Below are 57,671 nucleotides of genomic sequence, written 5' to 3' on the forward strand. Positions count from 1 at the left end.
TAATTAATGACGATAAAGTAACTGCTGTACTAAAAGGATTAGAAAAACTCGAAAATCAAGAATATTTTTTAAACACTGATTGTGATCTTAGATCAATGTCTAAAAAAGTAAAAACAAACACCACATATCTATCCAAAATTATTAAAACGCATAAGGCAACTAGTTTTAACGATTATATTAATAACTTAAGAATTGAATACGCTTTAAAAAGATTAAAAAACGACAAAAAATTCAGATCCTTTTCTGTTAAATCGATTGCCTTAGAAATTGGTTACAAAACCGATAATTCTTTTACTAAACATTTTAAATCAAAGACAGGATTAAATCCGTCTTACTATATTAAAAAAATAAATAATCAGAATGAAATTTAATTAACTTCATTCCATAATTTTAAAATGAAGCAGACTTATCTTAAAGTCAAAAGAGCGTTTTCAATTAATGTGCAAATCCTACCTTAATTTCTTTAAAATACGGTTAGTCTTTTATGATTTAACAACTAATCAAAGTATATTAATATCGCATTTATCGGAATACATAAGGCGAATATTTATTTTAAAACATTACGATCATGAAAACAAAACAAAAAAACACGATTCATTTAAAAAAGCTTACTATTGCTAAGATTAATCAACACGCAATGATAAAAATAAAAGGTGGAGATTGCGATCCTACAAAACCAGATACCGGAACCCATCATAGTATATGCATATGCGATGATGTTTTTTAAATCATTAAAAAATTAACCCCTTTTAATTCATCTATATTTTACATCCGTATTTTACATAAAATACGGATGTTTTGTTTTTTTGAATATTCATTTAGATCTACCTTGAATAAAGAATCATTGTACTGCGAGTACTTGATTTAAATAAGGGTAAACCGAAAACCTTATAACAGAGTAGGTGAAATACTTTAATAATTTAAATCACAAAATTATGTTATCTAAAATTCTAAAATTAAAAGATGTTGAGCAGTTAGACAAAAAGCAGCAAAAGGGAATTAAGGGAGGTACTATACAATATCCTATTGGATGCCAAACAAGAAGGGATTGTTTTATAGTGACTGGAGAGTTTGATTGGTCTTGCGAAATAGCATATCCATATGCATTGCATAAAATCTGCAAACCTCTATAAGCTTTTATTTCTCATCTATAAACCCTGAATATTCAGGGTTTTTTTATACCTTCTTTTTTTAATTTATATATGAGAAATATCAACACCAAATTGCCAAATATAGGAACCACTATTTTTACTGTTATGAGTAATATGGCAAATGAATACAAAGCAATTAATCTGTCTCAAGGGTTTCCAAATTTTGAAGCAAATAAAAAATTAATAGACTTTGTAAACTCAGCTATGCAAAAAGGATATAATCAATATGCACCTATGCCTGGCTTGGTATCTCTTAGAGAAATCATTGCTGAAAAAACAAATACTTTATATAATAGTAATTATCACCCCGATACTGAAGTAACCGTTACTTCAGGTGCAACCCAAGCGATCTTTACTATTATTTCTGCTTTTATCCGCCAAGGAGATGAAGTTATTATTTTCAAACCTGCTTACGATTCATATGAACCTTCTATAGAACTTTTTGGAGGTAACGTTATTCCTGTGCAATTATCCACTCCTAACTTTACTGTTGATTGGGAAGAAGTAGCTAATAAAATTACTTCTAAAACCAAGATGATGATTATCAACACACCTCATAATCCTACAGGAACAATTTTATCCAAAGAGGATATGCTAAAACTAGAAAATTTATTAAAAGGCACGGATATTATTTTACTTAGTGACGAGGTATATGAACATATAATTTTTGACAGTCAACCGCATCAGAGTGTTGCAAGGTTTCCGGGATTATCCGAAAGAGCATTTATCACTGCTTCTTTTGGAAAAACCTTTCATACTACCGGTTGGAAAATGGGATACTGTATAGCTCCTAAAGAGTTGATGAAAGAATTCAGAAAAGTACATCAATTTAATGTATTCTGTAGTAATCACCCTATGCAATATGCCTTAGCCGAATATTTAAAAACTCCTGAAAATTATATGTCTTTACCCAATTTTTATCAGGAAAAAAGAGATTTATTTTTATCATTAATTAAAGATTCTCGATTTTCATACGTCCCAGCTGCCGGGACTTATTTTCAATTACTAGATTATACCAATATTACGGATGAGGGAGATGTAGCTTTCGCCGAAAGGTTAACAAAAGAACACAAAATTGCTTCTATACCTGTTTCAGTATTTAATCTAAATCAACAAGATGATAAAGTGTTACGATTTTGTTTTGCGAAAACGGATGATACTCTAAAAAGTGCTGCAGAAATATTGTGTAGTATTTAATCTTATCCTAATATTTAAGCTTCAAAAGCTGAATTATAAAGTAACATTTTAATGTAAAGTGTTACTTATATAAAATCTAAAATTATTCTGAGATGCATTTATGCTAATCATTTATTAAAAACAGAGCTTTATGAAAATTAAATTTATCCTTTTTATTACTATTACAATCTTAACTTTTATATCATGTTCGTCAGATGACTCATCACCTGAAAATAGTAATTACGCAATGACGGCTAAAATTAATGGAGAAGATTTCCAAGCCAATAATCCTTTTGGAAACAATGAATCGTCTAGCACAACTATTTTCAATTACTTCCCAAAAGAAGACTTTGTTTTATTAATTGGTAGAGAGGGAGGTGTTATCGGAGGTAAAGAAATTAAAATTTGGTTAAAAAAGAGTGATATTATTGTTGGTTCTTATGAAACAGGTCCTGAAACCTTCGACACCACACCTTCTCACTTTATCGACTTTTTAGACCTTACTAACGAAATAGATGAATCTACGAAAAATGGCACAATTGAGATCACAGAAGTAAATACCTCAACAAACACTGTAACCGGAACTTTTTCATTTACAACAGTGGATGGAACCGCTGACCCTTCATCACCAATTGATTTCAACATAACCGATGGAACATTTAAATACATATATGAGTAAGAATCATTATTAAAAAATTGAAAAAGTAAAAGTCAGTTACTTAGCTGACTTTTACTTAATTTTACAACTAATTCCTTTAGTAATGCTAAAAAAAGAAACTTACTAAAAATCAAACCTCAGCTGTATAATCTCAATTTCTTCTTTTTCTTTCTTTTTTTGATCTTTATTTCCAGTATTCAAATTAGACAAAGAAATTCCTAAAAGACGTACCGAATTTTTCATTTCTGACTGATATAATAGTTCTTTCGATGTCTCTAATAAAATATCCGCGTCATTAACAAAATATGGTAATGTCTTACTCCGTGTCTGTAACGTAAAATCACTATATTTAATCTTTAGAGTAACCGTTCTTCCAGCAACTTCACTCCTTTTTAATCGTTTTTGTAATTCTTCGGCAATATTTTCTAAGCGTTCTAACATATATATCTCAGAGGATATATTCTCATTAAATGTTCTTTCGGCTGCTAATGATTTTCTTTCTCTATTTGGTTTTACTTCACTTAGATGAATTCCTCTAACTATATTATAATAGTGCCCTCCAGATTTACCAAAATGCTCAGTAAGGAACTCTTCAGATTTTGTTTTTAAATCCTTACCTGTATAAATACCCATCTGATACATTTTAGCTTGTGTAACCTTTCCTACTCCATAAAATTTTTTGACATCCAAATCTTCCAAAAAATCTAATACCTCTTCAGGATTTACAGTTTTCTGTCCATTTGGTTTGTTATAGTCACTAGCTACTTTTGCAATAAACTTATTAATAGATATTCCTGCAGATGCCGTTAATCCAACTTCCTCTAAAATGCGATGTCTTATTTCTTGGGCAATCAAAGATGCACTTGGATTCCCTTTTTTGTTTTCGGTAACATCCAAATATGCTTCATCTAAAGAAAGTGGTTCTACTAAATCTGTATAATCAAAAAATATCTTACGGATCTGTTTAGAAATTTCTTGATATCTATCAAACCTAGGTCTAACAAACAATAGATCAGGACATAGTTTTCTGGCCGTAAATCCAGGCATTGCAGAACGCACACCAAACTTTCTTGCCTCATAACTCGCTGCACTTACCACACCTCGTTTTCCACCACCACCAACCGCTAAAGGTTTTCCTTTAAGTTCTGGGTTATCCATTTGCTCAACAGATGCATAAAATGCATCCATATCTACGTGTATAATTTTTCTATCGCTTTTCATTCTTGTCCGTTACAAAAATAATAGTTATAAATCATTTTAAATGAACCACAACATACTGGTTATCAACTCAAATTATGAGATTTAGCGAGTAAATATTTGGCTCTTAAACACTTCTAAAAAATGATATTACTATATTTGTATAGATTTTATGAGATAAAAATAATATCTTGCTTTATTGATCCCAATCAATTTGAACTAAATTATATTTAAAAAAATGAAAAATTACACCCTACTGCTACTCTTTGCATTTATCTGTTGTAAATCAGAAAGCAAATCTCCAAATGACACTACAGTTAATAACAATCTTGTCAATTCTGAAAATGTAAGTGATGTTACTATCACGAACAACTCGAATCCGAGAACTTATTCTATACAAGGAACTGGTTCTTCAAAAAAAGGAGAGAATTCCAAAAAAAATGCAGGTAATTTTAGTCAGAACCTTTCCATTCAATGGATATCAGATACTGCAATACAATATACCCTAACCTTTAATAATGCTACTTGTAATAAAACTATTGGAGGTAGAGCCTCAATCGTAAAAGCGAATAAAGAGCCTTTTGCAATAAGTCATAATGGAAAATCTTTAGAAGTAGATAAATATAAAGACAAAAAAGAAAGCTTTGATATTATTTTACAGATTGATTCTCAAAGTAAGGATAAGGTTGCGGTCAATCTAGTTTTTACGAAAGATGATGGAGATGAAAATTGTACTCCAGAAAGCGCTGTAATGTTAGAGCAGAAATAACATTATTCTTATTTCTATATTCTTTTTAAAAAGTACTATTAATGCGTATTGTTGTATACAAACAATCACGGATATTCATTGTAGGTTAAAGTTACATAATGGTATTGCTCATTATATTTACATAAAATCTATTATAAATGGGCAAAACAGCGATCATACTTGGCGCAACAGGATTAACTGGTAGGATTCTTTTAACATCATTACTTAAAGATAATCGTTATACTAAAATCAAACTGTTTTCAAGAAAAGAAATAGGGATTTTGCATTCTAAAATTGAAGAACATTTGATTAACGTACTGCAACTAAAATCAATCTCCGACAATTTTAAGGCTGATGAAGTGTTTTGTTGTATAGGAACCACAAATTCAAAAACTCCAGACAAAGGTCTTTATCGTTCAATTGATTTCGGAATACCTGTTACGGCAGCACAGCTTTGTGTTCAAAATAAAATTGAGACTTTTATAGTAATTTCTGCATTAGGTGCTGATAGCGATAGTAAGATTTTTTATAACCGCACTAAAGGTGAAATGGAAGAGGCTGTATTAGGATTTGAAATACTAAAAACGCATATTTTACAACCTTCATTAATTAGCGGTAAAAGAAATGAAAAAAGAGCAGGAGAATTTTTTTTTAAACAATTCATGAAGATTCTAAATCCTCTACTCTTAGGACCTTTAAAAAAATACCGTTCTATTCATCCTACAACCATAGCATCGGCAATGATATGGTTAGCAAATAACTTCTCTGAAAAGAAAAGAATAGTTTCTGATGAAATACAAACGATTCACACCAAAAAACATATATAATTAGTTCATATACCGTATACGTATCTTTCTAAGCCCCTATTATTACTGAGTATTTATCTAAGCTTCTAAATTTGTTCAAAAAAGTACAAATAATTAAAAATTGATGAATTATGAAGTTATTCAAAAGCTTAATCTTAACTGCTAGCTGTTTATTTACACTCAGTCTTTTTGCTCAATCTGATATTAAATCTTATAATTTTAAAAAGGGTGAAATTCTAGATATTCTATTATTAACTACTAAACCTGGAACCAAAAAAGACTTCGAGAAATACAAAAAAACTATCTTTCCTGTCGGCATCGAAAAAACCTACAAACCATTACCCGGTTTCGGTATTTCAGAAACAACTCAAGGCAATATACAGCCTTCTAATTTTATATTTGGTAAATGGAAAGATTTAAAAAATCGCGAAGAATTTATAGCTCAAATCGAGGGTATTGTTCCAGATTTTCATGTACAACGAAGAAATATTTGGTCGTTATTTAATTTAACATATTACGAAATGCCTCAAGACATTTCTTTCAAAATAGACAAAAACAAATACAACGTTGCTACATCGTACTGGAAAAAAGAGACTACATCTTTCAAGAAATTCAAGGAATTATGGTTACAAAAATCATCAGCTAATGGTGGTAAAAAAATTATAGAGCTCACAAACGGAAAATCTGTTGTAGGTTATTATCATAATCCGGATCTACTCGTTATTACTCAATGGGAAAGCAAAGCTGCATTTGATTCTTTTTATAAAGAAAATCTTAAAATGAATCATAAAGGTATCTTACACGTAAATCAGTTTGTATTAAACTAGTATATTAAACCCGAAAAAGATCTTGTTTATATGCAGACATTCCTAAATCAACTTGTCTATTTTGGATATTTTCAAAGCTTGTTTTTGCTATTTATTTATATTTTTTCTAGAGACAAAAGAAAAAACATCAATAAATATATTGCATTTCTAGTATTGGTACTTTCCATTGGGCTAACAGGACGCGTTCTGTATATTTCAGGTTTTTTCGGTGATAATTATCGATGGGTTATTTTTTCAGAATTTTCAACTCTATTATTTGGAGCTACTATTTATCTTTTTACACGATCTAGTTTATTAAACCAACCTTTTTCGTATAAAGAATTACTTCATTATTTACCTGCTGTGGCATATAACATTGGTGTTACTATCGCATTTATAATACCATCAGATAAGATATTACAAACTAGAAATACAACCGGAGAGCAATTTAAAATCACTTTAGTCTTTATTGCCATAGGTTTACTATTCAATATTACATATTGGGTTATGAGTCTCAGAATTTTTCTAAAATTTAAAAAAGACATTCAAAATGAGCTAAGTTATCATATCAAATCTCAGTTCTTCTTTAATTTTCTGATTGCGATAGGGATTTGTTTGATTTGTTGGTCCATCATGTTTATTAATTGGCTTCTAGATCTGGATTTATTCAATAGAACAAGTTGGCAAGTTATTTGGATAAGCATTGCGCTAATAATATTATTCATAACTTTTTATGGTATGAAAGAACCTGATTTATTTAAAGTTACTTCACTACTAACTCCTAAAAAATACGCCCAATCTAAACTATCTAATCTAGAATTGGATCATTTAAAATCTCAATTAGAGCATTTAATGATAGAAAGAAAACCTTACTTAAATAGAAAATTACTAAAATCAGAATTGGCTGAAATGCTTGGAGTGAGCAATCCAGAGATAGCTCGTTTATTAAATGAACGTATCGGGATGAATTTTTTCGAATATGTAAACTACTATCGAATCAAAGAATTTATTGCGCTGGCAAAAACTGATCAAGCTAAAAACATGACCTTTTACGGTCTTGCTCAAGAAGCAGGTTTTAATTCTAAAACTACATTTAACAAATCATTTAAAGATTTAATGGGTACCACACCAAAAGAGTACTTCTCAAATCTATAATCTTATTAAAACAACATCATGTTCAAAATATTTTTATTCAGTATAATTACTGTCGCGACTGTGAACGCTCAACTTAAAGTTCCTGCACTAAGTCCATCTTCTAAAACTACACAAACCGTCGGGTTAACAGAAATTGAGATCGAATATTCTCGACCTAGTAAAAGAAATCGAATCATTTTTGGAGAAAATGGTATTATTCCCTTTGGCGAGTTATGGCGTACAGGTGCAAACGCTGCTACTAAAATTTCGTTTAACGATGATATAACAATTTCGGGAACAATACTAAAAAAAGGAACTTATACCATTCTTACTAAACCTGAAAAATCCAATTGGCAAGTGTATTTCTATAGTTATAAATCAGGAAATTGGAATACTTATGTAAATCAAAAACCTATTGCAAGTATTACAACCAAAACCATTGAAAAAAAGGAGATCTCAGAATCATTTTTAATCTATATAGATAGCATAACTCTTGATAGTGCCGAACTAGTTTTTTCTTGGGGTACCATAAAAATAATACTACCACTAAAATTTAACACACACGAAAAAACAATGTCTAATATAGAGAAAACACTTTCTGGTCCATCAAATTTTGATTATTTCCAAGCGGCATTATATTTACACGAGACACAAAGAGATCTAAATACCGCATTAAGCTATATTCAAAAAGTTACTAAAGCAGAAAACCCTTTATTGTTTCAAGTATATCGCGAATCATTAATCTTGGCTGATATGGATAGAAAACTAGAAGCTATCACTGTGGCTAAAAAATCTCTGGAATTATCAAAAAAAGCAGGAAACAAAGATCTGATTAGATTAAATGAAAGAAATATCAAAAAATGGTCTAAGTAAGGATCTTTTTAAAATTTCTAAGTGTAGATTTGAAAATTGCAAAAAATTATTATTTTCAAATCTACTCTTTTAGAGAAGAGTACTATTATATAACATTCATGATTGAAATTGAACGCAAATTCTTACTAAAATCTACTTCTTTTAAAGATATAGCTCAAAAAAAAACCAAAATATCTCAAGGGTATCTAAATTCTAATCCCGAAAGAGCCGTAAGGGTTCGAATCAAGGGAGAAAAAGGTTTTTTAACTATCAAAGGAAAGAGTAATGATTCAGGCACTTCTCGCTTTGAATGGGAAAAGGAAATTGATATTAAAGAAGCGCAAGCGTTATTACAATTATGTGAAAAAGGTGTTATCCAAAAAACCCGTTATGAAGTTACAGTAGGAGATCACACTTATGAAATAGATGAATTTTATGGTGAAAATGAGGGTTTGATTGTAGCAGAAATAGAATTATCTGATGAACATGAAACATTTACAAAACCCGATTGGTTAGGAAAAGAAGTCACCGGAGATTCTAAATTCTATAATTCGCAATTAAGTAGGCATCCATTCAGAAATTGGTAAAAAAAAGATCTTAAACTAACTATTTTTCAATTAACAAATTTGTAACATTTTTAAATGTAATTAAAGGAGAATTATCCCCGTCTAAGGAGGCTTATTAACCATTAATAAAATATTTATGTTACACAAATCTAAGAAGTCCTTTTTAGGGATATTACTCGTATTATGTCTATCTGCTCCGATAGCAGCGCAAACAGAAGTTAGTGGATTCTATCCACAAAAAAATGAGCTCACCATTGCTCCTAGCTATTCCTACAAACAATATGATCGATTCTATCAAGGAAATGAACTTACTGATGGAAATCCAGCAGGATTGGGTGCAATATCTTCATATATTGTGAATTTATATGGAGAATATGGAATCACAAATTGGTTATCTGCTTCTCTTAATTTGCCATATATTTTTATAGAAAGTGAGAATGGAGAACCAGATCCTGTCCAAGGAACTTCTAGTGTTGATGGGATTCAAGATCTAAGTATATTTATAAAAGGAAGAATACTAGAAAAAAATGTGAAATCCTTAGGAAGATTAGGGTTGGGCGCTGCGGTTGGCACTAGTATTCCTGTTGGTAATTACGAAGAAGAAGGTGTTCTTTCTTTAGGAAATAATGCAAATAGTATCCACGCAAATGTTTTAGCCCAACTAACTACAAATATTAATTTTTTCACAGAACTTCAGTATGGATATAGTTTAAAAGATAATAGTGATTTTGACGTACCTAATGCTCAGGTATATGGTATTAAGATTGGATATTTTAACAGCCATTTTTATACACATGTACAATTAGCCGTGCAGGATTCTATGGATGGATTAGATATTGGGACCCCAGAATTTGTCGAAGCTGGTGGACCTAGAGCGCTTCCAGAAACAGAAGTTGATTACACCAATTTAAATCTAAACTTATATATACCTGTATATAAAAATGAAATAGGTGTCTCTACAGCCTATAGTCACAACCTAGATGGTCGTAATTTTAACAGAGAAACTTCTTTTTCTTTTGGTTTAGTATACAAACCATTATAATCAATTATTAATCAAAAACTCAAAGTCTATATCCTAATTCTTGAACTAGGATATAGACTTATTCTTTTATCTCTATTTTCTTTTTTAACTCTTTCCCATTTTCGTCTAACACAGTTATAACATGTTTTCCCGGACTTGGCTGCACAGGCATTTCATGAAACTGCTTAGTAACTCCCACAAAATGATCATCGATATACCAAAACACTCTTGTCTCTGGTTTTGTGTGAGCAATTTTTAAAACTACATCGTTTATTTTACCATCAAACCCTTTAGGTAGATAAACACTACTATTACCTTTAGGAAAAATAAAAGCCATACTTGCCAATAAATCAGTTCTACAATCGGACCTAAAAGGAGGTAAAGATCTATAATCTGCATGTTTATTTTTATAATAATACGCTTGCAAAGGTGGTAACACAAACCAAGGTTGATGTATCATCCGATCTACAGATTCACAGGAAGAATTCACTCTGTATTCTTTTACAGGGTCTAAGTGAACTAATTGATGATATGGACAAGGTTTGGTTTTGGTTCCAGCCAAAGGAATATAGAAATCTTTAACCGGACATTCTTTTGATGCTAAAAAACCGCTTTTAGTACAAACCTTAGTCATGACTAAATCATCATAGGGTATCGGAAACCAATCAGAATTAGGTAATAGATTCACCACATCGAATAACAAAGGTGCTGCCGAGTTTAATCCGGTAAGATCTGGTCTTCCTTCTCCATCTGCATTACCAATCCATACTCCTACTACATAATCTTTGCTTGCTCCTATAGCCCAAGCGTCTCTATTTCCAAAACTAGTTCCTGTTTTCCAAGCAATTTCTCGTGATGAATCATAAAATTCCCAAGCTTCATCTCCTTGAGGACGATTAACTTTTTTCATAGATTCAAAAGTTAACCAGATACTACCTGCTCCTACAACCGGTTTTTGTTTTACTTTTTTACCGAAATCGACTTTTTCATTTGCTATAACAATTGGTTCTGTAAATTCATTGGTGAAATATTCACTAGAAGAGTTTTCATAATGATTAAGCGTCCCAGAGAATCCAGCGTACGTTTTACATAAATCCCAAAGATTACCTTCTGCCCCTCCAACAATTAATGATAGACCATAATGATCTGCACTATACTTAAGGTCTTTGATCTTAAACACACTTAGTTCATCTCGAAAACGCTGTAATCCATATTTTTGTAATAATCGCACCGCAGGTATGTTTAAAGATCTTGCTAAAGCACTACTAGCGGACACTGCTCCACTAAAAGTTTCATCATAATTCATAGGACTATATCCAGCAATTACAGTAGGCACATCAGATACCAGTTGCTCAGGTAACAATTCGCCTTTATCCATCATAGCGGCATATAACAAGGGCTTGAGTGTACTTCCTGTACTCCTTGCAGCTCTAATAACATCTACATCTTTTTGATGAATCTTATCTGTTGGTGAATTACCTACATAACTCATCACTTCTCTAGTTTCAACATCTAGTACCAATACCGCTATATTATGTACTTCATTTTGGCGTAACAATGTATAGTGTTGTCCTACTAATTGATTCACTCTTTGTTGCAAAGATCTATTTATAGTCGTCCGCACTCTTTGCCCTCTATTAGTGTAAGCAACCCGATCTAATAAATGTGGTGTTTCTTGCGGAAGACGATATGGTTTTTGAGGCAAAGATTCGTTTATAGATAACTCATAAGTTAGAGAATCAATAACTTCTTGTTCTAATAAAGTCTTAAGTAACCTATTTCTTTTACGTAATAGTTGTATCTGGTTTTTTCCAGGATAAATTAATGATGGAGCATTAGGTAAAACTGCTAAAGTTGCACTTTCTGACCAAGATAATTGATGAGCAGGTAACCCAAAATATCTCCAAGAAGCCATATCGATCCCTACAACATTACCTCCAAAAGGAGCATTGGAAGCATATAATCTTAAAATCTCCTTTTTAGAAGCTCCAAACTCTAATCTTGTGGCCAAAACTAACTCTATCAATTTCTCGAAATAGGTCCTCTTTTTCCCTTTTCGAGCAAGCCTTATGACCTGTTGAGTAATCGTGCTTCCACCTCTAACTATTTTGCCTGCTTTTATATTTTCACTAACAGCTTCAACCATCGAAACTGGATTAAAACCGAAATGATTATAAAATTGTTGATCTTCAAATGCTAGAATGCAATGTTCAAACTTTTTAGATACGCTATCAGTTTCGGGAAATCTCCATTGTCCATCCTTTGCAATTTTAGCACCTAATAACTCACCTGATCTGGTTTCTAAAACGGTTGCCGTCGGATCATCAAATAATGGTTTTGGTAAGGAAAAATAATACCAAATAAGAAAAACTCCAATAAGAACAAATCTCTTAGGATGCTTCTTCACATAATATCGGAATCGGCTAAACAATTTTCTTACGATTAGTATAAATTAATAACAACGCTGAAATTTATGTAAATGTCTTTAGATATCCGATAAAACTATACTTAAATAAATTACCACAAAGACTTAATCGATAATTACAACAAAAAACGCTTCATAAAAAAAGCGTAAATCTCCCCGTTTAGTCAAGAATTCTTAATCTTTAAAACTCAATTTTCTCTTATATCTTAACAAATAAACCCTATAATTTCATTAAATTATATCACTCTTAAAAACAATTAGCTATGATTACATTCGCTAAATCATTAAAAATATTGGGGCTTAGAATGTAAAAATGAAATTATATAATGCAATCAAATATGTTATTGCATAGAGTATAATCATTTTTAATAAAAGTTGTTTTACGTTGAAAAAAAATCCAGTATATATATTTTTTGTAATTATTTTTTCACTTCCCTCTTTCTCACAAGAAAAGCCTCTATTTGAGAAAATTGACACTTTAGATGTTTTACTGAGAACTTCAGAGAAACTAAGAGTCTCTAATGATATGTATGCATCATTAGAATACGCTTTTAAAGTGGTTAATTATGCTCAGGATTTAGGTCATAACCATTATTTATCACATGGATATTTATTAATGGGAACCGTACAATACGAAATCATCGATTATGAAAATGCTACCAAAAACTTTCTAAAGTCATTAGAATATACAGAAAAAACAAAAAATAAAGTTCTTTTACCATATGTACTTAATAGTTTAGCAAATGTATATTACGATGGTAACAATGACTATGAGAATGCCTTAAAATATTATAAAAGAGCCGTCAAACTAGGAAAAGGAAATCCTCATATCCAACAATACCAGATACCGTTACATAATCTAATATGGACATATATGGATCTAGACAGGTTCGATGAAGCTTCTATGTATTTAAGAGAAGCTGATAGTATTGACAGTACAATTCCAGATAGTGTGCAAACAGATCGAAGTTCGCTTTACCTCTTAAGAGCGAGAAATTATGCTCATAACAACAACATCATAAAAGCAGAGCAAAACTTCGATAAATCCTTCGAATACTTAAGAGATGAAACGTATTGGCCAAAAGGAAAAAGTTATTTCTATAGATATAGATCAGAGATGTACGAAAAGATAGGTGATTATACAAAAGCAATTAATGACCTAAAGTTATTGAATGAAAATGATCAGAAAGTTTTTGAAAATGCAAGATCCAAAACCGATGAGACCACCAAAATGAGGTTTAAAGTAGATCAATACGAACAAGAGCTAGCAATAGCAAAAAGAGAGAAAGACTTATTATTAGATATAGATAAAAATAACAAAAAGATTATTTTTATTTCCACTACAGCACTTTTATTATTAGCGGGCATAGTTTTCTTCTATTACAGAGGATATCGATCAAAGAAAAAAATCTCGGAAATATTAGAATTTAAGAATCTAGAACTATCCGAAGCTAAATCTCAAGCAGAACAATTAAGTAAAATCAAATCTCAATTTATTTCTACTATTAGCCATGAACTGCGAACTCCTCTATATGGAGTGGTAGGTATTTCCTCCATTTTACTTGAAAATGATACTAAATCAGAGAAAGATAAAAAGTTAATTAATTCACTTAAATTCTCAGCTGACTATTTACTTGATTTAGTGAATAAAGTTTTAAAGATTAGTAAAATTGATTCGGAAGAAAAAGAACTTATCAAAACACCAACAGATCTTTTTTCATTGTCTCAGAACATACTACAATCTTTTGAATATCAATCTCATAAAAAAGAAAACACCTTAATTCTAGATTATAATCACAGCATTCCAAAATTACTTTACATAGACGCTTTAAGAATCTCTGAGGTTTTAATCAACCTAATCGGAAATGCAATTAAATTTACCCAGAAAGGAAAGATTTGGCTTAGGATTAAGTTATTGTCAACTACTGATAAAACCGTTACCATCAGATTAGAAGTAGAGGATACTGGGACTGGTATACCCGAAGATCAAAAAGATTATATTTTCGAAGAATTTTCTCAAGTAGGAAGTGTTTATGATAATAAACAAGGAACCGGTTTAGGACTTTCCATTGTTAAAAACCTTGTTCAAGTAATGGGTACTCAAATTCATTTCGAAAGTAAAAAAAACATAGGGTCTCTATTTTATTTTGATTTAGAATTAGACGTTGCCGAAAGCTTAAATGACCTAAACAACGAATCCGAAAATAAGGAAAGTGCAACTAATATTTCTGCAAAGATTCTTGTTGCGGAAGACAATAAAATCAATCAATTAGTAACTAAAAACTTGCTTAAGAATATTGGGTGTAGTTGTATAATGGCGGAAAATGGAATAGAAGCTGTACAAACTCTAAAGAGAGAATCTTTTGATTTAATTTTAATGGATATTAACATGCCCGTTATGGATGGAGTTCAAGCAACATTAGAAATTAGGCAATTTGACACTACTACGCCAATAATTGCATTGACAGCTTCAGAGCTTAGTGAAGTCTCTGACGAGTGTAAAAAGGCAGGAATGAATGATCTTATCAATAAACCATTAAACAAAGAAGACCTAAGAAACTGTATTGCAAAACATCATAAATAAATTTTTGACTGAAATTTCCCCAAAAAATTATATTCTTATAAAATATTAGCGATAACTTTGCAAAAACTCTTTAATTATATTTTTACAGTAAAAAAATTAGGGGTTTGACATAGTTAACTGTTTTATTATAAACCCTTTTATATAAGATAAAAATACCCACACAAATTACTCAATTCAAAAACTCAACTCCCCTTGAAAAAAATCACATTATTGTTTGCAATAATTGCACTCCCCTGCATATTATTTGCACAATCCAGACAAGAATTTAAAAACACTAATGATTTAAACCCTTTAAACAAATTATCTGATAGCTCAGAATTTCAAAAACAACAAGAAATTGAATTCCTACATAGCATTCAATCCGATATTCACGAAGTAGAAGAATATAAACGTCAGCTAAAAGTCAGTCAACGAGAAAAGGATTTATTAGTTAGTATTGATAAAAATAATAAAACGATCATATACATAACCATTGTAGGGCTCGTACTAGTATTTGGTGTGTTGTTCTTTTACTTTAGAGAATATCACGCAAAAAAGAAAACAAGCGATATTCTAAAGCTAAAAAACATAGAACTATCCGAAGCAAAAAACCAAGCAGAAACATTAAGTAAAATAAAATCTCAATTTATTTCTACTATTAGTCACGAATTAAGAACTCCCTTATACGGTGTAGCGGGAATATCTTCTATGTTGTTAGAAAACAAAGAACGACCAGAAAAAGATATTGAATTATTAAATTCTCTGAATTTTTCCGCCGATTACTTACTTAGCTTAGTGAACAAAGTTTTAGATGTTAGCAAAATAGACTCCGAAAAAGTAAACTTAATAAGCTCTAAAGTAAACCTACTTTCTCATGTAAAAAGTATTATTAAAACTTTAGAGTATCAAGCTTCTCAAAAGAACAATAAACTTAAGCTAGAATATGATCAAATTCTTCCGGAAATTATTAATATTGATACGATCAGAATTTCTGAAGTATTAATTAATCTGATTAGTAATGCCATTAAATTTACAGAAAATGGTACCATATGGATTAGAGCAAAGCTTATAGATAAAAAAGCAAATACCGCTACTATACGATTCGAAGTACAGGATACAGGTATAGGAATTCCAGAAGATCAAATTGCATATATTTTTGAAGAATTTACACAACTAGGAAGCGTCTACGACAACAAACAGGGCACTGGACTAGGGTTACATATTGTGAAAAAAATATTAAACCTAATGGATAGTGATATACATTGTCATAGTGCAAAAGATATTGGTTCTAATTTCTTTTTTACCATTAATGTTGACATCCCTGAAGATTCTTTTTTGGAACCAAATAAGGCTGATAATATAGATAACTCAAATTCATTCCCAACAAAAATACTAATTGCAGAAGACAATAAAATCAATCAAATAGTAACTAAAAACCTATTAAAAAATATTCATTGTCAAAGTACAATTGCAGAAAATGGTCAGGAAGCTTTAGAAATATTACAAAAAGAAACATTTGACATTGTACTTATGGATATTAATATGCCAGTATTAGATGGTATGCAAGCAACGCTAAAGATTAGAGAATTTGATACCTCTACTCCCATTATTGCATTAACCGCTTCTGAACTTAGTGAAGTAGAAAAAGAATGTATAAAAGCAGGCATGAATGATCTCGTAAACAAGCCTCTTAATAAAAATGATCTTAAGGATGCTATTTTCCGAAATCTAACAATTAATAGTATTGAAATTAATAATTAATGTATTTAACAAAACTTTCTACCTAGCACTATATCATTTTGCTAAATGCAAAATTTTAAGTTATTTTTAAAATCTATAATTGAAATAGCCATAAAACAACATCTTTGTAAATCGTTATAAATGATGAAATAAGATGATGGATGTAATAATACTATTTATTATAACTTGATTGGCATTCTTTAAAGAAACAATCTTGGCACGCTCTGTTTTAATAGTATTATTTATCTTCTTTTACTCGTCGGATGTCTTTGCTTGTAGTTGCTCATTTGCTTGGAATGATTCATTTAGTAGAACCATAAAAAACTCAGAGTTCGTTGCTTTAGTCAAAATAATTTCCTTTGACAAATACCTTGACGAAGATATCTTAGGTCATAATGGTAAAATGCCATATTCAATGACTGTTGAAATAATAAAAAAATATAAAGGCAACGAAAAACGAAAAAAAATAAAAATATTAGGAGATAATGGTATGTTATGTCGACCATACTTATCATATTTTAAAATTAACAGTTATTATTTAGTTTCGCCCAATGCATTGGATAATTCTGCAAACACTGAATATGACTTTTTCTCTTGTAGAACAGAATATTTAAATGTAGACATGGATTCAAACGTAGCGTTAGGAAACTATTCCCTGATTAGAAATCAAATTAATCTTGATAAGTTTGAAAACAAAGTAAAAAATGGAGATTGGGATATCTTATTACTTAGCTTAATTTTAAGCTCAACAATTCTACTATTACTATTTATGCGAAGAAACATAAAACGAAAGACCAATAGCAGTTCTAACTAGTAACTTCTTTCGAAGCACCTAAGAAATAAGTCAATTAAACAAAAGATGATGAACAAAGTATTCTCAATATTCGCGCCCATTATTTTACTATTAATTTTAAGTTGCAAAGACTCTAAACCTGATAATTTTAATCAAACCACAAAACAAACAGTTGACATAGAACAAGAAAAAAAAGCTATACTAAAAACGCTAAATAATGAAACCAAAGCTGCGTTTAACAGAAATTACGAAGGCTGGAAAAAAACGTGGGTACATGATCCAAAAATAACAAAAACTTATATCAACTTTGCGGACAGTACTTTTTCAGAATCTGTGGGTTGGAATAAAATAAGCTTATATGTAAAAACTTTTATTGAGGAACATCCAGAACCAGAACCTATACCAAAACTATTAAACGACATAGACCTACGTCTTTACGGCAATGGTGCTTGGGTAACTTATGAACTAAAAGACTCTTTACGTGGATTAAAACGTGAAACAAGACTTATGGAAAAGATAAATGGGTCTTGGAAAATTGCTGGCATGCAAACTACTATTTATGGATTCGAAACTGATAAAAACTAGTTAAAACCCTAATGAATACAATTACACTACCAGATGAATTAAACTTAAAATCTTCTGTTTCAATCATAGTATTTGATTATAAAAATAATACCGAAATAGATAAGCAACAAATCCAATTAAACAAAAATACCTTTAGTTTTCTTCAGGAAGGAAGCAAGGAAGTTTTTTTTAATAATTCTTCTTATGCAATTGATAACACTAAGTTTTTATTAATGAAATCAGGACATTGTTTGATGACTGAGAAACTTTCTAATGATTCAAAATTTTATAGAAGTATTCTATTCTTTTTTTCTGAGGAAGATGTAGTAAAATTTATTCGAAAATTTGAACTCCAATCTACAAGTACCAAAAAAATTTACTCGACTTATTCATTTAACTATGATGTTTTCATAAAACGATTTGTAGACAGCCTTTTAGATATTTCTAAACTCTCTAAAGCCATTCAAGCTAAGATGCTGCACACTAAGTTTGAAGAATTAATGTTATATCTAATAGAACAAAAGGGAGTAGATTTTTTGTACTCTTTAATTAATAATAATGATAATCAAACCCAAAAATTCATACAAACTATTGAGAGTAATACATTAAATAAACTAACATTAAAAGAACTTTCTTTCCTGTCAAATATGAGCGTATCTACTTTTAAAAGAGAATTTGAAAAACAATTCCATAGTTCACCCAGCAAATGGTTTTTGGATAAAAGACTCGAACACGCAGCTTTTCTATTAAAAAACAAATCAAAACGACCATCAGATATATTTGAAGAAATCGGATATGAAAATCTTTCAAATTTTATTCAAGCTTTTAGAACAAAATTTGGTGTAACTCCAAAACAATATCAATCAACTTGAGCTTTTACCAATACTTTTTGAACTAAACTCAATACAGAATATCGTGCTCTGCATCATAAATTTGTTCTTGAAATTAAAAAACAAATATTATGAAAACATCGAATTTAATATTAGCAGTTATTATTGCTTTTTCAGGTTCAATTTTTGGTCAAAATACATTTACCTTATCTAGCAAAAATTTGGGCGGTGAAGCCACTATTAATGAAGAATTTAATGGTTTTGGCTGCACTGGAAAAAACCAATCACCACAATTATCTTGGAGAAATGCTCCCGAAGGAACCAAAAGTTTTGCTATAACTATGTATGATCCTGATGCGCCAACAGGTAGTGGATGGTGGCATTGGGTTGTATTTGATATACCCACAAATATTAATGAATTAGTATCTGATGCAGGAAACACTAAATTAAATTTAGCACCTGACGGAATTATTCAAAGTATTACCGATTATGGAACAAATGGATATGGTGGTCCTTGTCCTCCAGAAGGGCACGGTTTACATCAATATATTATTACAGTTTATGCATTAAAAACAGATACTCTTGGATTAAATGAAAATACTAATCCTGCTGTAGTTGGGTATTATTTATGGAATAATACGCTTGCTAAAGCAAGCATCGTGGCATACTATCAAAGAAGCAAGAAATAAAACTATTTATAATTATATATGCAAGCCGTTAGACTTGCATATATAATTATTGTGATGATAAAACATCATCTCTATTCTATCATATTTACTTTATAACTTCAATCCATTTCCCTTTAGTACGTACAAGATAATCATTGTCGTACATTGCCTCACATTGAATTCCTGGTAAGTAATACTTTCCTAAATAAGAAGCATTTAACAATAAAGTTACTGTTTTACTTTCTCTTGGTTTTAAATCAAAATAAAAGTTAACACGATCATCACGAATATCCGTATATGTAACTTTATTACTTCTGAATGAACCAAAATCTGTAAATCGTGTATTCACAACTTCCCAACCCGAAGGAAAAATCTCCGTAAGCGCTATATCTTTCACTTCACTTCCAGAAGTATTAGTTATAGTTACTTCTGCAACAAAATCCGTTCCTTGTGATAATCGAGTAACATCAATAATTTTTCCATCTCGATTCTTATAATCTACGATAGCTTTAAAATTACTTTGTATTACTTTTTCTTGCCCTACTGGTAAAATTCCACTTGTTGCCAACTGTACAAAAATAGTATTGTCTTTATTGTTTTTAAGTAGTAATTTATTATTCTTAATAATAGACAACTCTCCAGATGACTGCAATGTTTTATCTGTATTGGCATTATTAGATTGCCCATTAAGTGTATAATTTACATCGATTCCTTTTCCACCTACATAAGCAGCATATTTAGCCATTGCCATTAAAGCATAAGAAGTAGTTTGGGTACTCATCCATTGCTTAGAAGATAACTCTTTAGCTAATTCTTCTGCTATCTTTTGTGCTTTTATTTTTTCATCCAATAATACTAATGTCTCTAAAGCCATTGCTCTGTTTCGATTAGTAGACCCATATGTATAATAATGATTTTTCCTTGGCTGAAAATCGATATTAGCGCTATTCAATAATTTATCTGCAGCACTCTTCTGACCGATAAGACCATAGGCAGCTGCCAATCTTAATTTTGCATTATTAGACAAATTCGATGTTTCCCTTAATCTATTCATAGAGGATAAATCTGGACTACCAGCTAATGCTAAAGTATACAGTCGATATGCCTGCGCTAAATCACTACCACCACTTCTCCAACGTTTAGCCTGTTGCTGCTGATAATTAATCCAATTACTTTTAAATCCAATAGGCAATACATATCCTTTCTTATTAGCTTCTAATAAGAAATGTCCCGCATATGTTGTTCCCCAATCATTAGAATTACTATATCCAGGCCAATAGGACATCCCTCCATTAGGCTGAATAAAACTTTTTAATCTATAAATAGCAGCTTCCATATGACGCTGTATCTTTTTCTTTTTATCTGAAGGTAATGTAAATACATCATTTAAATATAACTGCGGAAATGCTCCAGAAGTTGTTTGCTCTACACATCCGTGAGGATAACGTATCAAATACTTTAATCTACCTTCAAAATTCATTGGTGGTAAAGAAGATAATTCAATTGTAGTACTATTGCTTCCATCTACTCCAAAAGATGTAAAATCTACTTCTTGTTGACTATTTGGTTCTAAAACTATAGTGGTAATCTCTGTAGTCATAGGGTTAGGATTAATAATATCAATTGGAATACTGTAAGAAGCTTTTTCTCCGTTACCACTTGCTACTACTTCAATATCAGTAATAGATTCGCCATCGATTACTTCTATATCAAAATACACCATCTTTTCATCTGGTTGAGCAAAAGAAATCTGTTTCGTAGGCTCTCCAATTACCGTAAATCCTTTATTAGGTTTTAAAGTTACATTCACATTCTTTACCTTTTTTTCCATCGCAAAAACTGTGACGGGAATGGTAACTTTTTCACCAGGAGTTATTTTTCTAGGAATAGATGTTAGCACCATTAATGGTTTTCTTACTGGTGTTGTTTTCTCTGTACTTCCGTAGGCAGCATTATTAGCATCAGAAGCAACAATCATAGTTCTAACAGAACCTATGTACTTAGGAATTTTAATTTTATGAGACTTTGTTTCTCCATTTTTCAGTTCAAAAGGACCTTTATATACAACCATTGGTTTAAATCGATTCGCCTTTTTAGCCTTTCCTCCTCCTGCTTCTGCATCACCTCCAATGCTAAAAATTTGATTAATACTTCCTCCATATGCTCCAATAACATCATCATACACATCCCAGGTTTTCACACCTAATGCTTCTCTAGCATAAAATGTATTCCAGGGATTTGGTGTTTTATATCTAGTAAGATCCAATAAACCTTCATCTACAATCGCAATAGAATAGGTCATTGCTTTACCATTTGTCTCACTAATTTTAACATCAATAGTTTCTTCTGGGCGCAACACATCAGGCATCTTTACTATTGGTTCAATCCTAGTAGCTGGATTTTCGACAGAAATTGGAATAACTCCATATAGTCGAATTGGTAAATCATTAGCAGTTGCATTATGAGCTTGTAATAATGTTATATGTATATATACATTTGGCGTATATATATCATCAATAGGCAATTCGAATTTAGTTTCTCCTTTTTGCGGCGTAACCCAAAGAGAAGATAGTACTTCGGTACCGTTTTCTACAGTTACTAAAGCTCTTCCTCCTTCGCTAGAAGGAAATGTAACTGTAGCCGTCTCTCCAACATTATATGTGTTTTTATCTGCTGAGAACATAAGCATCGTAGCAGCAGATGGATCATTCTTGTTAGCTCTACCTGCCCAACCAGGCCAATCGATATAAATCGCTTTTCCGGTAGCATGCCCATCATTAGGATCTACTACTCTTACTAAATATCTACCCCATTCTGGATGCTTAATTTCAAAATTAAAATTGGCTTGTCCCTTACTATTCGTAGAAACTTTAGTTTTAAATACTTCATTTTGATACGATCCACGATTGTAGGAAGAAAGATTATCCTCTGAGGTATCCCACCACCATCGCCAGTTCACCTTATAAACATATACTTCTAGGTCTTTTACCGATTTAGGTTTTCCTTCTTTATCAACGGAAACTACCTCAAAATTATGTGTCGTATCTGTTAGCAACATTCCACGTGCTTTATCGCCTTTGGGAACATTCAGTCCTATATACGTATCATATGGTGAAAAATCTTTAGAAATAACATCTGTACTAAAATCACCACCATTTTCGTAGACCTTAGTTATAAATGATGCTCGTAGCATTCCGGCAGCTTTATTTTCTAATTTAGGTTTTATGGAAAAACTGGCTTTACCTTCTCCAGAAATCTTACCATTAAAAACTTCTAACTCTTCACTACTAAATCTTCTTGAAGGATCATCAAAAATATATCCTGGAAATGCTTTAAAACTTGTTCTTTTGGAATTAAAACGAACATTGATATCTGTTTGCAAATTCTTAGCTACTGCACCATGTAACCACAACACTTCTAAATCTCCATTGATACTTTTATTTGCTCCTAATACCTCATCATCAAAACTTGTTTTTATTTTAAGACGATTTGGTTTTATAGTTTCTATTTTTAAAGCTTTAGAAAAACTCGCTCCTCCTACATTTACCTGAGCTTGCCAATTTCCAGTGGGTGCTTCATCAGAAGTTGTTACACTAAACTTATAAAAGTTCCCTACTCCTTCTGTTTTAGTTTCTTGATAAATTACTTTTCCATAAGGATCCTTTAATTTAAATTTTACAGGATGTCCTTTTGGTAATTTATTAGCATTATCATTAAGCATAAAAGAAAGGAATAAGGTATCTCCTGGTCGCCATACACCACGCTCACCATATATATATCCTTTAATACCTTTCTGTAATCGTACTCCAGAAACATCAAACTTACTGACAGATAGTGCATTCCCGTCATTAAGTTTTACATATGTTTGTTGTTTTCCAGATTGAGCAATCGCAAAATACGCTTGTTTGTCTGCATCAAATCCAGACATACCTTGCGCATCTGTAGTAGCAACACCAATCTCTTGTTGTTGATAGTTATAGAAAGTAACTTTGGTATTAGGAACTGGATTTGTAGTAATGATATCATTCACTGTTACCATATACGAATTATTCAATCCCTTTTTTATAACTACTCCTAGATTAGAAGCTAGTACATTAGCAGCTATTTTCTTATTCCTATAAAAAGAATTACTACACGGATTATCTCTTTCACTCCAATCATAATCGTAATAATCCTCATAATAATATTGTGAGCTATCCCAAAAACTAGACTCTTCTTCACTATCATAATTCTCTGATAATTCATTGATTGAAGTATCATCTGCACTTGCACCGTCACATTTATAAAGAGAATACGCTTTTCTATACTTTAACTCAATTCTATAAATTGCTCCAGGATCAGGCGAGATGAGTTCTTTTAGATCTATTGCAAAAGCATTCCATTTACTTAAATTTAAAGATGTATTTTCTTGCAGATTAATTAGTTTTTTAGCGATTGGTCGAGCAACGCTTCTTAAGTTACTTGCTCCATTAAGATCATTATTTTGCAAAAACTGAAGTACATTATTTTCGAACACTTTAACTACTTGTACTTCTACTGCCCGCAAGTTAATTGCCTCAAAATTAAATTTTAGATTCTCTGAAGTTGGTAAAATAACCCCGCTTTGTAATAACCTGACTTCTGGTTTTGGTTGCTGAAACGAAATGTTTTCCGAATAGGTACTTTTAAGTTTATAATTATCTATACTCTTAATACCTTCAAAAATGGTTACCTCTAATGTTCCTTTTAGTTCTTGTTTTGGGTACACTTTTAAATTCTGACCTATAACAGTATACTTTAGCCCTTTTGTTCCTTCAATAGCAACTAAACCATCAAAATTCTGATTTTTTTCCAAAGGATCAGAAAAATTAATCTCTACATATTGTCCTTCAAAATTGGAAACAGATACGCTTATTACAGAAAAATTATTTTTCCCAGGAATGTTCAATGTGTTTTCACCTTCCGTATCGATATCAACTGATTTTCCAGACCATTTTACAGTCACCTCAGAATCATCTTCAAATCTTTGTATACTATCAATTCTAAAACTAAACTGACGACTTTTATCTAATGATTCTCCAAAATTAATTGGAATATTTTTTCCTTTCTGAGTAGCTGTAATTAGTTGTTTTGCCTTTTCAAAACTTAATTGATCACTGGCCGTAATGGTACCATTTACATATTGCCAATCTTTACTATAGGATTGAAGATTTTCTGTTAGCACTGAGAACTGTTGCTTTAATGTTTTAACACTAAAAACAAACTCTTCATCTAAGTCTTCTTTTAGATCCTTAACCAAACTTTCTAAATTCAATGTAAAGGTATACTCCGTATCTTCTTTAAAACCGTCTTCTGGTTTAAAAGCTATAGTTTGATTATTAACAGCAAATACTTTTCCTTTTACTTTCGGCGAAACTGAAAGGATTTTATCAGAAAGTTCTTGATTATCATCCCAACCTTCAACAGGTGTTTGCAACACTACATACACATTATCTAATACCGAAATTACACCAGTAGAAAGGTCTGAAACATAATCTTGATATTTATTTAGTTCTGAAGCATTTGCTTCAGCTAATGATTTAGCATCTTTCTTTTTACAAGAAAATATAATCGTAGCAAGTAAGAAGAAGCATAGAATCCGTGATGATCGCATGTTGAATGATTTTAGTTGACCATATAAATGTAAGACATTTTTACACGTACTGATCCCCTGAAAATGGTGATTTTTTGCATTTTAAGTATAAAAACCCCATTTTCTCTTCAAATATGCTCACATACTTCTGTCTTTATAAAAATCAATTAAAGCAATTCTTGCCTGAAAAAACCTAAACGTTAAGTATACAATATTACCCTTATTATCCTCTAGAGCAATTGATTTATTTAATTCAAAATCATAGGGTTGATCTTTTCCTCCTTCAATAGCAATATTATCCGCATACAATGACAAGTTCTTATCAGACTTTAGTACAGGTTCTATTTTACCAGAAATCCCAGGGATTTGTCCTGATTTATTGATAATAATCGAACCTGAATTATTAGTTTTTTCAATAGTAACTTCTACATCTTCTTTTGGGTTCATACTATTAAAAACCACCGCTGGATATTCTGAATGGGCGATAAGAACTGTATATAATTTTCTTGTTCTAATAACAAAATGAGCTAGACCATTCTCATCTGTAAATCCTTCGAGATATGTCGAATTGTTTGCTACTAAAACTACCTTCGCATGCTTAATCAGTTGCGACTTTTCATCAACTACCTTAATTGTAAAAATAAACGGTTTGGGGCTAATCATGGTAGAGAGTTTCGACCATCGGTTTTTTAAAAAAGTTTGATCCTTTTTTAATTTATTCTCAATTAGAACGGCTAATTCTTCTGGAGTTCTATTTTCCAGATTAATATAACCGATAGTTTTAAGAATTCCAGGGATTTCTGTATTATCAAATCTAGCAGGTAATATATATTCCCTACTCTCCTGAAAAGCTCTTGCTTGCATCGAAACTCTCTCATGATTCGTCCATAATTTTTTATTATAAAAACTGGATACAAAAAGCACTGTATACCTTGCTTTATTCTGATAAATTTCTGACAAATACTCATATAAATTCTTTCCCCACAAATTAGCCTCTTCAAACAAGTCATAAAACACTTTAACTCCTTTTGTTTTTAAGCTATTCGCTACCTTCTCTACATACGCCCTATTCTCTCCTGCAAAAGATAAAGCCACATCATATTCATAACTTCTATTCTTCATCACTGACTATTTTTTTAACCTAAAACTGACTTATACAAAATTACTTTCTTTATTTGGAAATATTCCATTTTTTGTTGGAAATATTCCAACAAAAGTTTTACTTTTAAACCGTAAAAATCAAAGCTTTTGGAACCAAAAAGAATTATAACAGGAAGAGGCGCTCAGGAAAAAATTCATAATCGTTTTTCTGCCAATCATTATGAACTAAGAGATGACTTTCTCAACTATCTGCAAAAAGAAGGTGAACCGATTCAAAATAACAAGACAACATTCATTGAAACTTTTCCTAAGACTATTATCAATAAAGTAAGTAGTCCGGATGTTGGCATGCTATATTCACTCAATCCATATCAGGGTTGTGAACATGGTTGCGTATATTGTTATGCCAGAAACTCACATGAGTATTGGGGATATGGAGCAGGTCTAGATTTTGAAAGTAAAATTTTAGTAAAAAAAAATGCTCCAGAATTATTAGAAAAAAAACTTAAAAGCAAACATTGGAAAGCATATCCTATTGCTCTTTCAGGAAATACTGATTGCTATCAACCAGCAGAAAAAAAACTTAAAATAACAAGACAACTACTTAAGATATTTTTAAAATATAAGCATCCTGTAGGCATTATAACAAAAAACGCTTTAATTTTAAGAGATATAGATATCCTTTCTAAACTAGCAGAAGATAATCTTGTATCGATTTTTCTTTCTATCACTTCCTTAGAAGAATCTACTAGAAAAATACTGGAACCAAGAACAGCAAGTATAAAAAAACGATTAGAAGCTTTAGAGAAATTAAATCAATTGGGTATTCCAACTAATGTTATGATGGCCCCTATTATCCCATCCATAAACAGCCACGAAATTCTGGCTCTTTCTAAAGAAGTATCTAATAGAGGGGCAAAAAGTATTGGTTATACAATTGTCCGTCTAAATGGTTCCATTGGTCAAATTTTTACTAAATGGCTAGAGCATACATTACCTGATAAAAAAGATAAGATATTACACCAAATTATGGAATGTCATGATGGCAACCTTAACGACAGCGAATTTGGTAGAAGAATGAAAGGAAGTGGTAAAATAGCTGATCAGATCCATCAAATGTTTACCATTGCTAGGAAAAAATACTTTACCAAAAAAAACAATATTCTTTTGAATTGTGACTTGCATGATTCTCATAAAGATGGGCAATTAAAGCTATTTTGACACTATTTTGGTTATTTTTGGTCCTTCACCCTAAGCTTATATGAGATTGCATCGTTTATTCATCTTATCTATTCTTTTGTTTTGTAATACTTTAATTTCTCAGGTTGAGAATATTATTGTTACAAAGAATGAAGAAGATATTCGTCTTCAGTTAGAAGCTCTTGATGAAAGTAAAATAGATGAAATCATTTCCTTAAGTAATATTTTATACAAAATAGCCTTTGATAAGGATGATCCAAAAGGAATGATAAACGCTCTGGAACGTTTAAGCATTGCCAATCTTAATTCTGGAAATAATAATTTAGCTATCGAATATCTCGACAATGCTTCTTCTATTGCATTCCAAAATAAAATGTTCGAGGAACAGGTGCAGATAATGAACCTTAAAGGAAATCATTACTTTGATATAGAAGAGTATGATAAATCAAGTTCTACTTATTCAAAAGCATTATCTAAAGCAGAAGAGATTAACAATCCTTCTTTCATGTCTGTAATTAAAACTAACCTTGCATTTATAAAACTAAGAACAGGTGATTATAAGACTGCTCTTAAAGAACTAAAAGATAGCGAAGAAGAACTTTTAATAAACCCATATAAAAGAAGTCAGGAACGAGTTAATATAGGGATCATGTTATTTAATGCTCGAATTTCTGAAGCTTATATAAAATTAAATAAACTAGATTCTGCATTATATGCTAACAATAAAGGATTATCGTATACTGAAAAAGTAAAAGTTGATAATATACATATTGACCTGTTAATGCATCGAGGTATTATCTATAAAAACAAAAAGGATTATACCAATGCGCTTACATTTTTAAACCAGGCAAAAGAGCTGTGCTATAAGGCAAATGATATTATCTTTCTAGGAAAAATTCTCAATTTACTCGCAGAATGTAAACTAGATTTAAAAGAATACAAAGGAAGCATTGAAGTATTACTCGAATCTGAAGAAATTCTTACCAAGAAATATAGTAACTCTGACGAAATAAGCAAATGTTATAAATTACTTGGTCAAGCCTATAAAATGGATGGTGACTTAAAAAAATCTAATTCGTATTATGAAAAACATATTTTAAGTTTAAGTAAACTCAATAATAAGAGATCATTAGCATCTAGAAAGGTTCAAGACATAACCATGAATGATTTTCAAAATGAAATAAACGATCTCGAAAATCAAAAAAAGAAACAAAAAAGCAAACTCACCTATTCTCAGATTGGATTAGTTATTGTAGTTTTTGGACTTATCTTGGTAACATTCTTTTTTCAGAAAACAAAGAGAAAGAACAAAGAAAAGTTTGAAACATTACTCGCTGAAATTGAAAGAAAAGAAAAAGCAAATACTTCGGAAATAACTGTTAATGACCTTGCAATTAACGACCCCATTATCGACACTAAAGATAAAAAATTAGAATCCCGATCCAGTGAATTAGATATAAGTGATGATTTATATGAACAAATACTTATTGGATTAAAAAAAATAGAATCCCAAGAATATTATCTTAAAACAGATTGCAATCTATATAATGTAGCCAAGAAGATCAATACAAATACTTCTTACCTATCTAAAGTAATTAATGCCCACTTTAATAAGAATTTCAACACCTATATCAATGATCTAAGAATAAACTATACAATAGTTCGACTTAAAAACGATTCTAAATTTAGATCATATTCTATTAAATCGATTGCTAAAGATGTTGGATATAAAAGTGCCGATTCTTTTTCTAAGTACTTTAAAATTCACACAGGACTACTCCCATCTTTCTATGTGAAACAATTAAATTCTAAAAATTGACCCATTAACTTTTACAAAAACAATGAACAAATTACCCTAAATTTATAAAAATAGGGCTCTCAGCAATTTTTGAAAATCAAGCTTCTTATTTTTATTTAAATAACTGAATATCAATTGTTTACTATAAAAAACAACACCCGTTTTTCTTTAAATTGGGTTTACTCCTCTTGTTATTACTGTTTTTTTAAAAGTAATTTGTTCAAGCAATCAATTAAAACAGTGGTTGTATCAAAGTCAAATGAAAAAACAATTTGTTCTATTTTCTATTGGAATTTTAGCGGGATTTTTAGTTTATGCCATGTATGTTGGAAATAAGGTAGAAGATAAATCAAACGCTATTCTAAAGGTATTACAATCTCATTGCGACTGTGATCAGGTAAAACAATTTTTATATGTAAAAGGCTTGGCAAGTTCAGAAGGGGGAATTTCTACTGAGACCGCAGAGTATGAATTAAAAAATTGTAAATATTCTGATTTAACCACTGAAGCGAACAGAATCAATAAATTATTAATCAAAAAAGTGGATGGGTATCAAGAAATCGACAGATTTACTTTAGAGTTTGTCAATCGAAATTCATCAAAACTAGTAACAATCAGTAACGGAAACATAAATCACTAATCATGATAGCACTAACAAAACTATTAATCGACTTTATTTTGAACTATTTCCTTTTTATAGTTGAATTTGTAATCAGCATTTTCGCATAATCAAAAAACGAACAATCAAGTTCTATCAAAAAACGAGCATTTGGAATACAAAGAAGGTAGATAAATCATCAATGTCTGCCTTCCCATTCTTTAAAAAATTCTTCTAGAAATGATTCCATAAAGAGATGTCTTTTTTCTGCCATTTCTCTACCAGTTTCCGTATTCATTCTATCTTTAAGCAATAACAATTTCTCGTAGAAATGATTTATAGTTGGAGCAGTAGAACTTTTATATTCTTCTTTGGTCATATTTAAGTTAGGCACTATTTCGGGATCATATAACGTTCTATTCTTAAATCCTCCATAATTAAAACAACGGGCAATTCCAATGGCTCCAATAGCATCTAAGCGATCTGCATCTTGTATAACATTTAATTCTGGGGATGTAAATTTCTGCTTCGTATTGCCTCCCTTAAAGGAGATATTTTCAATAATAAGTACTACGTGATTAACAATATCTTTTTCTAACTGAAGACTTTCTAAAAAATTCCTTGCTATTTTTGGACCAATCGTTTCATCTCCATTATGAAATTTAGAATCTGCGATATCGTGAAGTAATGCTCCCAGAGAAACTATAAAAACATCTACCTTTTCACTTCTAGCGATGGTTTTTGATGTTTTAAAAACCCGTTCGATGTGAAACCAATCATGTCCTCCTTCAGCATCCCTTAGCGTATTCTTTACAAAATCAACAGTTTTATGTATAATCTGCTCTTTAGTCATATACACAGAAATAATTTATTTCACTAAAGCAGGTTGCACCCATTTAAATTCAAAAACTTCTTCTGGAATCACTAATCTCTCACTAATACGTTGCATTCTAGCAGGTAATCTCATTACAAAATCTCGTGCTTTTTCTGCCTCATCAGTAAGATCCACAAGCTTGTCAATTTCCCATTTGTCAATCAAACGTTGCATAATATCGATGTAATCCTGAGAAGTGTATACTCCTATTCGTTGAGCAGCATTAGAAAACTCTTCAAAAGCACTTCCTATAGTATTTCCGGACTCTCTTAAAAAAACGGCTGGCATTACAATTTTATGCTTCATCATATCACTGAAAGCAACCATCATTTGACTTGGATCTACTTCGAATATGTTTTTTACAAATTCGCTATACGCATTAAAATGACGCATCTCGTCACCAGCAATAATTTTACACATTTTAGCTAGAGACTTGTTAGAATACCCTTTTGCCAATTTTGCTACTCTAGTATGCGAAATATTAGTTGCTAGCTCTTGAAAACTAGTATAAACGAAGTTTTTATAAGGATCTCTATCCGTTCCGATATCAAAACCATCATTAATTAAATGTTGCGTTGTACGTTCAACTTCGATCATATTTACTCTTCCTGACAAATACAAATACTTATTTAAAGTATCTCCATGTCGATTTTCTTCACTAGTCCAATATCGTACCCATCTAGACCAGCCATTTCCACCTTCTCCTTCATGTTGATTTACTCCTTCTACATCCATTAACCAGGATTCGTAAGTAGGAAGTGCTTCTTCTGTAATCGTATCTCCAACTAAAACGACCCAAAAGTCATATGGAAGTTCTTTTGCCAACTCTCTTAACTCCTTTACCTCATCAAAAAATGTATCTTCATTTTGTGAATCAGGTAAAAAATCTGTTGGCTGCCATACTTTATCTATCGGAATCAAAAATTTATCGATAAAAGATTCTATTTTCTTTTCCAATAATTGCATTACTTCTAATCTAATATTATCTATAGCCATGACTACTTATTTACGTTTTTATGGTAGAGATTACTCTCTTTTCTGCAATATCTAGTATTTCTTCTTTAGTAACTCCTTCTGAATTTATAGGTTCTTTGACTTCTAGAGTAAGATGTATTCCTACTCCCATAGGGAAATTACCAAATCTAACCAACTTCCAACTGTTATTAATAGTTACCGGAACTATTAAAGCTTCAGGAGCATTTTTCATTAATATTTTTAATCCTGTATGGGCAAAACTTTTAGGTTTTCCATTTCTACTTCTAGTTCCTTCCGGATAAATTACAGCTGAAAAATTATTTTTGGCAATATACTTCCCAAACCTAGAAATTTCTGGTATCGATTGTTTCGCATTTTTTCTATCTATTAAAGCATGACCTCCATTTCTTAAATTAAAAGAAATACTCGGGATTCCTTTTCCTAACTCCATTTTAGAGATAAACTTTGGTCGATGTTTATGCAAATACCAAGATATCAAAGGAACATCAAACATACTCTGATGATTTGATACAATAATCAAGGAACGATTTTTAGGTAATTTAAAAGAATTTTTAAAGCTAATTCTTACTCCTAAAACGTGTAAACAACGAAGCAGACAAAGGTTCATTAAATTAACCACACCTCTGTGTCCTTTTGCTCCGCCCAGTTTAACTCCCAACCATTGTAAGGGATGAAAAACTACTAATGTTAATCCAAAAAATAAATAGAAAACTATCGAAAGCGGATATGAAATTATCCTTTTTAATGCCCCCATAACTTCTCTTAGCAATTAATAATTTTGACTTGTGTTACTGCAGTGCAAGGTCTGATATTATTTTTTGTTTAGCAACAGTTTAAAGAACTAAAATCAAATCAATCAGCGAACTTTCTATTTACTCTTGAAAATTTTTAGGTTTTTCTGATGATAATACGTAATAAAAAAACGTCATACACTACTTAAATAAAACTTATTTTTAAAATTTTAGGTAACACCTTTGGGGAAATAATCACTAATAAACATAGGCTTTGTATGTCTATAATTGTTCTGAGCATTATATAAATTTTAAAATTTACAGTATGTTATACAAAATTTTAAAACTATAAGAAGCTAAATTATTAACTAAAAATGTATTAAAATAAGTACATGGAGGAACTGGATGTCAATGTGGTAGACACGCTAATGGTGGCGGAAATGAACAAGGAAGCAGTGAAGATGGTAATTGCCAATCCTGCTAAAAAAAGAAATAAAAAAATCCGGTTAGTAACCGGATTTTTTTATTTTATCTAAATCATACTAGCAATGCTCATTATAAGCATCTTTAAGATTTTCTGCAATCATATCAGCAGGCCTACCTTCGATATGATGACGCTCTAACATATGAACTAATTCTCCATTCTTAAATAATGCCATTGAAGGTGATGATGGAGGAAATGGAATCATATATCCACGTGCTTTATCAGTAGCTTCACGATCTACACCTGCAAAAACTGTTACTAAATTATCTGGTTTTTTATCATTTACCAAAGAAGCTTTCGCTCCTGGTCTTGCATTAGCCGCAGCACAACCACAAACAGAATTTACAACAACTAAAGTTGTTCCTTCTTTTGCAATCGCAGCTTCTACATCAGCTGCTGTTTGTAATTCATCAAAACCTATATTTGTTAGGTCTTCACGCATTGGCTTTACTAAATCTGCTGGATACATATTTCTTAACTATTTTTTTATTTAAAACTTTGATACAAAGATACAAATAATGTACCATATCAATATGACTGCCAAGTAGTCGTAAAACATCTTTATAACTATCTAATAAATCATTTTCCGTAACATTTTTAATGAATATGGTACTAATTAAGTATACTTTAAATTGTGTAAATAATTCAATTATCTTTACACCCTCAAAATTGACTATGAATGATTAAATGGATTGCTGCTTTACTAGGAGGTATCTTTTTTAGATTTCCAGGAGCCATATTAGGTTTTATACTAGGCAGTTTGTTAGATACTACTACCAAGAGTAAAGGAAGTGGAGGATTTACTCAAGTGTTCACCCAAGAAAAAAAAGTAAGTCCTGGAGATTTTGAATTAAATCTACTTTCGCTTTCTTCTATTGTAATAAAAGCTGATGGTCGTATAAATCAAACAGAACTAGATTATGTTCGTCAGTATTTCGTAAGCGCTTATGGAAAAGAGCGTGCTAATGCCACGTTTAGAACCTTTAATGAAATTATAAAAAACAGAGAAATTTCTGCCCAACGCATTTGTTTGTTTCTTACTCAGCGTACTCGTTATGCTGCAAGGTTACAGATTCTTCATTTCCTATTCGGAATTGCCAATGCAGATGGTAGTGTGAGTAACGCTGAAGCGATAGAAATTCAGAAAATGGCTGGATTTATGCGAATAAATTTTAGTGATTTTGAAAGTATCAAAGCCATGTTCTTTAAGACCGGAAATCACGCCTATAAAATTCTTGAAGTTGAAAAAACAGCTACTGACGCCGAAATAAAAAAGGCATACCGAACCATGGTTAAAAAATACCATCCTGATAAAGTACAACATATGGATCCTGTTCACATAAAAGGAGCAGAAGAAAAATTTAAAGAAGTACAAAAGGCTTATGAACAGATCCAAAAAGAACGTGGTCTAACATAATCATCCGTTTCCCTTTCAGAATAAAACTAATAGTTGTATATTATTTGGTTTAATATTTGATGCTAAAAACAATATGCCTAAGCTAGTATTATTTATTTTATTAAGCCTATTATCTGCTAGTCAATCCTACAGTCAAGATTTTGATAGAATTGAGGCTATTGTACATTTATACCCTAAAAAATATAAAACCCCTAAAAAACTTGCAGAACAGATCTCCAAGGATTTTGATTCGGAAATAGATAAGGCCAAAGCCCTGTATTATTGGATTACAAAAAACATATCCTATGATTATAAGGAATCTGGAAAATATTACACTGATTATGCTAATTCTTATAAATCAGTCCAACACAACCCCTTTCCTAGTTTTCGTTCTACCAATTATATAGATTATCATAGAGATAAATCAGGGTCTAAAAAGCACCTACAGACAGAAAAAAAATATAGAGAAAAAATATCAAAACGTGTTATCTCCAGTGGCATAGCAGTTTGCGAAGGATATACCCAACTTTTTAAAGATGTCTGTGATCACCTTGGAATCATTTGTTTCTATGTATTAGGAAATGGTAAAAATCAAATTCATCATATTGGAAAAGAATACCGCTCTGATCACGCCTGGAATATTATTGAAATAGATTTTAAAAAGTATTTAATAGATGCTACCTGGGGTAGTACAGGATATTACGATGTCGATACACAAGAATTTATCGAAGAACCTAATTATTTCTATTTCGGTACGCCAGCCGAAGTTTTTATTAAAGGGCATTATCCAAATTTTTATGAAAACAGCTTGTTAGTAGATAATATTAGTAAAGAAGAGTTTTCTGAAGCTCCATTATTTTACCAACATGAAAAGTCAAAAGATTTTAGCCTAATTTCTCCATTAACAGGAATCCTAAAAAAAAGAGATGCCGTAATTCAAGAGTTCGTTATAGAATACGATCAACCTGTGCACTCGATTGTTTATTTGGTTAATAATCAACAATTCAATTACAAAGGAAAAATAGCATATAATGACGGGAAAATTAGTTTTAATGTAGACTTATCACACCCTAATGCAAAAGAGCTTGTTATATTTATAAATGAGATTCCTATGGTAGGATTTAAAATTGAATAAACAAATCTACTTAATCAATCGATTCCAGACCATTTTAAGAAATTTACTAGTAGGCATTGTTGACATTATCTTTAGATCTTCTATCAATGAGGTTTCCTCATTTAAAAATTTCAAGATTTTATATGTATTATTTTTTCCGAATAATCGTGAAAACAAAATAGCACCATTCTGATTTTCTTTTGATAATAGATCTAAAAAGAATAAATCATAATACCAAAATTTAGTTCGTTTCTCAAATTTGGATAAATCCCCGCGTCTTTTAAGAAACTTGATGAGTTTTTTTACCTTTTTTTCTGTATTCAGAAAAGTAAATCCAGTACTAGCTTTTGTCCATCCACCAGCCGTTCCGATATGAATGATGTTCCTAGAATTTTGTTTTCCAAACTCATACGAGGTCATAGGAATACATCCTATTTCTTTTTCTATAATACTATACTCTTTAATCCCGGTCGCATGTAAATATGCTTTAATTTCCTTTTCGTATTCTTCTTTAGAAAGAAGATCTTTAGAAAACAAGGTGTACTCAAACAAAGCTTCTGTTTTAGACATCGGCAATACATACATAAATCTTGTATTCCCTTTTTGATCAATGTCAAAATCCATAAAGGTAGCTATCTGACTATCAAAAGTATGGTTTTCTACCTTTATAAACCATCCTATAAAATGTTGATTTAATAAAGGGTATTTTTTTTGTGTTTTAAACTGTTTAGAAAATGGTATACTATTAAAAACCTTACCGCCCAAATACATTCTTTGATCAGTCTCTACCTCTACTATACTACCCTCATCTACAAATCCTATTACGGTCTCCTGTACTATAGTGATATTCGATTTTTTACTTAATTGTTTAAAAACGTGATTGTAAAAATCTTTACTCCGAATCATCTTATATTGATATGGAGAAATATCTATTGTATCTGAGAAATCAGTACTCCCGAAAAAGATATTAATCCATTTTTTACTTACAACAGAATCCCAAGTTCCTTTTCCTTCTTCCCAAAAACACCAAGTACGGTCATTTCTGTTTTTTTCTTCTTTATCAATTAACAATATTTTCTTTTGATCAAAAAAAGTGTCATTAATTAAATAATAAGCCAATATCAAACCTGATGCTCCGGTACCTGTAATAATATAATCATATTTCTGCATCTAGTAAAATAAGAATGTGGTAAAAAAGATAAATATAGCAATGAAAATATGAACCGAAATCGTGTATTGCAAAGTTTTATATACTTTTTGAAATAAAAAATGTGCAACAAAGGAAACTACAACCCATCCAATATAATTCTGAATTGGTACTATCTGCCCTTCAAACTCCCAAAAATCAAATCTTGGAGCAGAAACTTCGATGATAATATCCAATGCCACCATCAACACCGCACCAATAAAAGAAGAAATAGCTATGTTTGTGTGTATCTTTTTTGATATTGCTGCTGTACAATATACTAGTAATGCCCAGTTTACACCGATAATCCAAGGCACTCCTAAGATTTTACTTCCCAAGTTATTACCGTATTGATAGTTCCCAAAAATTAATCCGTAGTTCACTCCCAAATATTCCGTAATCATTCCAATACCAAAAGGAATTAATAATGCTAAAATCAATTTTTTATCAATTCTAGAATTCCAAACCATTAAACCTAAATACAATAGTAAATTGAGAGGCGTTAATGGCAAGAACCAACTTTCATATCCTATCAGAATTCCAACTATTCCTGAAATATTAAACAACCAAATTAAAATTATGGATATAAGAAGTTTTCTTTCTGGACGCATAGTTTATTCTTTAAAATCTTTCTCAATTAACTCAGAAACTATTTTACCAGACAATAAACACAATGGGATTCCTCCTCCAGGATGCACACTTCCTCCACAGAAATAAAGATTTTTAATGTTTTTCGAAAAGTTAGGATGTCTTAAAAAAGCTGCATATTTATTATTACTACTGGAACCATACAATGCTCCTTGATAAGATTGCGTCTTACTTTCAATACTTCTAGGATCCAAAATCTCCTCAGTTTCTATTAGCTCTTCAATATTTACCTTTAACAATTTTGACAATTTATCTGTAATGTTTTTTCTAGACCGTTGTATTATTTCTTTCCAGTCTTGTCCTTCATTACTGGGAACATTAATCATAACAAACCAGTTTTCGGACCCTTCTGGAGAATCACTTGGTTCATTTTTAGCAGTAATATTTATATAAACGGTTGGATCATTATATACTTCCTTTTTTTCAAAAATATATTCAAATTCCTTTTTATAATCTTTCGAAAAAAAGATGTTATGCAAATCCAATTCAGGAAACTCTTTTTTAATCCCCCAATAAAAAATTAACGCGGAGCTTGATCTAGGTTGTTTCAGAGTTTTTTCAGGTGCTTGCTCATTAGGAAGTAGTTTACGATAAGTAGGAACTACATCCATATTGGATATGATTACATCCGCTTCTTGTAGACAACCATCAACAACTACTGCTGTTGCCTTTTTATTTGTAACAACTATTTGATCTACTTCTGATTCAAAATGAAATTTTACACCAAGATCAATCGCTAATTGATAAAGAGCTTTTGTAATACTATACATTCCTCCTTTTGGAAAAAAAGTTCCGTAGTACTGTTCTAAATGAGGAATCATAGACATAATTCCAGGCGTAACATAAGGAGACGATCCATTATAAGTCGCAAATCGGTCAAAAAACTGAACCAATCTTGCATCCTTAAATATTTCATCATTATAACTGTGTAATTTCTTATCTATTCCTAGGTTATTAATTCTAATAATAGCTTTTATAGTGTCCAAAGACAGATATGTTGATAATTTATGTAATGATTTTTCTAGAAATAAAGTAGAGGTCAAGTCATATTTTTGCTTACTAGATTTAAAATATTTAAAAATCTGATCCCTTTCTACTTCAAACTTCTTTTCTGCTTCTTCTGCAAATTTTTTAATATCAGCTAACGCTGTAAATCTAGTTCCATCTTCATAAAAGTAATTACAAACTATTTCTTTTTTGGAATACTCAAAATAATTCGAAATTGATTTCTTAGAGATAGCGAACAACTCTTCTAAAAACTGAGGCATTGTAAACAAGGATGGTCCGCAGTCAAAACGATATCCTTCTTTATGAATTTCGGCTAATTTTCCGCCAGGATAAGAATTAGTTTCATATACCTCTACACTAAAATTTTGACCGCTTAAACGGATTGCGGATGCTAAACCGGCAATACCAGATCCAATAATTATTGCTTTCTTGTTTGACATATTATGCGCATAAAGATATTATGAAAAATCATAAAGCGAAGACAATTACCACAATTTAGTATGGATTTTTATATATCTTTAATTTTAAACGTACTTATATTAAATCATTTCAAATAGATTTATTAGTGTGGAAAATCAAAAAATCAAAATTAGAAAACTCGAATTATCCGATACATTAGAACTAGCAAAGCTGGCTAACAATAAGAATATCTGGAATAATCTTAGAGATTATATCCCTTATCCTTACTCAGAAAGTGACGCCGAAACTTTCATTAATTTTACTCAAACACAGGATCCTCAACAAAGTTTTGGTATTGAATGTAACAATGAATTATGTGGTGTAATAAGTCTAATCTTACAAAATGATGTTTATAGAAAAAGTGCAGAAATAGGATACTGGATAGGTCAACCATATTGGGGAAATGGAATAGCCACAAAAGCTGTGAAGCTAATAACCCAGTATGGATTAAAAAAATTAAATTTAACTAGAATTTATGCTGGTGTTTTCGAAAATAATATTGCCTCTATGCGGACGTTAGAAAAAAACGGGTATAGTAAAGAAGGGGTTTTTCGAAAAGCAATTATAAAAAATGGTAAAACTTTAGACGAACACAGATATTTTATATTAAGTGAAAATCAAGAATAAAAACCCTCATAATGAAACAATTCATTTATCTACTTTTAATATTCAGCCCTATTTTCTTAAAGGATCAAGACACGAATAAAAAGGTAAAAACTCCCCAAATAGTTACCAAATTAAAAACTGGCAAAAAAGCTAATTTTGGAAATAAAAGTATACATTTTATAAAAGTATTAGAAGATTCTCGTTGCCCAAAAGGAGTATCCTGTGTATGGGCAGGACAAGCAAAAATTTTGATTGGTCTCTATGAAAACGATACACTTTTAGAAGAAAAAGAAATCTTAATCAAGGCTCCTATTAAATCAAAAGAACTATTAAAGTCATTGGAGAAGACGGTCTATTGTCACAATCTAAGTCCTTATCCAATTAATTCTGAAAAAATAGATCCCTCGAACTACTATCTAGAACTATTGGTTAAATAAATAGTGCTAAAACCATGAGAATACTTATCTCTATATTTAGTTTCTTTGCCAAATGATTTCTAATAAAGCCAAAGCTCATATTGCATTATTAAGTGTAAATATGATCTATGGAGCAAATTATCTTATTGCAAAAGGTTTAATGCCTGATAAAATAGGTGCATCTGCCTTAGTATTTCTAAGAATTAGTGGAGCTACATTGTTATTCTTTATTTTAAAGTTTTTTGTAAAAGAACAGGCTCAGAAAAAAGATATTCCAAGATTAGCACTTTGCGGGCTTTTGGGGGTAGCAACAAATCAATTCTTCTCTATGAATGGATTAAGTTTGACATCTCCTGTAGATGCCGCTATCATCGTTACTGCCATGCCTATTTTTACAGTGATTATTAGTTATTTTTTGTTAAAAGAGCCTCTTACTTTATCTCGTGTTTTAGGTATATGTATTGGAGGTGGTGGTGCAGTATTATTAATATATTTAGGCAACTCAGGTTTAGGAACTGGATCTTTAAAAGGAAATATTTTTATAGGTTTAAACGCATTATCATTTGCTTTTTACTTAGTTCTAGTGAAACCATTAATGCAAAAATATAAACCAATTACTGTTATTATCTGGACTTTTTTCTTTGGATTTATCTTTATGTTTCCATTTTGTATTGGTCAATTATTAGAAACAGATTTTAATTCTTATAAAACGACCAATTGGATATCATTATGTTATGTAATCATAGGCCCAACGTTCTTAGCTTATTTATTAAATATGTTTGCTTTACAATTTGTAAAACCTACAGTTTCTAGCAGTTATATTTATGTACAGCCCGCAGTAGCCATGTTGTTGGTTGCAGGAATTGCCTATTTCATTATTGACAGTCAATATAAAGGAGATATTACAATAGCAAAACTGTTATGCTGTTCTTTAATTTTTATAGGTGTTTATTTAATTAGTAGTAATAGTTCACTAAAATGGTTACGAAAAAAGTGAACTAATATCGAGTAAGATATTTTACAAAGACACTTAAAGGTATTATAACTCCTATTGCTAAAACAACATTGACAATTCCCAAATTCAACATAAAATATCCTAGTACAAAGGCAATAAGTAACAAAGCTGTAAAAAACAACCCTCCTTTTAAATCTGAAAGAAATTGCTTTTTATTCGACTTATAATCAAACCAATAAGCAATCAAAATAATTATTATTGCCATCGGAATTCTAATAGATTAGTGACAACCACAACCGTTTTTTCCGCAACTTCCAGGCGTCTTTTTGCTTGAAGTAACTGGCTTTGGTTTCCAAATAAATTTTTTAATCAAAAAACCTATTGCTATTGCAAAAACGACAAATACTAATATGTTCTGGATAAATAAATTCATAATTTGTTAGTCGAATAAAGATACAAAAACTTATTTTATTTATTTTAAAATCTGATAAGCCGCCAATGCAACAGCATACGCTAAAACACTCATAAACACAAGTTGCGTCATTGGCCACTTCCAACTATTAGTTTCTCTTTTTACGATGGCTAATGTACTCATGCATTGCATTGCAAATGCATAAAAAAGTAACAAAGATATTCCGCTCGCTAGATTAAATAGTGGGGTTCCTGTTACAGGATGAACTTCAGAGGCCATTCTATTTTTGATGGTTTCTTCCTCATCACTTCCTACGCTATAAATAGTCGCCAAAGTACCAACAAAAACTTCGCGTGCTGCAAAAGAACTAATGATCCCTATTCCAATTTTCCAATCATATCCTAACGGAGCTACAATAGGTTCAATAGCTTTACCTGCATAGCCAATAAAAGAATATTCTAATTTATAAGAAGCAATTTTCTGATCTAGTTCTTCTTGAGAAAGATTCGAGTGCTCAGATGTTACTATTTCTTCTGCATTACTAAAGTTCTCATTAGGTCCGAAACTTGCCAAAACCCATAAGATAATCGAAATGGCTAAAATTATCTTCCCTGCCCCAAAAACAAACGCTTTAGTTTTTTCAATAACATTAAATATTACATTCTTAAACAAAGGCATTTTATACCCTGGCATCTCTATTACGAAGTAATTATTACTTTTTATTTTTAGAATTTTATTTAAAATCCAAGCAGAACCTACAGCGGCACCAAAACCTATAAAATATAATAACATCAAAGTCAGACTTTGATAACTAAATATCCATCCAACCTTTTCATCAGGAATTACCAGTGCTATTATGATCAAATAAACAGGTAGTCTTGCAGAACATGTCGTAAATGGAACTACTAGAATTGTTATCAAACGTTCTTTCCAACTTTCAATATTCCTTGTAGCCATTACAGCAGGAATTGCACAAGCTGTTCCAGAAACTAAAGGAACAACACTTTTTCCACTTAATCCAAATTTTCGCATTACCCTATCCATAAGGAACACTACACGACTCATATATCCACTTTCTTCCAAAATGGAAATAAATAAGAATAAAAATGCAATCTGAGGTATAAAAATGACAATACCGCCTAATCCAGGAATTATACCTTCGGTTATTAAGTCTATAAAAGGTCCTGACGGCAAAGCTGATTTTGCAGTCTCGCTTAACCACGCGAATCCTTCATCTATTAGATCCATTGGGTATGATGACCAATCATAAATAGCTTGAAAAATCAACAGCAATATGGCGAAGAAAATAAAGTATCCCCAGAATTTATGAGTTAACACTCTATCCAATCGAGCACGTATTCCGGTTGCCGCTTTTTCATCAATTATCAATCCTTTTTTTAGAACTTGATTAATAAATTGATATCTTTTAATAGTTTCTTTTTGCTGAAATCGCTTGAGCTCACTTTCCGATTTGATCTCAAAATCTGGCGGAACTTCAGGCTTCTTTTTATCAATTTTTCTAAAATTAACATCTTGCGTAATTACCAACCAAAGTTTATAAATAGATTGATTAGGAAATGCTTTCCTAAGTCTATCAAAATATTCTGGAGCAAAAGTCAATGCATCGACACAAGGCTTAGTAGGTAATGATGCATATGAAAGAATCAATTTCTTAAGTTCCTCTATTCCTTCATTTTTTCTAGCACTTACTAAAGCAATTTTAGTATTCAACTCTTTTTCTAGTAATGGAATATCTAGTGAAATCCCTTTTCTATTCATTCGATCTGCCATATTAATAACTAGAATCGTAGGGATTTCTAAATCTTTTATTTGGGTAAATAGTAATAAATTTCTTTTAAGATTTTCTACATCACTTACCACCACAGCCACATCAGGAAAATCCTTATCTTTTTTATTAAGTAAAATTTCTATAACTACATTTTCATCTAAAGAAGAAGCATTAAGACTGTATGTACCAGGCAAATCAAGAATATGAGCCTTAATTCCTCGCGGTAGTTTACAGACTCCTTCTTTCTTTTCTACTGTAATTCCTGGATAATTGCCGACCTGTTGGTTTAATCCAGTTAGCAAATTAAAAACAGATGTTTTACCTGTATTTGGGTTTCCGATAAGTGAAACTTTAATCTGCTTGGCCATAAAAAGTAATCCTATTAAATAATTTCAATCTCAATTTGTGAAGCAATTTCTTTGCGTATGGCGAGATGGCTACCATTGATTGTAAGATACATTGGGCATTGAAACGGTGCGGTTTGCAATAATTGCACTTCATTACCAGGTAAGCAGCCCATTTCCAATAATTTTAGCGGAATAGTATCAGACGTTATTTCCTTAATCAACGCTCGCTGACCCTTTTTGAGATTTGCTATAGTAATTTTCAAGCCTTTATTTAGAATAATTTTAAACAAGGCAAAAGTAGTGGAAAAATATCTATTGAAAAAACTATCTCTTAGAAAAACCAATTACAAGTTGTTAAAATGTTCTTCCTGTCTTTTCTTTTTAGATTTCATTAATAAAAATAGTTTTAAACCTATTCAAAAAAGGGTTAACACCCCAAAAAAAGTCCGAAATCATTGAAATTCAAATTTTTCGGATATGTAAGAAAGTATGTAGCTTTAATTTCATCATATCTAAATTTAGAAAAAGGCGGAAACTGAAAAGCCTTAAAATAGAGTAAGATCTAATTAAAAAGTTATAAAATGAAAAATTATAAAAAAATATTACTGCAAACATTAATGTTCTGCTTGATTGCAGTTATTTATTCTTGTGAAAAGAACAGCTTAGAACAAGAAAATTTGGACGTATCCAGTGAAGACAAAAACGATAAAATCGAAAAGTATGATGAATATACGGTTAGAAAACCTAAAAAAGATGGAGTTTATCTAGTTGCAAAAAATGAGCATACAGGTAGTCAATTATCTTACAAACTACATAATGCGCATATCACCAGCTTTCAAATCCTACAAAGAGATGGGAGTACTATTTTATTTGATAAACTAGTGATCCCCACAGTAGAAAATTTACCTCCTTGGAGACCAGATTGTCCTGATGGATGGGACGAAAAATTAATTTGCTATGTTAACAAGGATGGTATTGCAGTTTCCTATACACGATGTACTCCTACCTCATTTACAATTGGCCTTGAACCTGAATGGTAATATTATGGATAAAGGTAACTAGATTACTTGTTATTTTTTCCCTAGAAAAACACAGTTGTTTTTTAAGAAACCGAATTTTACACAAAAAGCAACTGTGTTATTTTACCCCTTCATTTTTTAAGATTTCTATATCTTCTAATAGCCGTTCAATTTCTTCTAAATCAGTTCCGTCATAAAACCCTCTAATACGCTTTTTCTTATCAACTAATACGAAATTTTCGGTATGAATCATATCATAAGGCCCACCATCACCATTTGATTTTGCTACTAAATATGATTTGCGTGCAAGATCATAAATATGCTTTTTATCGCCAGTTACCAAATTCCATCGAGTATCATCAACTCCTTTTCTAATTGCATATTCTTTTAATTGTGGTACTCCATCTGTTTCCGGAATTACTGTGTGAGATAATAACTGAATATCTGGATCATTTTTTAATCTTCCTTGGATAAGCTTCATGTGATCTGTCATTATTGGACAAATGGTCTGACATGTTGTAAAAAAAAAATCCGCAACATAAATCTTATCTTCATAATTAGCTTGTGTAACTATCTCACCATTCTGATTTAAAAGATTAAAATCCGCTATCTTATGATATTTACGTACATACTGAACCGTACTATCTACTAATTCTAAACTCACCATATCCGGTTCATATACTTGTAAAACTCTTTTTGGTTTTAGAATTGAATAAATTATTGAAATAATAATCGCAGATAGTACAAATAAAACTATGGCAAAGAATTTGTACTTAGCAAAGAATCGAAGCATACTTACATTTTAGAGTTACAAAATTACAAGGTTTATCTTTTATAAAATTATGGTTTTCGCTAAAAAAATATTAAAACCGGAATCTGTATCCTTGATTTCTTTCATAAACTACTCTAAAAGGTTACTTTTGCGTGATTTAATTTTGAATAAGACCATATGAGTCCGATAATTATAAAAGCATTACAGCTATTATTAAGTTTGTCTATCCTAATCGTTCTACACGAATTAGGACACTTTATTCCAGCAAAGCTATTTAAGACACGAGTAGAAAAATTCTATTTATTCTTTGATGTAAAATACTCGTTATTTAAGAAAAAAATCGGAGAAACGGTTTATGGAATTGGATGGTTACCATTAGGTGGGTATGTTAAAATTTCTGGAATGATCGATGAGAGCATGGACAAGGAGCAAATGGCTGGGCCACCGCAACCATGGGAATTTAGATCAAAACCAGCTTGGCAACGATTAATTATTATGCTTGGAGGTGTTACCGTAAACATCATCCTTGGGTTTTTAATATATATGGCAATTATATTCACTTGGGGAATTTCTTATGTTTCTTCTGAGGATATACCGGATGGATATGAAGTTGCAGAAATATTTGAAGAATATGGGTTTAAAGATGGTGATAGAGTCCTTAAGGTAAATGGTGAAGATTTTAAAGATGCAAGAGATGTAAATATGTATCTTTTCTTAAGAGATGTAAAAAACATTACCGTATTATCAGTTGATGGAAATACTAAAACTATCGACATCCCAGAAGACATTGGTGCAACCATGTTTGAAGAAGGTGTTATGGAACCTTTTGGCATAAGACTAAAAACTGTCCTTGATACCGTAGTTGCTGATCGACCAGCATATAAAGCTGGACTTAGAAATGGAGATGAAATTTTATCTGTTAATGGTAAAAAAATTAGTTGGTGGCATCAATTTCAGAAGGAAGTAAAACCAAAAAAAGAAGAAGAAATTCAGATCACCTTTCTAAGAGACGGATCGCAACAAACTATTTCTGTAACAACGGATGAAGAAGGTACTATTGGAGTATTACCTGTTTATTATAAGATAAACAAAGATGAATTTTCTTTTGGAGAAAGCATAGGTGAAGGGTTTAACTACAGTTATTGGAAACTTCACGATTATATTGCACAGTTTAAGTATGTGTTTACTAAAAAAGGAGCTACTCAGATTGGTGGATTTGCTGCCATAGGTAATTTATTCCCTCCTGTATGGGATTGGGCTGCTTTTTGGAGCACAACAGCTTTTATTTCGATTATTTTAGCTTTCATGAATATTTTACCAATTCCTGCATTAGATGGAGGACATGTAATGTTTTTATTATATGAAATCATTGCTGGGAGAAAACCTAATGATAAGTTTATGGAATATGCACAACTCGTTGGTTTTGTTATACTAATCGCTTTGTTGCTTTTTGCAAATGGGAATGATATTTATCGAGCTATCTTTGAATAATAATAAAAAATCAAAAAAATCTTTTTGTGTTTTAAAAAATAGTATATATTTGCACTCGCAAAAGAGAAAAACACTTCTCGATTGTAAAGAGATATTCCTCCTTAGCTCAGTTGGTTAGAGCATCTGACTGTTAATCAGAGGGTCCTTGGTTCGAGTCCAAGAGGGGGAGCAAAAGTTCAACAGAAATGTTGAACTTTTTTGTTTTACAATTGTTTATTAAAGTTACATTTGGAAAAAACTAAAGCAAGGTTGTCATAATACACTTATCTTTTTTAAAATTTAGCTCTATAATCTTTAGGAGTTTTTCTAGTGTATTTTCTAAAAGCTCTATGAAAAGATGATTTGGAATTAAAACCTACTTCATACAATATCTCCAAAACATGACTGGATCTTCTATTAGGGTCTTCAAGAATTTTGATAGCCATCTCAATTCTATACTCATTAATGAAATCAAAAAAATGCTTGCCAATATAACGATTAATCAAAATTGACAACTCCTGAGTTTCCATACCAACACTATTTGCAAGCTCCTTTATGCTTAATGTAGAATTAAGAAAAGACTGATTAATTTCAATGTGTTGTCTTAATTTTACAATTTTTTCTTGAATTTCTTTCTGATCACTTACTTGATTCAAATTTATATTTTGAGAATTATTTAGATACAAATTTTTCACTAACTTATGTTTAGTATCCACAGCACGGAAAATTTCCGGAGAATACAAACTTTTTAGTATCAGCCAAGACACAAACAATACTAAATAAATAGTATGAAAAATTCTTATATTTAATATTTCCTCATGATTCCCAAAATAAATAATTGCCGTTCTGAAGAATGAAAAAATAAATAACAACACTAACAAAAAAGTTAACTGATTTAACCATTTGTAATTAAAATATCTTTTATCTGAATAATTTTCTAATAATATCAATTTATATTTTTTTAATTCCACACACATAAGTATCAAATAGAAGCTAATAGTAACCATATTTAAAAAAGAGTATAATTTTGCTTCTAAATGAGAATGATACGATTGATAAAAAACCATTCGATCTGTTTCACTTACAGAAAAAAATCTTGGAATAAAAATTATGATTACCAAAACAAATGGTATTATATGTAATAAGTGTCCCTTGTTTAACTTGAAGTCAAGATACATAGATGAAATCAAGTACAAATAAAGTAGAGGCCCGGAAAAGAGCATAAATTGATCTCTTAACTGCTCAAAAATTAAAGGTGTTCTAATGTAATCAGAATAAAGAAAAACACTGATATGAATCGCCAATATCAACAAAAATAATCCCATTAACATATTGCTAACTTTATTATGTCTTTTGCTTTTAACAGTAAACAAAAATAAAGCTAACACCAATGCAATGAAAAATACAAGTATTGTGGCTTTTTCCAAAATAAAATCTTGACCCATAAAAGAAACAGTAGTATAAATGCTAAAATAAGCATGTTCAAATAACTACTGTTCAAAATGGATTATAAATACAATTTTGTTAATTGTTTTCTAATTCTTTTATCTTGGCGTTCATTTGGTCATTGTAGTTCCACTTATTAACCACATTCATCTTAATCGCACGTTTATAACCAGCTATAGCTCCTAAAGTATCTCCTTGTTTTTCGTATGTCTCAGCCAAACCTGCTTGAGGAATCCACCACTCTGGAAATGTCATTAAAAGAATATTGTAAACATCAAATGCTGCAAAATCACTATTATAATTCAATGTATTTCCTATCCCATTTATATTCCACTTCAAATTATAAAACTCGGTTTCCAAGTTTTCTGAGATAAGTGTTTTAAATACTAATTCTGCCTTTTCATATTCTTTATTCACCACTAAGCTCATAATATCTTCTTCCAAAGTCAAATCTTTAGTTTTTAATTCTGGAATTGTCATCCTAGCAATATCATCTATTATGATATCATAAGCTGGATGTAAATAACCATTTGAAAGTAAAATAATAGTTGTATTATTATCTAAAAACTTTCTAAATCCTACACAATTTCCCCCAGAAAAACCAACAGATTTCAGGTTATTTACCGGATAGATTCCCCACCCGTGCAAAAATTTATCTGTTTTGTTTTTATAATTAAAAAGTGTCCATAACATTTTTTTTGATTCACTATTAAGCAATTCATTATTATCTAATTTAGAATTCCACTTAACAAACTCATCAAGAGTAATGTTTAATCCATTACCAGAAAACCCTCTCGCCCCACTATTATTCTTGTCTTTATCAAACTCTTTAGTCTTATAATTATAGAAATACCTTGTTGCTCTTTTAGGAATATCATCTGTAGCATTGGATGAAAACAATACATTATCATAGTCACCATTAAATTGATTCCTAATTACAAACTCTGCAAAAGACAATCCAGAGACATTTTCGATTATTTGAGAAAGAAGCCAATAATTAGTTTGATTGTATTCAAATTGATTTCCTCTTTCAAAATCCATTTCATCATTAGATAGTTTTTCAATTAACTGATCATCTGTTAAATCCCATTTATATCTAATCATATCAGGTAGTCCAGATGAATGACTTAATAAATTGTTGATTCTAATATCACGCCACTTAAGTGGTAAATTGTTAAGATATTTTGAAATTTTATCATTCAAGCTGATTTTTCCCTTTTCTATAAGTTGAAAAACAGCAGTAGATGTTATTAGTTTTGTTGAAGAAAACATTCTAAACAATGTTTGTTCGTCAACATTCCTGTTTTGCTCCAATGAAGATTTTCCTTTATAAGTTTGATAAATTATACTATCATTTTGTATAACAGAAATAGCCAAACCTGGGATATTATGCAACTTCATTACATTGGTAACATAGATGTCAATATTGTTTTTCAAGTTGCAACTTGTCTCTACATTTTTTTTATTAACGCATGAGACACTAATAATTACTAGTATTAAAACATGCAATAGGTTTTTTTTCATTTTTTTTCTTTTAATTGATGATGAAGTACTAATAAAGAATGTATATCCTTTATTATTGAACAATATTAATTTTAAGAAATGAATTAAAAGTCCCATTTAAAAAAAGCGAACTTATTTTTTCAAAAACTCCATCGCCAATTTGTCTAGATCTGAACATATTATTTTTAGTATAAAACATTCTGAAGAAAAACTAAGAAACAATAAAACTTATCAATATTATCAAATATATTTTTTAACTTTAAGTTCATTCAAATCATTTTAAAAATGAAGAGTTTAAAAAAATTCAAAAAACTATCTAGAACCGAACTAACAAAAATAAACGGTGGTTCTAACAACACTACCGGTGAATGTAATGATTTTATTGATATATCAACAACAATGGCAATGCCCGAACCCGGAAGATATTGTTTGTCAGATTAACACCTGTTAACTTTTGTTCTATTATTAATTAAATCCTAAAATTTCGTAAGAGTAATCTGCTCTTAAAAACATAGGGTTCCTTAAACTATCCGTCATATAACTTTTACGTTCGGCGTTAAGGGATAAACCCGTTTTATCTTCATATTTTGTATTTACAATATAACTATAAGTAGTCCCGTGATGTACCATATTACCGACTAATTTATACGTTAATGCATCAAAATAATACCACCAAGTATTCGCAGGAGAACCATCCTCTTCAAAATAAGCAACTTTCACTACATGAACTTCTTTACTATCTATTGTATCAATTCCAATATAAGATAATATAACCTCCTCATCTAACAATTTATAAGGTTGCCAGATAACATAGTGTGCGGCAAAAATAGATTTATAATACTTTTCTTTTAACTCTGGATCACCTTGTATAACGTTATCAAAGTACACGCTAATTTTATCATCCTCGAATACAACTTTCTTTTGAACAGCACTCTCTACCCATACCGTTTCTGCCCTAAACTTTGGACTGAATGTATTTTTATGGGTTTGTATAATTTTCTTCTCTATAGCTCCAATACTATCATATAAAATAGTAGTTTTTTTATATGAGAGCTTCTTTGCACTGCTCCATTTTTCTAATCCACCATGCGCCTCTAATGATTTTAGTATTATTTCCTTTGAATCCAATTCATTTTTGCAGGACTGCAGAGACAATAGCATAACACAGATAATTTGGAATACTTTTATGATCTTTAACATCATTATATTTTTAGAATAGTTGAATTAATCTTTAGCCTATATTCTACCTTATCACAAAGTAAATTATTAATATAACTTTATTTTGTTAAACAAAAACTTAATTACTAGTTTTGCCGAAAAGTAATAAAGGAAAAAAATTATCTAATATCCCCTCCCCTAGATAATTACAATACTATTGTTAAAACCGAAGGCAACGAGATATAACCAATTCTCGATTATTTGCCTTATTATATAATTGGTTTTTATCAATAATAGTATTATTTAAAAAATTGTAGAAAAAGCTTTTATAATTCGGCTCTAGATTTTATAGAACTAACCGCTATACTTGGAATAAAATGATAAAAAAATTAATTTCTATTTATTTACTCCTTATGCTAGGGAATCAACTCTTATTTTCCCAAGCTGATCATATAAGTTGGGAGTTTAGAGGAGGAAGTCTTCTTAATAATCCCGACGGAACATCTACTGGACCAGGATCAGTTCCTGCAGGATTGGATGTAGCAACAATACCGAACACATCTATCACAAGAGGTCGTCTACGATCTGCAGTACTCGGAGATCTAGATAATGATGGAGATCTAGATTTTATTTCTGGTAGCCAAGGAGGTACAGTACACTATTTTAAAAACGAAGGTACAATTACCACTCCAAACTGGGTGTCGGCATCTATACCCACTTTAGATACTATTTGGATTGATAGAAATTTAACAGTAAGGAACCAAAATAGACCTCAACTTGCAGATATTGATGATGACGGAGATCTTGATTTATTTATAGGTACAGATTATGATTATGAACGCGATCGAAATAATGACGTTCTTTTTTACAGAAACATAGGCTCCCCTGAAATTCCTGTATTTGAATATATTCCGGATGGTATATCAGGACTTCATAATCAAGAGATAGCCGAATTTCCTGGTTTAGGTTTTGTAGATCTTGATAATGATTCTGATCTAGATCTCGTTGCACTTGGTAGTGATAAACTAACTTATTTCAAAAATATAGGCACAAAAAATAATCCCAGCTTTGAACGACAGTCTGAAGCGGATAGCCCTTGGATTGATGAAAGTGCTTTTAACAATATGGATGTTCCAATACCCGTATTTGAAGATTTTGACAAAGACGGAGATTTAGACATGTTCTTTATGATTGATACTGGGTTTGTTAGATGGTTAGAAAATACTGGGACATCTACAGTTCCGAATTTTGCTTCAGTCCAAAATACATTCAATGGTGAATTAACTCTTGGAGAAATTGGAAGTTTCCCGACTATAGATTTTGGAGATGTTGATGGAGATGGTTTAAAAGATGCAATTCTAGGTAGTTTTAATGTAGCAAGATTTGCTTGGTTTAAACAAATTCCGGTATGTGTAGCTCCAAGTATTCCCAACATTTCTGCAACTACAGAAGTATGTGAAGGTGAAACGACAAATATAACCATATCTGGTGATCTTAATATTGCTTCCACCTGGTCTATTTATACGGACTCCTGTGGAGGAAATTTACTAGGAACTACTACCATAAACAATTCAACATTCGAAGTAACCCCTACTGCACCTAGTACTACATACTATATAAGAGCAGAAGATGGTGATATCACTTGTATAGATGAGACAACAGCTAATTGCTTAACAATTACAATTAACGTTAATCCTATTGATGATTCTAGTTTTAGCTACGATCAAGCAATCTATTGTGAGAATGAGCCAAACACTACTCCAACAATTACGGGGCTAACTGGTGGAGTATTCAGCAGTACAACCGGACTTGTAATTGATCCTTCTTCAGGTGTAATAAATATTGCGGATAGTGATGCAGGTGATTATGTGGTAACATACACAACTACGGGAACCTGTCCGAACTCTAGCCAAACTAATGTAAACATAACGGAACTTGATGATCCGAGCTTTAGCTACGATCAAGCAATCTATTGTGAGAATGAGCCAAACACTACTCCAACAATTACAGGGCTAACTGGTGGAGTATTCAGTAGTACAACCGGACTTGTAATTGATCCTTCTTCAGGTGTAATAAATATTGCGGATAGTGATGCAGGTGATTATGTGGTAACATACACAACTACGGGAACCTGTCCGAACTCTAGCCAAACTAATGTAAACATAACGGAACTTGATGATCCGAGCTTTAGCTACGATCAAGCAATCTATTGTGAGAATGAGCCAAACACTACTCCAACAATTACAGGGCTAACTGGTGGAGTATTCAGTAGTACAACCGGACTTGTAATTGATCCTTCTTCAGGTGTAATAAATATTGCGGATAGTGATGCAGGTGATTATGTGGTAACATACACAACTACGGGAACCTGTCCGAACTCTAGCCAAACTAATGTAAACATAACGGAACTTGATGATCCGAGCTTTAGCTACGATCAAGCAATCTATTGTGAGAATGAGCCAAACACTACTCCAACAATTACAGGGCTAACTGGTGGAGTATTCAGTAGTACAACCGGACTTGTAATTGATCCTTCTTCAGGTGTAATAAATATTGCGGATAGTGATGCAGGTGATTATGTGGTAACATACACAACTACGGGAACCTGTCCGAACTCTAGCCAAACTAATGTAAACATAACGGAACTTGATGATCCGAGCTTTAGCTACGATCAAGCAATCTATTGTGAGAATGAGCCAAATACAACTCCAACAATTACGGGGCTAACTGGCGGAGTATTCAGCAGTACAACTGGACTTGTAATTGATCCTTCTTCAGGTGTAATAAATATTGCGGATAGTGATGCAGGTGATTATGTGGTAACATACACAACTACGGGAACCTGTCCGAACTCTAGTCAAACTAATGTAAATATAACGGAACTTGATGATCCGAGCTTTAGCTATGATCAAGCAATATATTGTTCTGATCAACCAAATACAACTCCAACAATTACAGGGCTAACTGGTGGAGTATTCAGCAGTACAACGGGACTTGTAATTGATCCTTCTTCAGGTGTAATAAATATTGCGGATAGTGATGCAGGTGATTACGTGGTAACATACACAACTACGGGAACCTGTACGAACTCTAGCCAAACTAATGTAAACATAACGGAACTTGATGATCCGAGCTTTAGCTACGATCAAGCAATTTATTGTGAGAATCAACCAAATACAACTCCAACAATTACAGGGCTAACTGGTGGAGTATTCAGCAGTACAACGGGACTTGTAATTGATCCTTCTTCAGGTGTAATAAATATTGCGGATAGTGATGCAGGTGATTACGTGGTAACATACACAACTACGGGAACCTGTCCGAACTCTAACCAAACTAATGTAAGTATTACTGAACTTGATGATCCGAGCTTTAGCTACGATCAAGCAATCTATTGTGAGAATGAGCCAAACACTACTCCAACAATTACAGGGCTAACTGGTGGAGTATTCAGTAGTACAACCGGACTTGTAATTGATCCTTCTTCAGGTGTAATAAATATTGCGGATAGTGATGCAGGTGATTATGTGGTAACATACACAACTACGGGAACCTGTCCGAACTCTAGCCAAACTAATGTAAACATAACGGAACTTGATGATCCGAGCTTTAGCTACGATCAAGCAATCTATTGTGAGAATGAGCCAAACACTGCCCCAACAATTACAGGGCTAACTGGTGGAGTATTCAGCAGTACAACGGGACTTGTAATTGATCCTTCTTCAGGTGTAATAAATATTGCGGATAGTGATGCAGGTGATTATGTGGTAACATATACAACTACGGGAACCTGTACGAACTCTAGTCAAACTAATGTAAATATTACTGAACTTGATGATCCGAGCTTTAGCTACGATCAAGCTATATATTGTTCTGATCAACAAAATACAACTCCAACAATTACAGGGCTAACTGGTGGAGTATTCAGCAGTACAACGGGACTTGTAATTGATCCTTCTTCGGGAGTAATAAATATCGCAGATAGTGATGCAGGTGATTATGTAGTAACCTATACAACTACGGGAACCTGTCCGAACTCTAGTCAAACTAATGTAAATATTACTGAACTTGATGATCCGAGCTTTAGCTACGATCAAGCTATATATTGTTCTGATCAACAAAATACAACTCCAACAATTACAGGGCTAACTGGTGGAGTATTCAGTAGTACAACGGGACTTGTAATTGATCCTTCTTCGGGAGTAATAAATATCGCAGATAGTGATGCAGGTGATTATGTAGTAACCTATACAACTACGGGAACTTGTTCGAATTCATCTAATTTTGACATTACAATTAATGATTTAGATGACGCATCATTTTTATATCCAGCGTCTTCTTTTTCAACTACTGGATCAAATACAGTTCCTGTAATAACTGGATTAACAGGTGGTGTTTTTACATCCTTACCATCGGGATTAGTTATCGATAATAACACTGGAGAAATCGATCTAACCAATTCAATACCTAATACCTACACCATTACATATACCGTAGACAGAACATGTGTTAACTCATCTAGTGTAAATATGTTTATCATAGATGATACACCTCCGACGGCAAGTATTACTTCTACTGAAAGTAATCCAACAGGTAATTCTTCATTTGAAATCACTATTACTTTTAGTGAAGAAATCAATGATTTTGATTTAAATGATATTATTGTTCAAAATGGAATTGTAAGTAATCTTTCTGGTGACGGATTATCCTACCAAGCTATGATCACTGCAACATCAACAGGAACAGTTGCTATTGATATTAATACAAATAGTTTTACTGATCTCTATGGCAATGGAAATATCGCTACAACTCAATTCATAATTAATTTTGATAATACTTTAGGTATTAATGACGAAAGTCTATCAAATCTTATTACTATTTATCCAATACCATCAAGAAATACAATCAATATATCAGGTGAAATCAGTTTAAATTTAAAACGTGTTGAATTTTTTGATATTCAAGGTAAACTAATATTTTCCGAAACATTAGATATCAATAGTATTACTAACAGCATTGACATATCTTCGATTCATTCCGGTTTATATTTAATGAGAATAATTTCTGAAACAGACTCGATAACAAAAAAAATACTCAAAGAATAATTTCATTCTTTGAGTATATGGATATATTAGAATTAAACCACTTTGGTTGAAATATAGTGCCTCAAACTTTTCAAATAACACTCTATTTTCTATCTATTACGTTTTATTCTTAAATTTTCTTATCCCCCAAGCTACTTTATAGGTTCTATATAATAAATCATACAATACCATTTCGTGTAAACGATTCTTAGACCTAAACAATCGATTCATAAGCATATGAATATAACTACTCATCATATCATCTAATTGATTTTTATCTACAATCGTCAATATTTCTTTAACCAAATCTTTACTACTTATACTTTTCTCATCTAAAACATCAATAATCGGAGCGTAATCTGGATCTGAATCTCTTTCGAAACTTAGGAAATTTTTAATTTTATCATGTTCATTTCTGAATTTCTTATCCATTTGCTTCTTAAGCCCCTTATTCATTCCAAACTCAACACCAAATCCAGTCTTTAAACGTTCCAATAAAGCCAACTTATCATCTTCACTATAACCAAAATCCTGAAGTAATTGATCTATAGCTCTAACCCCAAATAACCACCTCAATTCTTCTCCTTCATCTCCGTCAATCATATCTAAAAAATCCACTATCATTCTGCTATCCAAAAAAAATAATTCTTCTGAGATACTCATAGTTTCTACTCCGTATCGCTCTACCTCTCTTTGATATGTATCCAATTGTATTTTCCATATAAGATCTTCATCAGAAAACTCTTTTAGCGAGCCATATAATGTGTTTATAACCTCAGCAATATTTTCAGGTTTATTATAGTGAAATCTCAATCTAATATGATGCTTCGGATCATTATATCTTATAAAAAACCATTTATCAATAATTCCTTTGTCTAAAAGATGCGTAGTAATTGGTTTAACAATATCGGTAAGAATCAGATCAGAGGTTTTAGGTCCAGTATATATTTTATAATACAACCACTCACTACCTATAATAAAGGATCTTTGTACATCAACCATTAATTCTGTATATTTTTTAGTTTGGTTTCGTTATAAAAAGACACCACAATTTGATTTGTAAACGTATTTTCTCCCTCTTTTATAGAACTATCTTCCGAATGCAAAAATTCCTTTAATTTAAATCTTCCTCTCTTCTTTACTGTATTCAGCAACATTTTCATTGATGTTACATTCCGCGTATTAATTAACAATTCATTATCTCCATCTACAAGAAGTACAAACTGAGGTAGTTTTTTAGCATCAATAATTTTATGTAATTCGATCTTAAATTCATCATCATTCTTTTGAGATTTCAATAAATCAGCAATATCTAATGATGAAATATTCCAAGTTGCATTAGAGAATATAACATCTTTATACTCAACTCTTGGTAAAAAATCATACTCGTCCGAAAACGGCCCCCAATCAAAACCAATTCCACTTCTTACATTTTGCGTTTGCATATTTGCTAAAAACTGATAAATCGGTAAAGCATTACTCAAAAAATTATGGGCATTTGTTAAATGGGGAAGCACTTCTTTATTAAATTTTTTGGAACGTAATTTTACTTTACCTCTTGGGCTTGCAGAAATCATTAAATCATCTAACAAAAGTTGATCTTGATCAGTAATAATAGATTTTGCTAAATAAGGAATTTCATATTTTCTAAAATTAGGTCGCATCAAAATATTACCAACTCTTGATTCTGGTAAATGCACTATTTCTGCTAAAATTTTGTCTGGATTTAACTTGGTTTCTAAATCAATTATTTCCTGAGTGTAGGTATTTAAAGAATCATCACCGTGACAAA

The 57,671-nt window shown here is 31.3% G+C and carries 51 protein-coding genes and 1 tRNA gene (2 of these 52 only partly in view); 32 read left to right on the forward strand and 20 right to left on the reverse strand.

Annotation, left to right across the window (positions count from 1 at the left end; genetic code table 11):
* The 5 genes from NMK29_RS19465 to NMK29_RS19485 all read left to right on the forward strand — a co-directional run.
* Positions 1-371 carry the end of a response regulator transcription factor gene (locus tag NMK29_RS19465; protein ID WP_108803281.1) on the forward strand. Its footprint begins 1,327 nt before the window's first position, so only the last 371 of its 1,698 coding nucleotides appear in the window; the start codon falls outside the window, past its left edge; the stop codon is at positions 369-371.
* Between the two features lie 197 nt (positions 372-568).
* Entirely contained in the window at positions 569-727 is a 159-nt protein-coding gene (locus tag NMK29_RS19470) for a hypothetical protein (RefSeq protein ID WP_159092205.1), read from the forward strand.
* Between the two features lie 208 nt (positions 728-935).
* Entirely contained in the window at positions 936-1,133 is a 198-nt protein-coding gene (locus tag NMK29_RS19475) for a hypothetical protein (protein WP_108803282.1), read from the forward strand.
* A 69-nt stretch (positions 1,134-1,202) separates the two neighbouring features.
* Positions 1,203-2,348, forward strand: coding sequence for a methionine aminotransferase (locus NMK29_RS19480; RefSeq protein WP_108803283.1), 1,146 nt, complete (start codon positions 1,203-1,205; stop codon positions 2,346-2,348).
* 130 nt (positions 2,349-2,478) lie between these two features.
* Positions 2,479-3,006, forward strand: a complete 528-nt coding sequence (locus tag NMK29_RS19485) for a DUF6252 family protein (protein WP_108803284.1) — start codon at positions 2,479-2,481, stop codon at positions 3,004-3,006.
* A gap of 102 nt (positions 3,007-3,108) precedes the next feature.
* On the opposite strand, the gene dinB is transcribed toward NMK29_RS19485, so the two are convergent.
* Complete coding sequence (dinB, locus tag NMK29_RS19490) at positions 3,109-4,206, reverse strand: DNA polymerase IV (protein ID WP_108803285.1); 1,098 nt, start codon at positions 4,204-4,206, stop codon at positions 3,109-3,111.
* A 214-nt stretch (positions 4,207-4,420) separates the two neighbouring features.
* Here dinB and NMK29_RS19495 point away from each other — a divergent pair, with 214 nt between their 5' ends.
* The 7 genes from NMK29_RS19495 (at position 4,421) to NMK29_RS19525 (ending at position 10,136) form a co-directional block, all read left to right on the forward strand.
* Complete coding sequence (locus NMK29_RS19495; protein WP_108803286.1) at positions 4,421-4,951, forward strand: hypothetical protein; 531 nt, start codon at positions 4,421-4,423, stop codon at positions 4,949-4,951.
* A gap of 137 nt (positions 4,952-5,088) precedes the next feature.
* Complete coding sequence (locus tag NMK29_RS19500; RefSeq protein WP_108803287.1) at positions 5,089-5,757, forward strand: NAD(P)H-binding protein; 669 nt, start codon at positions 5,089-5,091, stop codon at positions 5,755-5,757.
* 110 nt (positions 5,758-5,867) lie between these two features.
* Positions 5,868-6,563 carry a hypothetical protein gene (locus NMK29_RS19505; protein ID WP_108803288.1) on the forward strand — a complete coding sequence of 232 codons (696 nt, stop codon included), beginning with the start codon at positions 5,868-5,870 and terminating at the stop codon, positions 6,561-6,563.
* 30 nt (positions 6,564-6,593) lie between these two features.
* Positions 6,594-7,697 (forward strand): helix-turn-helix domain-containing protein, encoded by a 1,104-nt coding sequence (locus NMK29_RS19510; protein ID WP_108803289.1) that lies wholly within the window; start codon positions 6,594-6,596, stop codon positions 7,695-7,697.
* Between the two features lie 18 nt (positions 7,698-7,715).
* On the forward strand, positions 7,716-8,549 hold the full coding sequence (locus NMK29_RS19515; RefSeq protein ID WP_108803290.1) for a DUF2911 domain-containing protein: 834 nt from the start codon (positions 7,716-7,718) through the stop codon (positions 8,547-8,549).
* 98 nt (positions 8,550-8,647) lie between these two features.
* Entirely contained in the window at positions 8,648-9,115 is a 468-nt protein-coding gene (locus NMK29_RS19520) for a CYTH domain-containing protein (RefSeq protein WP_108803291.1), read from the forward strand.
* Positions 9,116-9,230: 115 nt separating this feature from the next.
* Entirely contained in the window at positions 9,231-10,136 is a 906-nt protein-coding gene (locus tag NMK29_RS19525) for a hypothetical protein (protein ID WP_108803292.1), read from the forward strand.
* A 58-nt stretch (positions 10,137-10,194) separates the two neighbouring features.
* Here NMK29_RS19525 and pbpC read toward each other — a convergent pair whose 3' ends face one another.
* Entirely contained in the window at positions 10,195-12,522 is a 2,328-nt protein-coding gene (gene pbpC / locus NMK29_RS19530) for a penicillin-binding protein 1C (protein ID WP_234424259.1), read from the reverse strand.
* A gap of 403 nt (positions 12,523-12,925) precedes the next feature.
* Here pbpC and NMK29_RS19535 point away from each other — a divergent pair, with 403 nt between their 5' ends.
* The 6 genes from NMK29_RS19535 (at position 12,926) to NMK29_RS19560 (ending at position 19,719) form a co-directional block, all read left to right on the forward strand.
* On the forward strand, positions 12,926-15,124 hold the full coding sequence (locus NMK29_RS19535) for a response regulator (RefSeq protein WP_108803294.1): 2,199 nt from the start codon (positions 12,926-12,928) through the stop codon (positions 15,122-15,124).
* 192 nt (positions 15,125-15,316) lie between these two features.
* Entirely contained in the window at positions 15,317-16,864 is a 1,548-nt protein-coding gene (locus tag NMK29_RS19540) for a response regulator (protein ID WP_108803295.1), read from the forward strand.
* A 193-nt stretch (positions 16,865-17,057) separates the two neighbouring features.
* Positions 17,058-17,657 (forward strand): hypothetical protein, encoded by a 600-nt coding sequence (locus NMK29_RS19545; protein ID WP_159092206.1) that lies wholly within the window; start codon positions 17,058-17,060, stop codon positions 17,655-17,657.
* A 48-nt stretch (positions 17,658-17,705) separates the two neighbouring features.
* Positions 17,706-18,221: a hypothetical protein gene (locus NMK29_RS19550; protein WP_159092207.1), complete on the forward strand. Its 516-nt coding sequence runs from the start codon at positions 17,706-17,708 to the stop codon at positions 18,219-18,221.
* A gap of 11 nt (positions 18,222-18,232) precedes the next feature.
* Positions 18,233-19,072 carry an AraC family transcriptional regulator gene (locus tag NMK29_RS19555; protein ID WP_108803298.1) on the forward strand — a complete coding sequence of 280 codons (840 nt, stop codon included), beginning with the start codon at positions 18,233-18,235 and terminating at the stop codon, positions 19,070-19,072.
* A gap of 89 nt (positions 19,073-19,161) precedes the next feature.
* Entirely contained in the window at positions 19,162-19,719 is a 558-nt protein-coding gene (locus NMK29_RS19560) for a YbhB/YbcL family Raf kinase inhibitor-like protein (protein WP_108803299.1), read from the forward strand.
* Positions 19,720-19,804: 85 nt separating this feature from the next.
* Here NMK29_RS19560 and NMK29_RS19565 read toward each other — a convergent pair whose 3' ends face one another.
* Together NMK29_RS19565 and NMK29_RS19570 are read right to left on the reverse strand one after the other, a co-directional pair.
* Positions 19,805-25,330, reverse strand: a complete 5,526-nt coding sequence (locus tag NMK29_RS19565) for an alpha-2-macroglobulin (RefSeq protein WP_108803300.1) — start codon at positions 25,328-25,330, stop codon at positions 19,805-19,807.
* Between the two features lie 117 nt (positions 25,331-25,447).
* The gene (locus NMK29_RS19570; protein WP_108803301.1) at positions 25,448-26,431 is read right to left on the reverse strand and encodes a TIR domain-containing protein; all 984 of its coding nucleotides are present in this window, start codon (positions 26,429-26,431) and stop codon (positions 25,448-25,450) included.
* A 126-nt stretch (positions 26,432-26,557) separates the two neighbouring features.
* Here NMK29_RS19570 and NMK29_RS19575 point away from each other — a divergent pair, with 126 nt between their 5' ends.
* From NMK29_RS19575 to NMK29_RS19585, 3 genes are all read left to right on the forward strand, one after another.
* Complete coding sequence (locus tag NMK29_RS19575; protein ID WP_108803302.1) at positions 26,558-27,631, forward strand: PA0069 family radical SAM protein; 1,074 nt, start codon at positions 26,558-26,560, stop codon at positions 27,629-27,631.
* Between the two features lie 40 nt (positions 27,632-27,671).
* Complete coding sequence (locus tag NMK29_RS19580; RefSeq protein ID WP_108803303.1) at positions 27,672-29,429, forward strand: helix-turn-helix domain-containing protein; 1,758 nt, start codon at positions 27,672-27,674, stop codon at positions 29,427-29,429.
* Positions 29,430-29,667: 238 nt separating this feature from the next.
* Positions 29,668-30,048 carry a hypothetical protein gene (locus NMK29_RS19585; RefSeq protein WP_159092208.1) on the forward strand — a complete coding sequence of 127 codons (381 nt, stop codon included), beginning with the start codon at positions 29,668-29,670 and terminating at the stop codon, positions 30,046-30,048.
* A gap of 157 nt (positions 30,049-30,205) precedes the next feature.
* Here the strand turns inward: NMK29_RS19585 and NMK29_RS19590 are convergent, their stop codons facing one another.
* The 3 genes from NMK29_RS19590 to NMK29_RS19600 are packed head-to-tail and all read right to left on the reverse strand — an operon-like array spanning position 30,206 to position 32,645.
* Positions 30,206-30,859 carry an HD domain-containing protein gene (locus NMK29_RS19590; RefSeq protein WP_108803305.1) on the reverse strand — a complete coding sequence of 218 codons (654 nt, stop codon included), beginning with the start codon at positions 30,857-30,859 and terminating at the stop codon, positions 30,206-30,208.
* A 15-nt stretch (positions 30,860-30,874) separates the two neighbouring features.
* A complete protein-coding gene (locus NMK29_RS19595; RefSeq protein WP_027393225.1) occupies positions 30,875-31,876 on the reverse strand; it encodes an acyl-ACP desaturase in 1,002 nt (333 codons plus the stop codon).
* A 10-nt stretch (positions 31,877-31,886) separates the two neighbouring features.
* A complete protein-coding gene (locus tag NMK29_RS19600; protein ID WP_027393224.1) occupies positions 31,887-32,645 on the reverse strand; it encodes a 1-acyl-sn-glycerol-3-phosphate acyltransferase in 759 nt (252 codons plus the stop codon).
* Positions 32,646-32,999: 354 nt separating this feature from the next.
* On the opposite strand from NMK29_RS19600, the gene NMK29_RS19605 reads away from it, so the two are divergent.
* On the forward strand, positions 33,000-33,143 hold the full coding sequence (locus tag NMK29_RS19605) for a hypothetical protein (RefSeq protein ID WP_159092209.1): 144 nt from the start codon (positions 33,000-33,002) through the stop codon (positions 33,141-33,143).
* A gap of 6 nt (positions 33,144-33,149) precedes the next feature.
* Here NMK29_RS19605 and NMK29_RS19610 read toward each other — a convergent pair whose 3' ends face one another.
* Positions 33,150-33,560, reverse strand: coding sequence for a BrxA/BrxB family bacilliredoxin (locus tag NMK29_RS19610; protein WP_108803306.1), 411 nt, complete (start codon positions 33,558-33,560; stop codon positions 33,150-33,152).
* A 210-nt stretch (positions 33,561-33,770) separates the two neighbouring features.
* Here NMK29_RS19610 and NMK29_RS19615 point away from each other — a divergent pair, with 210 nt between their 5' ends.
* Positions 33,771-34,508, forward strand: a complete 738-nt coding sequence (locus NMK29_RS19615; RefSeq protein ID WP_108803307.1) for a TerB family tellurite resistance protein — start codon at positions 33,771-33,773, stop codon at positions 34,506-34,508.
* A gap of 73 nt (positions 34,509-34,581) precedes the next feature.
* A complete protein-coding gene (locus NMK29_RS19620) occupies positions 34,582-35,622 on the forward strand; it encodes a transglutaminase-like domain-containing protein (protein WP_108803308.1) in 1,041 nt (346 codons plus the stop codon).
* Between the two features lie 6 nt (positions 35,623-35,628).
* On the opposite strand, the gene NMK29_RS19625 is transcribed toward NMK29_RS19620, so the two are convergent.
* The 3 genes from NMK29_RS19625 to crtD are packed head-to-tail and all read right to left on the reverse strand — an operon-like array spanning position 35,629 to position 38,883.
* Positions 35,629-36,771, reverse strand: a complete 1,143-nt coding sequence (locus NMK29_RS19625) for a lycopene cyclase family protein (protein ID WP_108803309.1) — start codon at positions 36,769-36,771, stop codon at positions 35,629-35,631.
* Positions 36,772-37,398, reverse strand: a complete 627-nt coding sequence (locus NMK29_RS19630) for a carotenoid biosynthesis protein (RefSeq protein WP_108803310.1) — start codon at positions 37,396-37,398, stop codon at positions 36,772-36,774. It lies immediately after the preceding gene.
* A 3-nt stretch (positions 37,399-37,401) separates the two neighbouring features.
* On the reverse strand, positions 37,402-38,883 hold the full coding sequence (gene crtD, locus NMK29_RS19635) for a 1-hydroxycarotenoid 3,4-desaturase CrtD (RefSeq protein ID WP_108803311.1): 1,482 nt from the start codon (positions 38,881-38,883) through the stop codon (positions 37,402-37,404).
* A gap of 127 nt (positions 38,884-39,010) precedes the next feature.
* Here crtD and NMK29_RS19640 point away from each other — a divergent pair, with 127 nt between their 5' ends.
* Genes NMK29_RS19640 through NMK29_RS19650 form a run of 3 tightly spaced genes read left to right on the forward strand, consistent with a single transcriptional unit; the run spans position 39,011 to position 40,921 of the window.
* Positions 39,011-39,529 carry a GNAT family N-acetyltransferase gene (locus NMK29_RS19640; protein ID WP_108803312.1) on the forward strand — a complete coding sequence of 173 codons (519 nt, stop codon included), beginning with the start codon at positions 39,011-39,013 and terminating at the stop codon, positions 39,527-39,529.
* Positions 39,530-39,540: 11 nt separating this feature from the next.
* Entirely contained in the window at positions 39,541-39,945 is a 405-nt protein-coding gene (locus tag NMK29_RS19645) for a hypothetical protein (protein ID WP_108803313.1), read from the forward strand.
* Positions 39,946-39,997: 52 nt separating this feature from the next.
* On the forward strand, positions 39,998-40,921 hold the full coding sequence (locus NMK29_RS19650; protein WP_108803314.1) for a DMT family transporter: 924 nt from the start codon (positions 39,998-40,000) through the stop codon (positions 40,919-40,921).
* A gap of 1 nt (position 40,922) precedes the next feature.
* Here NMK29_RS19650 and NMK29_RS19655 read toward each other — a convergent pair whose 3' ends face one another.
* From NMK29_RS19655 to NMK29_RS19665, 3 genes are all read right to left on the reverse strand, one after another.
* Entirely contained in the window at positions 40,923-41,144 is a 222-nt protein-coding gene (locus NMK29_RS19655; protein ID WP_108803315.1) for a hypothetical protein, read from the reverse strand.
* Between the two features lie 207 nt (positions 41,145-41,351).
* A complete protein-coding gene (feoB, locus tag NMK29_RS19660; protein ID WP_108803316.1) occupies positions 41,352-43,448 on the reverse strand; it encodes a ferrous iron transport protein B in 2,097 nt (698 codons plus the stop codon).
* A 14-nt stretch (positions 43,449-43,462) separates the two neighbouring features.
* Positions 43,463-43,690, reverse strand: coding sequence for a FeoA family protein (locus tag NMK29_RS19665; RefSeq protein WP_108803327.1), 228 nt, complete (start codon positions 43,688-43,690; stop codon positions 43,463-43,465).
* A gap of 318 nt (positions 43,691-44,008) precedes the next feature.
* Between NMK29_RS19665 and NMK29_RS19670 the strand changes: the two genes are divergently transcribed.
* On the forward strand, positions 44,009-44,467 hold the full coding sequence (locus NMK29_RS19670; RefSeq protein WP_108803317.1) for a hypothetical protein: 459 nt from the start codon (positions 44,009-44,011) through the stop codon (positions 44,465-44,467).
* A 97-nt stretch (positions 44,468-44,564) separates the two neighbouring features.
* On the opposite strand, the gene NMK29_RS19675 is transcribed toward NMK29_RS19670, so the two are convergent.
* Positions 44,565-45,239: an SCO family protein gene (locus NMK29_RS19675; RefSeq protein ID WP_108803318.1), complete on the reverse strand. Its 675-nt coding sequence runs from the start codon at positions 45,237-45,239 to the stop codon at positions 44,565-44,567.
* A gap of 156 nt (positions 45,240-45,395) precedes the next feature.
* On the opposite strand from NMK29_RS19675, the gene rseP reads away from it, so the two are divergent.
* On the forward strand, positions 45,396-46,709 hold the full coding sequence (gene rseP / locus NMK29_RS19680) for an RIP metalloprotease RseP (RefSeq protein ID WP_108803319.1): 1,314 nt from the start codon (positions 45,396-45,398) through the stop codon (positions 46,707-46,709).
* Positions 46,710-46,804: 95 nt separating this feature from the next.
* Positions 46,805-46,878: transfer RNA gene (locus NMK29_RS19685), tRNA-Asn, on the forward strand.
* Between the two features lie 103 nt (positions 46,879-46,981).
* Here the strand turns inward: NMK29_RS19685 and NMK29_RS19690 are convergent.
* Positions 46,982-47,383: an AraC family transcriptional regulator gene (locus tag NMK29_RS19690; protein ID WP_159092210.1), complete on the reverse strand. Its 402-nt coding sequence runs from the start codon at positions 47,381-47,383 to the stop codon at positions 46,982-46,984.
* An 829-nt stretch (positions 47,384-48,212) separates the two neighbouring features.
* Positions 48,213-49,658, reverse strand: a complete 1,446-nt coding sequence (locus tag NMK29_RS19695) for a serine hydrolase domain-containing protein (protein ID WP_159092211.1) — start codon at positions 49,656-49,658, stop codon at positions 48,213-48,215.
* Between the two features lie 264 nt (positions 49,659-49,922).
* Here NMK29_RS19695 and NMK29_RS19700 point away from each other — a divergent pair, with 264 nt between their 5' ends.
* Entirely contained in the window at positions 49,923-50,078 is a 156-nt protein-coding gene (locus NMK29_RS19700) for a hypothetical protein (RefSeq protein WP_159092212.1), read from the forward strand.
* Between the two features lie 24 nt (positions 50,079-50,102).
* On the opposite strand, the gene NMK29_RS19705 is transcribed toward NMK29_RS19700, so the two are convergent.
* Positions 50,103-50,837: a DUF6503 family protein gene (locus NMK29_RS19705; RefSeq protein WP_159092213.1), complete on the reverse strand. Its 735-nt coding sequence runs from the start codon at positions 50,835-50,837 to the stop codon at positions 50,103-50,105.
* A gap of 335 nt (positions 50,838-51,172) precedes the next feature.
* Between NMK29_RS19705 and NMK29_RS19710 the strand changes: the two genes are divergently transcribed.
* Positions 51,173-55,900: an Ig-like domain-containing protein gene (locus NMK29_RS19710; RefSeq protein ID WP_254097269.1), complete on the forward strand. Its 4,728-nt coding sequence runs from the start codon at positions 51,173-51,175 to the stop codon at positions 55,898-55,900.
* Positions 55,901-55,996: 96 nt separating this feature from the next.
* On the opposite strand, the gene NMK29_RS19715 is transcribed toward NMK29_RS19710, so the two are convergent.
* Both NMK29_RS19715 and NMK29_RS19720 read right to left on the reverse strand, forming a co-directional pair.
* Complete coding sequence (locus tag NMK29_RS19715) at positions 55,997-56,881, reverse strand: thiopeptide-type bacteriocin biosynthesis protein (protein ID WP_108802840.1); 885 nt, start codon at positions 56,879-56,881, stop codon at positions 55,997-55,999.
* Positions 56,881-57,671 carry the final stretch of a lantibiotic dehydratase family protein gene (locus NMK29_RS19720; RefSeq protein WP_159092168.1) on the reverse strand. The gene runs 1,444 nt beyond the window's last position, so 791 of the gene's 2,235 nt are visible here — the last part of the coding sequence; its start codon lies beyond the right edge, outside the window; its stop codon occupies positions 56,881-56,883. Before NMK29_RS19720 ends, NMK29_RS19715 begins: the two co-directional genes overlap by 1 nt.

Origin of the sequence: Aquimarina sp. Aq107 (genome assembly GCF_943733665.1) — a bacterium.
Classification (GTDB): Bacteria; Bacteroidota; Bacteroidia; order Flavobacteriales; family Flavobacteriaceae; genus Aquimarina.

Excerpts from the sequence above, each read along its gene's own strand:
- NMK29_RS19645 (WP_108803313.1), top strand. The coding sequence starts at position 39,541 with ATGAAACAATTCATTTATCTACTTTTAATATTCAGCCCTATTTTCTTA.
- NMK29_RS19595 (WP_027393225.1), bottom strand. The coding sequence starts at position 31,876 with ATGGCTATAGATAATATTAGATTAGAAGTAATGCAATTATTGGAAAAG.
- NMK29_RS19710 (WP_254097269.1), top strand. The coding sequence starts at position 51,173 with ATGATAAAAAAATTAATTTCTATTTATTTACTCCTTATGCTAGGGAAT.
- NMK29_RS19705 (WP_159092213.1), bottom strand. The coding sequence starts at position 50,837 with ATGTTAAAGATCATAAAAGTATTCCAAATTATCTGTGTTATGCTATTG.
- NMK29_RS19650 (WP_108803314.1), top strand. The coding sequence starts at position 39,998 with ATGATTTCTAATAAAGCCAAAGCTCATATTGCATTATTAAGTGTAAAT.
- feoB (WP_108803316.1), bottom strand. The coding sequence starts at position 43,448 with ATGGCCAAGCAGATTAAAGTTTCACTTATCGGAAACCCAAATACAGGT.
- NMK29_RS19500 (WP_108803287.1), top strand. The coding sequence starts at position 5,089 with ATGGGCAAAACAGCGATCATACTTGGCGCAACAGGATTAACTGGTAGG.
- NMK29_RS19715 (WP_108802840.1), bottom strand. The coding sequence starts at position 56,881 with ATGGTTGATGTACAAAGATCCTTTATTATAGGTAGTGAGTGGTTGTAT.
- rseP (WP_108803319.1), top strand. The coding sequence starts at position 45,396 with ATGAGTCCGATAATTATAAAAGCATTACAGCTATTATTAAGTTTGTCT.
- dinB (WP_108803285.1), bottom strand. The coding sequence starts at position 4,206 with ATGAAAAGCGATAGAAAAATTATACACGTAGATATGGATGCATTTTAT.
- NMK29_RS19480 (WP_108803283.1), top strand. The coding sequence starts at position 1,203 with ATGAGAAATATCAACACCAAATTGCCAAATATAGGAACCACTATTTTT.
- NMK29_RS19485 (WP_108803284.1), top strand. The coding sequence starts at position 2,479 with ATGAAAATTAAATTTATCCTTTTTATTACTATTACAATCTTAACTTTT.
- NMK29_RS19580 (WP_108803303.1), top strand. The coding sequence starts at position 27,672 with ATGAGATTGCATCGTTTATTCATCTTATCTATTCTTTTGTTTTGTAAT.
- NMK29_RS19620 (WP_108803308.1), top strand. The coding sequence starts at position 34,582 with ATGCCTAAGCTAGTATTATTTATTTTATTAAGCCTATTATCTGCTAGT.
- NMK29_RS19570 (WP_108803301.1), bottom strand. The coding sequence starts at position 26,431 with ATGAAGAATAGAAGTTATGAATATGATGTGGCTTTATCTTTTGCAGGA.
- NMK29_RS19585 (WP_159092208.1), top strand. The coding sequence starts at position 29,668 with ATGAAAAAACAATTTGTTCTATTTTCTATTGGAATTTTAGCGGGATTT.
- NMK29_RS19510 (WP_108803289.1), top strand. The coding sequence starts at position 6,594 with ATGCAGACATTCCTAAATCAACTTGTCTATTTTGGATATTTTCAAAGC.
- NMK29_RS19695 (WP_159092211.1), bottom strand. The coding sequence starts at position 49,658 with ATGAAAAAAAACCTATTGCATGTTTTAATACTAGTAATTATTAGTGTC.
- NMK29_RS19550 (WP_159092207.1), top strand. The coding sequence starts at position 17,706 with ATGAACAAAGTATTCTCAATATTCGCGCCCATTATTTTACTATTAATT.
- NMK29_RS19630 (WP_108803310.1), bottom strand. The coding sequence starts at position 37,398 with ATGCGTCCAGAAAGAAAACTTCTTATATCCATAATTTTAATTTGGTTG.
- NMK29_RS19610 (WP_108803306.1), bottom strand. The coding sequence starts at position 33,560 with ATGTATCCAGCAGATTTAGTAAAGCCAATGCGTGAAGACCTAACAAAT.
- NMK29_RS19515 (WP_108803290.1), top strand. The coding sequence starts at position 7,716 with ATGTTCAAAATATTTTTATTCAGTATAATTACTGTCGCGACTGTGAAC.
- NMK29_RS19555 (WP_108803298.1), top strand. The coding sequence starts at position 18,233 with ATGAATACAATTACACTACCAGATGAATTAAACTTAAAATCTTCTGTT.
- NMK29_RS19675 (WP_108803318.1), bottom strand. The coding sequence starts at position 45,239 with ATGCTTCGATTCTTTGCTAAGTACAAATTCTTTGCCATAGTTTTATTT.
- NMK29_RS19520 (WP_108803291.1), top strand. The coding sequence starts at position 8,648 with ATGATTGAAATTGAACGCAAATTCTTACTAAAATCTACTTCTTTTAAA.
- crtD (WP_108803311.1), bottom strand. The coding sequence starts at position 38,883 with ATGTCAAACAAGAAAGCAATAATTATTGGATCTGGTATTGCCGGTTTA.
- NMK29_RS19625 (WP_108803309.1), bottom strand. The coding sequence starts at position 36,771 with ATGCAGAAATATGATTATATTATTACAGGTACCGGAGCATCAGGTTTG.
- NMK29_RS19605 (WP_159092209.1), top strand. The coding sequence starts at position 33,000 with ATGGAGGAACTGGATGTCAATGTGGTAGACACGCTAATGGTGGCGGAA.
- NMK29_RS19565 (WP_108803300.1), bottom strand. The coding sequence starts at position 25,330 with ATGCGATCATCACGGATTCTATGCTTCTTCTTACTTGCTACGATTATA.
- NMK29_RS19700 (WP_159092212.1), top strand. The coding sequence starts at position 49,923 with ATGAAGAGTTTAAAAAAATTCAAAAAACTATCTAGAACCGAACTAACA.
- NMK29_RS19590 (WP_108803305.1), bottom strand. The coding sequence starts at position 30,859 with ATGACTAAAGAGCAGATTATACATAAAACTGTTGATTTTGTAAAGAAT.
- NMK29_RS19670 (WP_108803317.1), top strand. The coding sequence starts at position 44,009 with ATGAAAAATTATAAAAAAATATTACTGCAAACATTAATGTTCTGCTTG.
- NMK29_RS19655 (WP_108803315.1), bottom strand. The coding sequence starts at position 41,144 with ATGGCAATAATAATTATTTTGATTGCTTATTGGTTTGATTATAAGTCG.
- NMK29_RS19525 (WP_108803292.1), top strand. The coding sequence starts at position 9,231 with ATGTTACACAAATCTAAGAAGTCCTTTTTAGGGATATTACTCGTATTA.
- NMK29_RS19475 (WP_108803282.1), top strand. The coding sequence starts at position 936 with ATGTTATCTAAAATTCTAAAATTAAAAGATGTTGAGCAGTTAGACAAA.
- NMK29_RS19560 (WP_108803299.1), top strand. The coding sequence starts at position 19,162 with ATGAAAACATCGAATTTAATATTAGCAGTTATTATTGCTTTTTCAGGT.
- NMK29_RS19470 (WP_159092205.1), top strand. The coding sequence starts at position 569 with ATGAAAACAAAACAAAAAAACACGATTCATTTAAAAAAGCTTACTATT.
- NMK29_RS19615 (WP_108803307.1), top strand. The coding sequence starts at position 33,771 with ATGATTAAATGGATTGCTGCTTTACTAGGAGGTATCTTTTTTAGATTT.
- NMK29_RS19505 (WP_108803288.1), top strand. The coding sequence starts at position 5,868 with ATGAAGTTATTCAAAAGCTTAATCTTAACTGCTAGCTGTTTATTTACA.
- NMK29_RS19495 (WP_108803286.1), top strand. The coding sequence starts at position 4,421 with ATGAAAAATTACACCCTACTGCTACTCTTTGCATTTATCTGTTGTAAA.